General features: G+C 61.5%; 50 protein-coding genes and 1 pseudogene (2 of these 51 running past the window's edge). 25 read left to right on the forward strand and 26 right to left on the reverse strand.

Going from position 1 to position 56,742, the window contains the following annotated elements:
* The 5 genes in view from ntrB to OSJ75_RS18595 are tightly spaced (at most 9 nt apart) and all read left to right on the forward strand, a layout consistent with a single transcriptional unit that may run on beyond the window.
* A protein-coding gene (gene ntrB / locus OSJ75_RS18575; RefSeq protein WP_371929617.1) for a nitrate ABC transporter permease crosses the window boundary here: on the forward strand, positions 1–679 show its 3' portion. It extends 170 nt beyond the left edge of the window; the window shows 679 of its 849 coding nt (coding positions 171–849); its start codon lies beyond the left edge, outside the window; the stop codon is at positions 677–679.
* 9 nt (positions 680–688) lie between these two features.
* Positions 689–1,486, forward strand: coding sequence for an ABC transporter ATP-binding protein (locus tag OSJ75_RS18580; RefSeq protein ID WP_267229059.1), 798 nt, complete (start codon positions 689–691; stop codon positions 1,484–1,486).
* 1 nt (position 1,487) lies between these two features.
* On the forward strand, positions 1,488–3,950 hold the full coding sequence (gene nirB, locus OSJ75_RS18585) for a nitrite reductase large subunit NirB (RefSeq protein WP_267229060.1): 2,463 nt from the start codon (positions 1,488–1,490) through the stop codon (positions 3,948–3,950).
* 4 nt (positions 3,951–3,954) lie between these two features.
* Entirely contained in the window at positions 3,955–4,287 is a 333-nt protein-coding gene (gene nirD, locus OSJ75_RS18590; RefSeq protein ID WP_250019754.1) for a nitrite reductase small subunit NirD, read from the forward strand.
* A 3-nt stretch (positions 4,288–4,290) separates the two neighbouring features.
* Complete coding sequence (locus OSJ75_RS18595) at positions 4,291–6,954, forward strand: nitrate reductase (protein WP_267229061.1); 2,664 nt, start codon at positions 4,291–4,293, stop codon at positions 6,952–6,954.
* A 6-nt stretch (positions 6,955–6,960) separates the two neighbouring features.
* On the opposite strand, the gene OSJ75_RS18600 is transcribed toward OSJ75_RS18595, so the two are convergent.
* Both OSJ75_RS18600 and speB read right to left on the reverse strand, forming a co-directional pair.
* A complete protein-coding gene (locus OSJ75_RS18600) occupies positions 6,961–8,076 on the reverse strand; it encodes an NAD(P)/FAD-dependent oxidoreductase (RefSeq protein WP_267229062.1) in 1,116 nt (371 codons plus the stop codon).
* A 6-nt stretch (positions 8,077–8,082) separates the two neighbouring features.
* On the reverse strand, positions 8,083–9,147 hold the full coding sequence (speB, locus tag OSJ75_RS18605) for an agmatinase (protein ID WP_267229063.1): 1,065 nt from the start codon (positions 9,145–9,147) through the stop codon (positions 8,083–8,085).
* A 145-nt stretch (positions 9,148–9,292) separates the two neighbouring features.
* Between speB and OSJ75_RS18610 the strand changes: the two genes are divergently transcribed.
* Complete coding sequence (locus OSJ75_RS18610) at positions 9,293–10,474, forward strand: aminotransferase (protein WP_267229064.1); 1,182 nt, start codon at positions 9,293–9,295, stop codon at positions 10,472–10,474.
* Between the two features lie 14 nt (positions 10,475–10,488).
* Here the strand turns inward: OSJ75_RS18610 and ggt are convergent, their stop codons facing one another.
* The 6 genes from ggt to OSJ75_RS18640 all read right to left on the reverse strand — a co-directional run bounded on the left by ggt (position 10,489) and on the right by OSJ75_RS18640 (position 17,895).
* A complete protein-coding gene (ggt, locus tag OSJ75_RS18615) occupies positions 10,489–12,234 on the reverse strand; it encodes a gamma-glutamyltransferase (RefSeq protein WP_267229065.1) in 1,746 nt (581 codons plus the stop codon).
* Between the two features lie 80 nt (positions 12,235–12,314).
* The gene (locus tag OSJ75_RS18620) at positions 12,315–13,043 is read right to left on the reverse strand and encodes a glutathione S-transferase family protein (RefSeq protein ID WP_267229066.1); all 729 of its coding nucleotides are present in this window, start codon (positions 13,041–13,043) and stop codon (positions 12,315–12,317) included.
* 86 nt (positions 13,044–13,129) lie between these two features.
* Positions 13,130–14,098 (reverse strand): ABC transporter permease, encoded by a 969-nt coding sequence (locus OSJ75_RS18625; protein ID WP_250019745.1) that lies wholly within the window; start codon positions 14,096–14,098, stop codon positions 13,130–13,132.
* Positions 14,095–15,666: a sugar ABC transporter ATP-binding protein gene (locus OSJ75_RS18630; protein ID WP_267229067.1), complete on the reverse strand. Its 1,572-nt coding sequence runs from the start codon at positions 15,664–15,666 to the stop codon at positions 14,095–14,097. The genes OSJ75_RS18625 and OSJ75_RS18630 overlap by 4 nt, the downstream gene beginning before the upstream one ends.
* Before the next feature lie 102 nt (positions 15,667–15,768).
* Positions 15,769–16,761, reverse strand: a complete 993-nt coding sequence (locus tag OSJ75_RS18635; RefSeq protein ID WP_250019741.1) for an ABC transporter substrate-binding protein — start codon at positions 16,759–16,761, stop codon at positions 15,769–15,771.
* 147 nt (positions 16,762–16,908) lie between these two features.
* Entirely contained in the window at positions 16,909–17,895 is a 987-nt protein-coding gene (locus tag OSJ75_RS18640; RefSeq protein ID WP_267229068.1) for an aldo/keto reductase, read from the reverse strand.
* Between the two features lie 115 nt (positions 17,896–18,010).
* Here OSJ75_RS18640 and OSJ75_RS18645 point away from each other — a divergent pair, with 115 nt between their 5' ends.
* On the forward strand, positions 18,011–18,904 hold the full coding sequence (locus OSJ75_RS18645) for a GntR family transcriptional regulator (protein ID WP_267229069.1): 894 nt from the start codon (positions 18,011–18,013) through the stop codon (positions 18,902–18,904).
* Here the strand turns inward: OSJ75_RS18645 and OSJ75_RS18650 are convergent, their stop codons facing one another.
* The 7 genes from OSJ75_RS18650 to OSJ75_RS18680 form a co-directional block, all read right to left on the reverse strand.
* Positions 18,905–21,208 carry a Tex family protein gene (locus tag OSJ75_RS18650; protein ID WP_267229070.1) on the reverse strand — a complete coding sequence of 768 codons (2,304 nt, stop codon included), beginning with the start codon at positions 21,206–21,208 and terminating at the stop codon, positions 18,905–18,907.
* Between the two features lie 77 nt (positions 21,209–21,285).
* A complete protein-coding gene (locus tag OSJ75_RS18655) occupies positions 21,286–22,425 on the reverse strand; it encodes a Gfo/Idh/MocA family protein (protein ID WP_267229071.1) in 1,140 nt (379 codons plus the stop codon).
* Positions 22,426–22,436: 11 nt separating this feature from the next.
* Positions 22,437–23,183: a sugar phosphate isomerase/epimerase family protein gene (locus OSJ75_RS18660; RefSeq protein WP_267229072.1), complete on the reverse strand. Its 747-nt coding sequence runs from the start codon at positions 23,181–23,183 to the stop codon at positions 22,437–22,439.
* 26 nt (positions 23,184–23,209) lie between these two features.
* Entirely contained in the window at positions 23,210–24,307 is a 1,098-nt protein-coding gene (locus OSJ75_RS18665) for an ABC transporter ATP-binding protein (RefSeq protein ID WP_323748378.1), read from the reverse strand.
* Positions 24,304–25,203 (reverse strand): carbohydrate ABC transporter permease, encoded by a 900-nt coding sequence (locus tag OSJ75_RS18670; RefSeq protein WP_267229074.1) that lies wholly within the window; start codon positions 25,201–25,203, stop codon positions 24,304–24,306. The genes OSJ75_RS18665 and OSJ75_RS18670 overlap by 4 nt, the downstream gene beginning before the upstream one ends.
* Entirely contained in the window at positions 25,200–26,102 is a 903-nt protein-coding gene (locus OSJ75_RS18675) for a carbohydrate ABC transporter permease (RefSeq protein WP_267229075.1), read from the reverse strand. The genes OSJ75_RS18670 and OSJ75_RS18675 overlap by 4 nt, the downstream gene beginning before the upstream one ends.
* Before the next feature lie 70 nt (positions 26,103–26,172).
* Complete coding sequence (locus tag OSJ75_RS18680) at positions 26,173–27,417, reverse strand: ABC transporter substrate-binding protein (protein ID WP_267229076.1); 1,245 nt, start codon at positions 27,415–27,417, stop codon at positions 26,173–26,175.
* Positions 27,418–27,670: 253 nt separating this feature from the next.
* Between OSJ75_RS18680 and OSJ75_RS18685 the strand changes: the two genes are divergently transcribed.
* Entirely contained in the window at positions 27,671–28,714 is a 1,044-nt protein-coding gene (locus OSJ75_RS18685) for a LacI family transcriptional regulator (protein ID WP_267229077.1), read from the forward strand.
* A 36-nt stretch (positions 28,715–28,750) separates the two neighbouring features.
* On the opposite strand, the gene OSJ75_RS18690 is transcribed toward OSJ75_RS18685, so the two are convergent.
* From OSJ75_RS18690 to OSJ75_RS18705, 4 genes and pseudogenes are all read right to left on the reverse strand, one after another.
* The gene (locus OSJ75_RS18690) at positions 28,751–31,036 is read right to left on the reverse strand and encodes a DNA translocase FtsK (RefSeq protein WP_267229078.1); all 2,286 of its coding nucleotides are present in this window, start codon (positions 31,034–31,036) and stop codon (positions 28,751–28,753) included.
* Between the two features lie 423 nt (positions 31,037–31,459).
* Positions 31,460–32,443, reverse strand: a pseudogene (gene ftsZ, locus OSJ75_RS18695) (cell division protein FtsZ); the annotation flags it as partial.
* 223 nt (positions 32,444–32,666) lie between these two features.
* On the reverse strand, positions 32,667–33,665 hold the full coding sequence (locus OSJ75_RS18700) for an AraC family transcriptional regulator (protein WP_267229079.1): 999 nt from the start codon (positions 33,663–33,665) through the stop codon (positions 32,667–32,669).
* Positions 33,666–33,746: 81 nt separating this feature from the next.
* Positions 33,747–35,087 carry a lactonase family protein gene (locus OSJ75_RS18705; protein WP_267229080.1) on the reverse strand — a complete coding sequence of 447 codons (1,341 nt, stop codon included), beginning with the start codon at positions 35,085–35,087 and terminating at the stop codon, positions 33,747–33,749.
* 105 nt (positions 35,088–35,192) lie between these two features.
* Here OSJ75_RS18705 and OSJ75_RS18710 point away from each other — a divergent pair, with 105 nt between their 5' ends.
* Positions 35,193–36,086: a LysR family transcriptional regulator gene (locus OSJ75_RS18710; protein ID WP_267229081.1), complete on the forward strand. Its 894-nt coding sequence runs from the start codon at positions 35,193–35,195 to the stop codon at positions 36,084–36,086.
* Here OSJ75_RS18710 and OSJ75_RS18715 read toward each other — a convergent pair.
* Complete coding sequence (locus OSJ75_RS18715) at positions 36,076–37,041, reverse strand: pyridoxamine 5'-phosphate oxidase family protein (protein WP_267229082.1); 966 nt, start codon at positions 37,039–37,041, stop codon at positions 36,076–36,078. The two genes, OSJ75_RS18710 and OSJ75_RS18715, sit on opposite strands and share 11 nt — an antisense overlap.
* A gap of 17 nt (positions 37,042–37,058) precedes the next feature.
* Positions 37,059–37,670 carry a glutathione S-transferase family protein gene (locus OSJ75_RS18720; protein WP_267229083.1) on the reverse strand — a complete coding sequence of 204 codons (612 nt, stop codon included), beginning with the start codon at positions 37,668–37,670 and terminating at the stop codon, positions 37,059–37,061.
* 112 nt (positions 37,671–37,782) lie between these two features.
* Here OSJ75_RS18720 and OSJ75_RS18725 point away from each other — a divergent pair, with 112 nt between their 5' ends.
* Positions 37,783–38,682, forward strand: coding sequence for a LysR family transcriptional regulator (locus OSJ75_RS18725; RefSeq protein WP_250019725.1), 900 nt, complete (start codon positions 37,783–37,785; stop codon positions 38,680–38,682).
* A 7-nt stretch (positions 38,683–38,689) separates the two neighbouring features.
* Here OSJ75_RS18725 and OSJ75_RS18730 read toward each other — a convergent pair whose 3' ends face one another.
* Both OSJ75_RS18730 and OSJ75_RS18735 read right to left on the reverse strand, forming a co-directional pair.
* Positions 38,690–41,755 (reverse strand): LysM peptidoglycan-binding domain-containing protein, encoded by a 3,066-nt coding sequence (locus OSJ75_RS18730; RefSeq protein WP_267229084.1) that lies wholly within the window; start codon positions 41,753–41,755, stop codon positions 38,690–38,692.
* 188 nt (positions 41,756–41,943) lie between these two features.
* Positions 41,944–42,420 (reverse strand): MarR family winged helix-turn-helix transcriptional regulator, encoded by a 477-nt coding sequence (locus OSJ75_RS18735; protein ID WP_250019723.1) that lies wholly within the window; start codon positions 42,418–42,420, stop codon positions 41,944–41,946.
* Between the two features lie 72 nt (positions 42,421–42,492).
* On the opposite strand from OSJ75_RS18735, the gene hmgA reads away from it, so the two are divergent.
* The 3 genes from hmgA to maiA are packed head-to-tail and all read left to right on the forward strand — an operon-like array spanning position 42,493 to position 45,493.
* The gene (hmgA, locus tag OSJ75_RS18740) at positions 42,493–43,809 is read left to right on the forward strand and encodes a homogentisate 1,2-dioxygenase (RefSeq protein ID WP_250019722.1); all 1,317 of its coding nucleotides are present in this window, start codon (positions 42,493–42,495) and stop codon (positions 43,807–43,809) included.
* Complete coding sequence (locus OSJ75_RS18745) at positions 43,806–44,825, forward strand: fumarylacetoacetate hydrolase family protein (RefSeq protein WP_267229085.1); 1,020 nt, start codon at positions 43,806–43,808, stop codon at positions 44,823–44,825. The genes hmgA and OSJ75_RS18745 overlap by 4 nt, the downstream gene beginning before the upstream one ends.
* Complete coding sequence (gene maiA / locus OSJ75_RS18750) at positions 44,822–45,493, forward strand: maleylacetoacetate isomerase (protein ID WP_267229086.1); 672 nt, start codon at positions 44,822–44,824, stop codon at positions 45,491–45,493. The genes OSJ75_RS18745 and maiA overlap by 4 nt, the downstream gene beginning before the upstream one ends.
* Here the strand turns inward: maiA and hppD are convergent.
* Entirely contained in the window at positions 45,471–46,583 is a 1,113-nt protein-coding gene (gene hppD / locus OSJ75_RS18755) for a 4-hydroxyphenylpyruvate dioxygenase (protein ID WP_267229087.1), read from the reverse strand. The two genes, maiA and hppD, sit on opposite strands and share 23 nt — an antisense overlap.
* Positions 46,584–46,695: 112 nt before the next feature.
* Here hppD and OSJ75_RS18760 point away from each other — a divergent pair, with 112 nt between their 5' ends.
* The 5 genes from OSJ75_RS18760 to OSJ75_RS18780 all read left to right on the forward strand — a co-directional run bounded on the left by OSJ75_RS18760 (position 46,696) and on the right by OSJ75_RS18780 (position 49,430).
* Entirely contained in the window at positions 46,696–47,166 is a 471-nt protein-coding gene (locus OSJ75_RS18760; protein ID WP_371929613.1) for an Lrp/AsnC family transcriptional regulator, read from the forward strand.
* 60 nt (positions 47,167–47,226) lie between these two features.
* Positions 47,227–47,505 carry a metal/formaldehyde-sensitive transcriptional repressor gene (locus OSJ75_RS18765; RefSeq protein WP_250019717.1) on the forward strand — a complete coding sequence of 93 codons (279 nt, stop codon included), beginning with the start codon at positions 47,227–47,229 and terminating at the stop codon, positions 47,503–47,505.
* A complete protein-coding gene (gene dmeF, locus OSJ75_RS18770; protein ID WP_250019716.1) occupies positions 47,502–48,464 on the forward strand; it encodes a CDF family Co(II)/Ni(II) efflux transporter DmeF in 963 nt (320 codons plus the stop codon). Before OSJ75_RS18765 ends, dmeF begins: the two co-directional genes overlap by 4 nt.
* A gap of 109 nt (positions 48,465–48,573) precedes the next feature.
* Positions 48,574–48,957, forward strand: a complete 384-nt coding sequence (locus OSJ75_RS18775) for a DUF6152 family protein (protein WP_250019715.1) — start codon at positions 48,574–48,576, stop codon at positions 48,955–48,957.
* Positions 48,957–49,430 carry a DUF6644 family protein gene (locus OSJ75_RS18780; protein ID WP_267229105.1) on the forward strand — a complete coding sequence of 158 codons (474 nt, stop codon included), beginning with the start codon at positions 48,957–48,959 and terminating at the stop codon, positions 49,428–49,430. Before OSJ75_RS18775 ends, OSJ75_RS18780 begins: the two co-directional genes overlap by 1 nt.
* Positions 49,431–49,448: 18 nt before the next feature.
* Here OSJ75_RS18780 and OSJ75_RS18785 read toward each other — a convergent pair whose 3' ends face one another.
* A complete protein-coding gene (locus OSJ75_RS18785; RefSeq protein WP_267229088.1) occupies positions 49,449–50,618 on the reverse strand; it encodes an acyl-CoA dehydrogenase family protein in 1,170 nt (389 codons plus the stop codon).
* A gap of 174 nt (positions 50,619–50,792) precedes the next feature.
* Here OSJ75_RS18785 and OSJ75_RS18790 point away from each other — a divergent pair, with 174 nt between their 5' ends.
* From OSJ75_RS18790 to OSJ75_RS18805, 4 genes are all read left to right on the forward strand, one after another.
* Complete coding sequence (locus OSJ75_RS18790) at positions 50,793–51,485, forward strand: winged helix-turn-helix transcriptional regulator (protein ID WP_267229089.1); 693 nt, start codon at positions 50,793–50,795, stop codon at positions 51,483–51,485.
* A gap of 84 nt (positions 51,486–51,569) precedes the next feature.
* On the forward strand, positions 51,570–51,857 hold the full coding sequence (locus tag OSJ75_RS22940) for a plasmid mobilization protein (RefSeq protein ID WP_416362585.1): 288 nt from the start codon (positions 51,570–51,572) through the stop codon (positions 51,855–51,857).
* Entirely contained in the window at positions 51,854–52,069 is a 216-nt protein-coding gene (locus OSJ75_RS18800) for a hypothetical protein (RefSeq protein WP_250019711.1), read from the forward strand. Before OSJ75_RS22940 ends, OSJ75_RS18800 begins: the two co-directional genes overlap by 4 nt.
* 165 nt (positions 52,070–52,234) lie before the next feature.
* Positions 52,235–53,023 (forward strand): NADPH-dependent F420 reductase, encoded by a 789-nt coding sequence (locus OSJ75_RS18805; RefSeq protein ID WP_267229091.1) that lies wholly within the window; start codon positions 52,235–52,237, stop codon positions 53,021–53,023.
* 74 nt (positions 53,024–53,097) lie between these two features.
* Here the strand turns inward: OSJ75_RS18805 and OSJ75_RS18810 are convergent, their stop codons facing one another.
* Complete coding sequence (locus OSJ75_RS18810; RefSeq protein WP_250019709.1) at positions 53,098–54,129, reverse strand: Ldh family oxidoreductase; 1,032 nt, start codon at positions 54,127–54,129, stop codon at positions 53,098–53,100.
* Between the two features lie 142 nt (positions 54,130–54,271).
* On the opposite strand from OSJ75_RS18810, the gene OSJ75_RS18815 reads away from it, so the two are divergent.
* The 3 genes from OSJ75_RS18815 to OSJ75_RS18825 all read left to right on the forward strand — a co-directional run.
* Positions 54,272–54,472 carry a KTSC domain-containing protein gene (locus OSJ75_RS18815; protein WP_250019708.1) on the forward strand — a complete coding sequence of 67 codons (201 nt, stop codon included), beginning with the start codon at positions 54,272–54,274 and terminating at the stop codon, positions 54,470–54,472.
* A gap of 993 nt (positions 54,473–55,465) precedes the next feature.
* The gene (locus OSJ75_RS18820) at positions 55,466–55,924 is read left to right on the forward strand and encodes a type II 3-dehydroquinate dehydratase (protein ID WP_250020346.1); all 459 of its coding nucleotides are present in this window, start codon (positions 55,466–55,468) and stop codon (positions 55,922–55,924) included.
* Positions 55,921–56,742, forward strand: partial view of a 2-hydroxyacid dehydrogenase gene (locus tag OSJ75_RS18825; RefSeq protein ID WP_267229092.1) — the 5' portion only. It continues 108 nt past the right edge of the window; 822 of the gene's 930 nt are visible here — the first part of the coding sequence; it begins with the start codon at positions 55,921–55,923; its stop codon lies off the right edge, out of view. The genes OSJ75_RS18820 and OSJ75_RS18825 overlap by 4 nt, the downstream gene beginning before the upstream one ends.

Genomic DNA, 56,742 nt, shown 5'->3' on the forward strand with positions numbered 1-56,742 from the left:
GCCGCCGTCGCGGGTGGTCGCAGAGACCTGGGAGCTGATCGTCGATCCGTTCTATGTCGGCCAGGGCGTCGATCAGGGCTTGTTCTGGCACGTCCTCGCCAGCCTCAAGCGCGTCGCGCTCGGCTACAGCCTGGCCGCGGCAGCGGGGATCGCGCTTGGCGCACTGGTCGGCCGCAGCGAATGGGCCATGCGCGGGCTCGACCCGATCTTCCAGGTGCTGCGCACCGTGCCACCGCTCGCATGGCTGCCGCTGTCGCTCGCCGCGTTCAAGGATGGCAATCCGTCGGCCATCTTCGTGATCTTCATCACGGCGATCTGGCCGATCATCATCAATACCGCCGTCGGCATACGCAATATTCCGCAGGATTATCAGAATGTGGCGCGCGTGCTGCGGCTCAATCAGTTCGAATATTTCACCCGGATCATGCTGCCCGCCGCTGCGCCCTATATTTTCACCGGCCTGCGGATCGGCATCGGGCTGTCGTGGCTCGCCATCGTGGCTGCAGAAATGCTGATCGGTGGTGTCGGGATCGGCTTCTTCATCTGGGATGCCTGGAACTCCTCGCGCATGAGCGACATCATCCTGGCCCTCGTTTATGTGGGCGTCGTCGGCTTCCTGCTCGACCGCGCCATCGCCGCCATCGCCAGAATAGTCACCCGCAATACGGCAAGCAACTGAGGGATCGCCATGTCAAAATCATATCTCGCACTCGAACAGATCGACATGGTGTTCAGCAGGGACGGCACGAGCACGCAGGTGCTGAAGCAGGTATCGCTGAACATCGACAAGGGCGAGTTCATCTCCATCATCGGCCATTCCGGCTGTGGGAAATCGACCCTGCTGAACATTGTTGCCGGCCTGACCCAGGCGACGCGCGGCGTCGTGTTCCTTGAGGGCTCGGTCGTCGACCTGCCGGGGCCGGATCGGGCTGTCGTCTTCCAGAACCATTCGCTGCTGCCATGGCTGACAGTCTACGAGAATGTGAAACTCGCCGTCGACAAGGTGTTCGGGCGCACCAAATCGCGCCAGGAACGCCATGACTGGACCATCCGCAACCTTGAACTCGTGCAGATGGTCCATGCACGCGACAAGCGCCCATCGGAAATATCCGGAGGGATGAAGCAGCGCGTCGGCATTGCCCGGGCGCTGGCGATGGAACCCAAGGTGCTGCTGCTCGACGAACCCTTTGGCGCACTGGATGCCCTGACCCGCGCGCATCTCCAGGACCAGGTGATGCAGATTCATGCGGAACTCGCCAATACGGTGATCATGATCACCCATGATGTCGACGAGGCCGTCCTGCTCTCCGACCGCATCGTCATGATGACCAACGGGCCCTCCGCCAGGATAGGCGAAGTTCTCGACGTTCCGCTGGAGCGGCCGCGCCGGCGGGTCGAGCTGGTCTCGGATCCGACCTATCTCCGCTGCCGGTCGGGCGTGCTGAAATTCCTCTACGAACGCCACCGCCTGATGGAGGCTGCTTGATATGTCCAATAGCAAGAAACAGAAACTGGTGGTCATCGGCAATGGCATGGCGCCCGGCCGTGCGCTCGAGCATCTGCTGGAACAGGCACCCGACGCCTATGAGATCACCATCTTCAACGCCGAACCGCGGGTCAATTACGATCGCATCATGCTGTCGCCGGTGCTTTCCGGTGAGAAGGAATTCGAGGAGATCGTCATTCACGGCGATGGCTGGTACATCAAGCACGGCATAATGCTGTACAAGGGCCACAAGGTGGTCCAGATCGATCGCGTCGCCAAGACTGTCACGTCCGATGCCGGCACGACGGAATCCTATGACAAGCTGCTGATCGCCACCGGCTCGGTTCCCTTCATTCTGCCTGTTCCCGGCAACAATCTTCCCGGCGTGCTCACCTACCGTGACCTCGACGACGTCAACGCGATGCTTCTGGCGGCGCAATCGCGCAATCGCGCAATCGTCATCGGCGGTGGGTTGCTCGGGCTGGAAGCCGCCGCCGGCCTCAAGTCGCGCGGCATGGACGTCACCGTCCTGCACATCATGCCGTCACTGATGGAGCGGCAGCTGGACCCCGCCGCCGGATACCTGCTCGAACAGGCGGTGGAGCAGCGCGGCATCAAGGTCCGCACCAAGGCCAGTACCAAGGAGATCGTCGGCGCCGGTAAGGTGGAAGGCGTTCTTCTGGCCGATGGCACGCTATTGCCTGCCGACCTCGTGGTCATGGCAGCCGGCATCCGTCCCAATGCCTCATTGGCCAAGGAGGCGGGGCTCGACGTCAATCGCGGTATCCTGACGGATACGGGCATGCGCACGTCCGATCCCGACATCTTCTCTGTCGGCGAGTGCGCGGAAGTCGGCGGACAATGCTACGGCCTGGTCGCGCCGCTCTACGAGATGGCCCGCGTGGCCGCGGCGCAATTGTCCGGCGACGCGAGCGCCGCCTTCGTCCACAGCGAAACGCCGACAAAGCTCAAGGTCACGGGTATCAATCTCTTCTCCGTCGGCGATCTGGCGGAGGGGGAGGACCGCCAGGAAATCGTGCTGAGGGATGCTTCCGCCGGCGTCTACAAGCGCCTTGTATTGAAGGAAAACCGCATCATCGGCACCGTTCTTTATGGCGAGACGTCGGACGGAGCATGGTTCCACGACCTGACCAAGAAGAAGACGGATATTTCGGAGATGCGCGAAACGCTCATCTTCGGGCAATCCTACCAGGGAGGATCGCCGCTGGACCCTATGGCGGCCGTTGCAGCATTACCAGATGACGCAGAGATCTGCGGTTGCAACGGCGTCTGCAAGAGCAGGATTACCGATGCGATCACAGGCAAGGCCCTGACCTCGCTGGACGATGTGCGCGCCCACACCAAGGCCTCCGCCTCATGCGGCAGCTGCACCGGCCTGGTCGAGCAACTTCTGGCACTGACGCTTGGCGATAGCTACAATCCTGCTGCGGTCACGCCGATGTGCAGTTGCACCGATCTCGGCCATGATGATGTCCGCCGCCTGATCAAGGCCAAGAAGCTCAAGACCATTCCAGCCGTCATGCAGGAACTGGAGTGGAAGACCTCATGCGGCTGCGCCAAGTGCCGGCCCGCGCTCAACTACTATCTGGTGGCCGATTGGCCGGATGAATATGCGGACGACTACCAGTCGCGTTTCATCAATGAACGTGTCCACGCCAATATCCAGAAGGACGGGACCTATTCCGTCGTACCCAGAATGTGGGGCGGCATGACCAGCTCCAAGGAATTGCGCGCGATCGCCGACGTCGTCGACAAGTTCGAGATTCCGGCCGTGAAGGTGACGGGCGGCCAGCGTATCGACATGCTCGGCATCAGGAAGGAGGACCTGCCGGCCGTCTGGGCGGATCTCGGCAAGGCGGGGTTCGTCTCGGGGCAGGCCTATGCCAAGGGCCTCCGCACCGTCAAGACCTGTGTCGGCACCGATTGGTGCCGGTTCGGCACGCAGGATTCCACCGGCCTCGGCATAAGGATCGAGAAGTTCATGTGGGGGTCGTGGACGCCGGCCAAGGTGAAGATGGCGGTCTCCGGCTGCCCGCGCAACTGCGCCGAGGCGACGTGCAAGGATGTCGGCATCGTCTGCGTCGATTCCGGCTACGAGATTCATTTCGCCGGTGCCGCCGGGCTCGACATCAAGGGCACGGAAGTGCTCGGCCTCGTCAAGACCGAGGACGAAGCCCTCGAACATGTCGTGGCGTTGACGCAGATGTACCGCGAGCAGGCGCGCTACCTCGAACGCATCTACAAATGGGCGAAGCGGGTCGGCATCGAGGAAATCCGCCGGCAGATCATGAACGATGCGGACAAGCGCAAGGCCTTCTTCGAGCGCTTCGTCTTCAGCCAGAAATTCGCGCAGGTCGATCCCTGGTCCGAGCGGGTTTCGGGCGTCGACAAGCACGAATTCCAGCCCATGGCGACAGTCGGCTACCAGCATGCAGCGGAGTGACATTATGACGAACTGGACTCCCATCGGCTCGATCAACGACATTCCCCGCCGCGGCGCGCGCTGCGTCATGACCCCGCAAGGAAAGATCGCCGTCTTCCGGACGATGGAAGATCGCGTCTTCGCCATCGACGATCATTGCCCGCACAAGGGCGGACCGCTCAGCCAGGGCATAGTGCATGGCGCGGCAGTCACATGCCCGCTGCACAATTGGGTGATCTCGCTCGAAACCGGCAAGGCACTCGGCGCCGACGAGGGCAGCGTCAGGACGATCGATATCAAGCTTGAAGGAGATCGCATCCTGGCGCGGCTGGAACCGCTGGCCGTGGCGGCAGAATAGCCGATGGAAACCAGCGGTACCAACGTTCGCACTGCCTGCCCCTATTGCGGTGTCGGCTGCGGCATCCTCGCTGAACGGAAGGATGACGGCAGTGTCGCCATCGCCGGCGATCCGGATCATCCGGCAAATTTCGGCCGGCTGTGCTCCAAGGGCTCGGCGCTTGGCGAAACCGTCGGGCTCGAGGGGCGTTTGCTCGAGCCGAAAATCGCGGGCAGGCCCGCCGAATGGGACGAAGCTCTCGACCTCGTGGCCGAGCGGTTTTCCCGGACGATAGAGGAACATGGACCCGACAGCGTTGCGTTCTACGTCTCCGGGCAGTTGTTGACGGAAGACTACTATCTGGCGAACAAGCTGATGAAGGGTTTCATCGGCTCCGCCAATATCGACACCAATTCGCGCCTCTGCATGTCGTCCTCGGTTGCCGGCCACAGAAGAGCCTTCGGCTCGGACACCGTGCCGGGGTGCTATGAAGACCTCGAACAGGCAGACCTCGTTATCCTTACCGGGTCCAATCTCGCCTGGTGCCATCCCGTGCTCTATCAAAGGCTGGTTGCGGCCAAAGCCGCGCGCCCGCATATGCAGATCGTCCTGATCGATCCACGCAGGACGATGACTGCAGATATGGCCGATCTTCATCTGGCGATCCGGCCGGATGGCGATGCAGCCCTCTTCGTCGGTCTTCTGGGCTATCTCGCCGCCGAAAACATCATCGACAGGGACTATATCCAGCGCCATTGCAGCGGCTTCGAGGAGGCGCTTGCCGTGGCGAGGCAGTATGATCTGTCCGAGATAGCGGCTCTGACGGGGCTCGCCATCGAGGCAATCCACCGCTTCTACCGGCTCTTTGCCGCCACCGATCGGTGCGTAACCGTCTATAGTCAGGGCGTCAACCAGTCGGCCGGCGGGACGGACAAGGTCAATGCAATCATCAATTGCCATCTCTGCACGGGGCGCATAGGGAAGCCCGGCGCCGGCCCCTTTTCGGTGACGGGACAGCCAAATGCCATGGGCGGGCGCGAAGTCGGCGGCCTTGCCAATATGCTGGCCAGCCACATGGATATCGAGAACGAGGATCATCGCCGGCTGGTCCGGGAGTTCTGGCAGTCGCCTTCATTGCCGTCGCAGCCGGGTTTGAAGGCGGTCGATCTGTTCAAGGCGATCGCCGATGGCCGGGTCAAGGCCGTCTGGATCATGGCGACCAATCCCGTGGTCTCCATGCCGGAGGCGGATCTGGCGGCAAGGGCGCTCGAGCTTTGTCCCTTCGTCGTCGTCTCGGATATCCAGGAACAAACCGATACGGCGCGCTACGCCGATGTTCTCCTGCCTGCCGCCGGCTGGGGCGAGAAGGACGGCACGGTTACCAATTCGGAACGGCGCATTTCACGGCAAAGGGCATTTCTGCCGCTGCCGGGGAAGGCGCGGCCCGATTGGCGGATCATCGCAGACGTGGCCAAGCGCATGGGTTTCGGCGCTGCCTTCGCCTATCGCGGTCCGTCAGAGATTTTCGCCGAGCACGCGGCGCTGTCGGGTTATCGCAATTCCGGACAGCGCGATTTCGATATCGGTGCCCACGCCGACATATCGCGGGACGCCTATGATCGGCTGGCGCCGTTCCAATGGCCCTTGCCGTCGAATGCAGCGCGTGACGGCCAGCGCTTCTTTGGCGACGGCAGGTTCTACACACCCGACGGGCGGGCGCGGTTTGTTGCGGTAAGGCCCTGGCAGGCCGAGAACCGGGACCCTCGCTTCCCCTTCACGCTCAATTCCGGCCGCATCCGCGATCAGTGGCACACGATGACGCGAACCGGCAAGAGCGCCCGGCTTTCCAGCCACTATGCCGAGCCGTTCGTCGAACTGCATCCGCATGATGCCGTCGAACTCGGGATCGGCGAGGCGGAGCTGGTTTCGATCGAAAACGACCACGGTTCGGCAATCATGCGAGCGCTGATCACCGATCGCCAGCAGCGCGGCAATGTCTTCGTTCCGATGCACTGGACCAATGAATTCGCCTCGATGGCCCGCGTCGATGCCATGGTCACCGCCGCCACCGATCCCATTTCGGGGCAGCCGGCGCTGAAAATGGCGCGGGTCGGGCTGCGCGGCTACACCGCCGCGTGGTACGGATTTGCGGTCACCCGCTCGCCAGTGCCTCCTCAAACCCGGTATTGGGCCATGGCGCGCACCGGCGGCGGATACAGGCTCGAACTCGCAGATTGCAACGAGCCGGCGGATTGGGCGGCATTCGCCCGCGAGCTCTTTGCGGTGGCGAGCGACGCCGAGCTTCTGGCCTATCACGATCCCGGCAGCGGTCAATATCGCTTGGCGCTGTTCGACGGCGCGGAACTGGTCGGAGCACTCTATGTCGACCGCACGCCCGTGATGGCGTCGCGAAGCTGGCTGAGTTCGCAGCTTGCGAAGCAAGACCATGATCCGCGCTCGCGCATGCAATTGCTCGCCGGGCGGCCCGGGCAGGATACACCGGACAAGGGCGCGATCATCTGTTCCTGCTTCTCGGTCGGCCGAAACGAGATCGAACACGCCGCGAAGAATGGATGCTTGTCGGTCGCATCGATCGGCGAATCCTTGAAGGCAGGCACAAATTGCGGCTCCTGCCGCGCCGAAATCCGCGAAATCCTGGCAAAGTTCCAGATGGAAGCCGCCGAATAGCGGCTTTCATGCGTCGAAGCGGGAGGGCGACAGCCTGTCGAGAATGGCTTCGAGTGCGGGTTCCGGCTGTTCGCCGCGGATCAGCGTGGCCGCAAGCTTCGAAAGCGCCGGCGAGGTTTGAATACCGTAGCCGCCCTGCGCCGCCAGCCAGAAGAACCCCTTTGCCTGACGGTCGAATCCTGCCACGGGCGTTCTGTCTGGCGCGAAAGTACGAAGACCGGCCCAGCTCCGTTCGACGCGGTCGACCGATATGGTGACGGCTTGTTCGAACCTGTAAAGCCCTTCGGCCAGTACCATGTCATCGACATAGGCATCATGCGGCTCGACTGGAACCTCGTCGCAGGGCGAGACGTACAGACGCCCGCCATCGGGCTTCAGATACCAATCCTCGTTGACGTCATCGACCAGCGGCCAGTTGCGCGGGTCGTGACCCTCCGGGGCGGGAAGAACCGCAATCGAACGGCGCAGTGGTGTCAGGCCAAGCGGCCGCGCACCAAAGAGCCGGGCGATGACGTCGGCCCAGGCGCCGGACGCGTTGACGACGATCGGCGCCCGGAACCTCGCCTTTCCGGTCTCCACGTCCCAAGCGCCGCTGCGATATTCTGCGGTCACCGCCTCGCTGTCGAGGAACATCTTCACGCCGAGACGTCCCGCCTTTCGCAGCCAGCCCTGATGCAGTGCATTGACATCGATGTCCTGAGCGTCCTTCTGAAAGGCCGCCGCCTTGATCTGTGCCGGGTCGAGGATCGGAACCATGCCGACAGCCTGATCGACGCTGATTGCCTCGACGCCGACGGCATTGCGTATGAATTCGGCGCAAGCATCGACGCCGGCTTCGGAAGCGACGGTCAGGCTGCCACGGGGCGTCAGGAGCGGCGTCGGAAACAGATCCTGCTCGCGATTCTCGAAGAGTGGCGCACTGACCTTGTTGAGCGCGCGAATGGCGTCATTGCCATAGTTTGGCAGGAATATCGCGGCGGAACGTCCGGTGGAGTGATAGCCGGCCTGGCTTTCACGTTCGATGATGACGACCTTGTGGGTATCGGCAAGGGCTGCCGCCAGGCCGACGCCGGCAATGCCCGCCCCGATGATGAGAACGTCCGCTTCTACCGCATCTGTCATGATCGGCTAGTTTCCGTTCTTCTGGACGAAGGGGCTGAACACCATCAGGCTCAGTATCTCGAACAGGGTCTGCGCGCCGGCATGTGCCGTATTCGTCGTCGCATCATATTGCGGCGCGACCTCCACGACATCGCCGCCGACGAGATTGATGCCCTTCAGCCCACGGACGAGTTCAAGGACCTCCCTCGTGGTGAGCCCGCCGATTTCCGGCGTCCCCGTTCCCGGGGCGAAGCTCGGATCGAGGCTGTCGATGTCGAATGAAAGGTAGGTCGGCCCATCGCCGACAATGGCCCGGGCCTTCTCGATGATGGCGGGGATGCCGAGGCCGGTCACCTCTTCCGCATGGATGACTGTCATCCCGGATTCATACGAGAACTCCCACAAATATTCGGACGAGCCGCGGATACCGATCTGTATCGTGCGGGTGGGGTCGAGGACGCCATCGAGCACCGCATTGCGGAACGGTCCGCCGTGATGGAACTTCGTCTGGTCGAATGCGCCGCCCGTGTCGCAATGCGCATCGATGTGGATCATTCCGACAGGGCGGTCCTTGCCCACCGCCTTGAGGATGGGGTGGGTGATAGAGTGGTCTCCGCCAACGGCAAGGGGAACGACGCCCGCCGCAACGATCTGGTTGAAGCGGCGTTCTATATCGTCATGGCATTGCTCGAGCCGGTAGCGGGTGACGAAGGGAACATCGCCGATGTCGGCGACCCGCAGATCGAAGACGGGCGCGCATTCCAGGAAGTGGTTGTAGGGGCCGATGCGTTCGATCGTCCTGAGCGCTCTCGGCCCGAAGCGGGAGCCGGAACGGTTGGTCACGCCGAGGTCCATCGGCACGCCGACGATTGCGACCTGCAAATTGCCGAAGTCGGGAGCGATTGCATCAACCGGCATGTAGGGAGCGGTGAGGAAGGTCGGAACGCCGGCATAGGGCGCAAGCCGCGTGCCGTTCTTCGAGAATATCTTGTCGGCCACCTTGCGAAACCGCGCATCGAAGAGCTCGCCGCCATGGCTCTCGCCATATTTCGCGCGCAGTTCACCGAGTTTTTTCTCGTCCCAAGATGACATGTCGATATTTCCCTGATTTGCCCTGCCGTCATTATCAAGGAAAAGACGCGGCAAAATCAATCGTCAAACGCCGGCAAACTTCTGGCATGACATTGTCGTGTCCGGCGGTTATGCAATTGCCCAACATCATGCCCAGGAAATTCCAATGACCAGCGCTTCGCTCAATTCTCTCGTCTCCCGGTTGTCTCCTCCGCCTATTCCCGCCGTCCAGGCCTGGGGCCGCGCCTATGATGGCGCGCTCGGCCCGCTGATCGACCTTTCGCAAGCGGTTCCCGGCTATCCGCCGCATCCGGACATGCTGGAATGGCTGGGCGACGCAGCCTCGTCAGCGACCTTTTCGAATTATGGCCCGATAGAGGGGGAAGAGGCCCTGCGGCGCGCCTATGCCGCGCATGTCGGCGAGATCTATGGCGCCGATCTGTCACCGGCCAATATCCATATAACTTCGGGCTGCAACCAGGCCTTCGTTTGCGCTGCGCTGGCAACCGCCGCCGCGGGCGAAAAGATATTGCTGACCGACCCGTTCTATTTCAACCACGAGACGACGCTGGCGATGTTTGGCATCGATGTCGGCCACGTAACCTGTCGTGCCGAAGATGGTTTCGTACCGACGGTCGATGCCGTGGCGTCCGCCATGGACGACAAGGTGCGGGCGCTCGCTCTGGTGACGCCCAACAATCCGACCGGCGCGATCTACCCGCCGGAGCGGCTGCTTGAGATTTTCGACTATTGCCGGTCACGGGGGATATGGCTGATCCTCGACGAGACATATCGCGATTTTCTTCCTGTCGGAGCCGGCCAGCCGCATGATTTGTTTGCGCGGCCGGACTGGCAGCACAGTCTGATCCAGCTCTACAGTTTCTCGAAGTCCTATTGCATCCCCGGCCATCGGCTTGGCGCGATCACTGCCGGAAGCGAAGTCGTGTCGGCGATCGCGAAGATCATGGACAATCTGCAGATTTGCCCGCCGCGCGCCGCGCAGGATGCCGTCGCGAAGGCTATTCCGGCCCTGACCGATTGGCGCGAGGAAAACCGCGTGGAGATCGAAAGACGTGCGCAGGCGCTGCGCGAAACCATGTCCGGCCTGAAAGGATGGCATCTGGAGGCGGTCGGCGCCTATTTCGCCTTCATCCGCCACCCGTTCGACGGAAAAAACTCCGTGGAAGTGGCGGAAAGACTGGCCAAGGAAGCCGGCATATTGGCGATACCCGGCGAATATTTCGGCGAAGGCCAATCGCAATTTCTGCGTTTCGCCTTCGCCAATGCCGACAGCCGGACCATTCGGCTCCTGCGGGACCGAATGGAGAGATTTGGCTCTTCCTCCTGACGAACGGCAGCGGGTCAGTAGCCCTTTGCCGCGCCGGAGCCAGAACGACTGTCCATGGCGCCGTAATAGCGGGCGCCTCCACCTTCCTCGATAGCGGCGAGGCTCTTGCCGCCAACGAGAATACCCGCCGCCTGGCCCCAGACCGGCCAATCCTTGTCGATTCCGACATCGTGGCCCATCTCGGTCAGGACCTTCATCGTATCGGCGGAAAGCGCGTAGGGCTCCATATAGACACGATCGGGCAGCCACTGGTGATGAATGCGCGGTGCATCGATCGCTTCCTGAATATTCATGCCGTGGTCGATGACATTGATGATCGCCTCGAGCGTGATGGTGATGATGCGCGCGCCGCCCGGGCTTCCGATCACCATGAACGGGCGGCCATCCCTGGAAATGATGGTCGGGCTCATCGATGAGAGCGGCGTCTTCTTCGGGGCGATGGCATTGGCTTCACCCTGCACCAACCCATAAAGGTTGGGCGAACCCGGCTTCGAGGTGAAATCGTCCATTTCATTGTTGAGAAGGATGCCGGTTCCGGGTGCGACGACCCCCGCACCGAAGGACCCATTGAGCGTATAGGTGACGGCGACTGCATTGCCCTCCTGGTCGACGATGGAATAATGCGTCGTCTCCTTGCTCTCGCCGAAGCCTTCCGGCATCAGATCCTGCGACACGCCGGCCTTGAAGGGGCTGATCTTGTCGCGGATTTCCTTCGCATATTTCTTGTCGACCAGTTGCTCGACGGGATTGTCGACGAAATCGGGATCACCGAGGGACTTGTTGCGATCGACATAGGCGAAGCGCATGGCCTCCACCATCGCATGGACCGTTTGCGCCGAGCCGCTGCCGAGATAGCCCAGCGGATAGCCTTCGAGCACATTCAATATCTCGCAGACGATTACGCCGCCGGAACTTGGAGGCGGCGAGGAAACGATGTCATATCCGCGATAATTGCACTTGATCGGCTCAAGTTCGCGCACGCTGTACTGCTCGAAATCCGCCTTGGCGAGGATGCCGCCACTATCCTGGCTGGCCTTGACGATAGCTTCGGCGGCAGCGCCCTTATAGAAGGCGTCGGATCCTTTCTCCGATATCTCCGCCAGAACGGTGCCGAGATCCGGCTGTTTCAGGGTCTCGCCGGCCGTATAGGCCTTCCCGTCCGGTTTCAGGAAGATCGCCGCTGCGGCCTTGTCCTTGGCCAGCATGCCGACGCCTTCCTCGAAAGTCGCGGCATCTCCCTGATCGAGCACAAAACCGTCACGGGCGAGCCGAATGGCTGGCTCGAGCAGTTCCTGCCGGGACTTCGTTCCATATTTCTCGCGAGCCGTTTCGAACCCGAGAACCGATCCCGGCACGCCGACGGCGAGATAGCCCTCGGTGCTGCGGCCCTTGGCTATATTGCCCTTGTCGTCGAGATACATCGTCTTGGTTGCAGCAAGGGGGGCACGCTCGCGAAAGTCGAGGAAGGTCGTGGTGCCATCCTTGAGACGGATGGTCATGAAGCCGCCACCGCCGATATTGCCTGCAACCGGATAGACAACGGCCAGTGCGTAACCGACGGCAACCGCTGCATCGACCGCATTGCCACCGCTTTTCAGCACATTCACCCCTGCTTCCGAAGCGAGGTGCTGGGCGCTGACCACCATGCCGTGCTCGGCGGCCACCGGTTCGGGCGAAGCGGCGAGGGCGGCATTGACTGGAGAAAGCGCGAGACTGAGCGCTACGGCGAAAACGCCGGCCTTGACGAGATGACGTTCCATGATTTCCTCCGAAATGGCGAACATCGCCAATGGAGCGCCTTCAAAACGGCATGTCCAGAGGAAATCGGCTCGAACCTTGCTCAGAGATCCAAGTCGAGCTCAGGATAGTGCCGGAAGATGCCGGAGGTATTGAAGGCCAGCCGGCGCTCCGAGGCGAGGTAGTTTCGCACATTCGGAATCTGCTCCACGACATCGCGCAGTGTGACCAGACCGGGATATGCCTTGGCCAGGCCGGCGGTGGCGCGGGGGAATGCGTAGCGAAGCCCCTCGATGACCTGAAAAATCGAAAGATCGACATAGGTGAACCCGCCACCGGCGAGGTGCCCGGACTTCTCCGGGTTCTCCTTGAGGGTCCGTTCGAAATAATCCAGGAATTTGGGCATGCGGTGCTTCAGGAAATCGGTCGCCCGCAACTTCGCCGCCTCCTTCTGGTCTTCGTAATATTGGGACGTGGCGATCGGATGATGCGTGTCGTGCACCTCGGCGAGAAAATCCGTGATGGTGAGCTGCAGGCCATTGGCAAAGTAGCGCAAGAACTCGGTTTTTGGGGCCAGTCCGAGCTTCGGAGCGAGGTAGAACAGGATGTTGGCGACATGCGAGACGAGGACATCGCCATCCTTGAGGAAGGGCGGAGCGAAGGGCGTGAACGGCGAAGCCCGGCCCTTCAGAATGTTCATCATGGCGCCCATGCCCTTGCCGTCCTCGGCCCGGCACACTTCGACATAATCGGCCCCGGCACATTCGAGCGCCAGCCTGACAAATTCGCCGCGCCCCTGCAATCCGTCCCAATAGTACAGTTCATAGGCCATGGCAGTTCCTCGCACCTGTTTCAGCAAGACCTACAATAGGCGTGCTGCCGCGAGGTTCAACCTTGCCTACTTCAGATTCGGGTTCACTAGCCCTTGCGCCGCCGGAGCTGGTCGAAATAGACGATGACGATGATCAGGACGCCCGTTATCACCCGCTGCCAGAACGAATTCACGTTCAGGAGGTTCGCACCATTGTTGATGGTGGCGAGGATGAATGCGCCGAGAAGCGGTCCCTGCACCGATCCCACCGCGCCGAAGAGGCTCGTACCGCCAATCACCGAGGAAGCGATTGCCTGCAACTCCCAGCCCTCGGCCTGCGTCGGATTGCCGACGCCGATGCGCATGGCGAGGAGGATGCCGACGAAAGACGCACAGACGGCCGAGAGCGTATAGGCGAGATAGATCGTCCCTTTGACGTTAACGCCGGAAAGGCGGGAGGCCTCGGCATTGGAGCCCACGGAAAACAGGTAACGGCCCCAGCGGCTGTGCTGCAGGAAGATATAGGCCGGAACACCGACGAGGATGACCATCCAGAAAAGGTTCGGCACACCGAGAAAATCGTTGCGCGAGAAGTCGGTGAAGGCGTCATTGTCGATCGAGATCGTCGCGCCATTCGTCAGCAGCAGCCCGACGCCGCGCAGCGAGGTCAGCGTGGCGAGCGTTATGATGAACGGCGGCAGCCCCATGCGGACGATGCCGAAGCCATGAAAGAGGCCGATGCCCACGCCGATCAGCAGGGTGATCGAAATAGCCGCCCATATCGGGAATCCCTGGGCCAGAAGCAGTGCCACCACGGTACTGGCAAAGCCCGCTATGGCGCCGACGGAAAGGTCGATACCGCCTGTGATGATCACGAAAGTCTGCCCGACGGCGAGGATGGCGATCATCGCACCCTGCCGCAGCAGGTTGGCCATATTGTTGCTGGTCCAGAATGTCGTTGTCGACAGTCCCAGGATCAGCCAGAGCACCAGCAGCAACGCAAACAGCGTCAACCCGAACAGAATGTTGAATCGCTTCCTCGGCGAAATGGCGGCTTCGGTGTTTTCGATACTCATCGGTTCAAATCTCCAGGGGCGGCATTGGTGGAGGTAACTGGCGCCGAGCCGAGGGCCCGGCTCAGAATATCTTCGTGGCTCGCGCTGTTATGGGCATGGCTGGCAACGATTTCGCCCCGGCGGAATACATGGAGCGTATCGGCGAGCTCGTAGACCTCCGGCAGGTAGGAAGAGATGAGGATAATACCGGCGCCCTGCGCAAGAAGCGCGGAAAAGAGGCGGTAGATCTCCGCTTTCGTCCCGACGTCGACACCCACGGTCGGCTCGTCGAAGATGAAGAGCTTGGCGCCATGATTGAGCCATTTCCCGATGACGATCTTCTGCTGGTTGCCACCGGAGAGGCTGGCGGCGCTCGCCGATCGCCCGGCCGTCTTGATCCGAAGATCGGCGATCTGGCGGTCGGCGCGCGCCTTCTCCTCGCGCGAGGAAACAAGCCCGTTGCGGCTCAACTGCTTGTAGATCGGCAGGTTGAGATTGAGGCTGACCGGCAGGGACAGGCACAGGCCCTGGTCGCGCCGGCTTTCCGGGGCCAGGGCGATCCCGAGCTTGATCGCATCGCGCTCGCGGCGGATCGCCACTTCCTCGCCCTGCCAGAGGATGGAGCCTGACGTCTTCGGCTGGCGGCCGAACACTGCCGAGACGAATTCGCTCCGCCCGGCGCCGATCAGCCCGTAGAGGCCGACAATCTCGCCTTCGCGGACGCTGAGCGATATGTCCTGGAAACCCGGTCCCGACAAATTGCGCGTTTCGAGCACGGTTGCGCCGAAGCTGAAGCTATCCTTGTGATAAATCTGCTCGATGGAGCGGTTTATCATCAGGGATATCAGTTCGTTCTCGCTTGTTTCGCCGATGTTCCTCGTGCCGACAAGCGTCCCGTCCCTCAAAACCGAAACACGATCGGCAAGCTCGAAGACTTCCTCGAGGCGGTGGCTGATATAGATGATCGTGACGCCCTCGCGCTGCATGCGGCGGATCAGCGTGAAGAGCTGTGCAGCCTCCTTGCGGGTAAGATACGCCGTCGGCTCGTCGAATATCAGGAACCGCGCTCCGCGCGTTGCCGCGCGCGCCGTCGCAATCAATTGCTGCTGGCCGATCGTCAGGTCGCCGAGCAGGGCGTCGGCGGGCAGGTCAAAGCCGAGATCGTCGAGGATCTTCCGTGCTTCACGCACCATGCTGCGGTGACGCAGCAGCCCGAAGCGCTGGCGTTCCTCGCCGAGGAAAATATTGGCGGCGACGCTCAAATGCGGACACAGCACCACTTCCTGATGCACGGCATTGATGCCGTGGCGGATCGCCTCCAGCGGCGTCTTCAGACCCACAGGCTCGCCGCGCCAGTAGATATCGCCGGCCGTGCGCGGGACGACACCGGTAAGAAGCTTGATCAGCGTCGATTTTCCCGCGCCGTTCTCACCGACGATCGCGTGGATTTCCCCTGCTTCGAAGGCAAGGTCTGCCGGTTTCAGCGCATGGGTGCCGAAATATTGCTTTTCAAGCCCGCGCAGCTCGAGGATTGGCGCCGATTGGACGCGGCCGGTGACAGAATGCGGTGCAGAATCTTGGCTTGTCATGACGCCTCGCCGGTTCTGAATGGTGGCCGAAGCGGTTCGAACCGAACCGTCCCGCGCCTTGCCAAAAGAATTGGGCGGCGGTGTGCGCCGCCGCCCGTTCCGTTAATCCAGCTTGGGATTGAGGAGTTCCTGCGCCCTTGGCTCGTTCATATTGGCCTTGGTGATGAGGTTGGCGCCGGTATCGACATTCGCTTCCACCTTCTCGCCCTTGGAGGCGGCGAGCGCGGTCTTGATGCCGTCATAGCCCATCCGGAACGGGTCCTGCACGACGAGGGCATGGATGACGCCGTCACTGAGCAGCTTCACCAGCTTCTCGTCGCTGTCGAACGCGATCAGCTTGATCTTGTCCTGGGCCTTGTTTTCAGCAATCGCCTGGCCCGCGCCTTGCCCCATGATCAGGTTGGAAGCGAAGATGCCTTTCAGGTTCGGATTGGCGGTTATCAGATCGGTGGTGATGTTGAGCCCGGTGGTCGCCTGGCCGTCGGCTACCTTGTCGGCCACGAGCTTGAGCCCCGGATATTTGGCTGCCAGCTGCTCCTTGAAGCCCTGCGCGCGCTGATCGAGCGATCCGACTCCCGGAAGCGCGGTGATGAGCGCAACTTCGCCTTCCGCCTTGCCGAAGGCCTCCGTTATGGCCGCCGCCAGACCATCGGCGGCGACGCGGCCACCCTGGATATTGTCGGTGGTCAGGAAGGAGGTAAACGCCTTTGAATCGGCCGCTGAATCGATGCCGATGATCTTGACGGATTCGGCGGCGTCGTCGATCGGCTTACCGAGGGCCTTGAACTCCGTCGGCGAAATCACGATTGCCGCCGGCGATCCCGAGACGGCGTTTTCCAGTATGGAGATCTGGCCGTTGATGTCGGATTCCGCCTGTGCTCCAAGCTCCGGCACCTTGATGCCCAGTTCCTTGCCCGCCTTGCGCGCGCCGGCCAGCACTATCTGCCAGTAGAAGGAGGTTGTATCCTTCACGATGATCGGGATCGTCACGTCCTGCGCCCTGGCGGGGACGCCGGCAAGGGTTGCGGCGACGAGAGCCGCGCCTGCCGTGGCGAGAATGGTTCTGCGGCGGATGGTTCTTCCGAATGAATTCATGGGTTGCGTTCCTCTCAAAGCGCCGGTTGATTTATTTACTGACCGGATCGAGAGGGCGCTGTTTCAATCCGATCTTTATCGATAAAAAACTATGCACGTCGAAGCTAATTTAAAACCCGCACCTTGGCAAGCGCGGTCGAATCCGGACTATCGGATCACATGCGCCTCGCTCTGTTCATAGACCGATTGCGGCACTTCGACCGACAAAAGCTCCATGTTGCGCTTGAGGCTGGCAGGCTTTGCCGTGCCGATCAGCACATTGGCGACGGCAGGCTGTTGCAATGGGAACTGCATGGCGGCGGCCGCGAGCGGCACGCTATAGTTGCGCGCGATCTCTTCGAGGGAACGCACCTTTTGCAGAACCTCCTCCGAGGCGGGACCATAATCGAAATGCGCGCCGGGAACCGGGCCTGTCGCCAATATGCCGGAATTGAACACGCCGCCGATGACAAGGGAAATCTGCCGCCTGTTGCACTCTTCCAGAAGCCCTCTGTCGGCAGACCGGTCGAGCAGGGAGTAGCGTCCGGCCAGAAGGATGCAGTCGATCTCGCTATGGGCGATGACGTCCATGCAGACTTCGACCTCGTTCACGCCGAGACCATAGGCGGCGATCGCACCGGAAGATTTCAGTTCCGAGAGCGCCTTGATGCCGCTATCGAGAAGCTGCCGCTGATAGACGGCGTTCTTTTCCGCGCCGTGCGTATAGGCGCCGATATCGTGCACATATAATATGTCGATCCGGTTGAGACCCAGCCGCGCAAAGCTCATCTCGAACGAACGCATTATGCCGTCATAGCTGTAATCGTAATCCACGGTGAATGGCAGCGGATTGACGTAGGAATAGTCGGGAACCTGATCCTCCGGCACCGGACGCAGAAGACGGCCAACCTTGGTCGAGAGGACATAGCTGTCCCGAGGCATGCTGCGAAGAAAGTCACCCGTGCGCCGTTCCGAGAGGCCAAACCCGTAGAACGGCGCCGTATCGAAGTAGCGCAGGCCCGAATCCCAGGCGGTCTGCAGCGTTTCCATCGCCGCTTCGCGGCTGCATTCGCGGTAAAGCCCGCCGATCGCCGCGCCGCCAAAGCCGAATTCAGTTACGGCGAGTGACGTTTTCCCTATCCTGCGGATGTTCAACGGAGCCCCTCCCAAGCGTTCTGTTGGCATGCACTGTCTTTTATCGACAAAAAACCTTTGCAGTCAATCATTGTTGCGCCTAAATGTGCTGAGGCGATCATGCCGGGTGAGCGCAATGTCGAAGCAGAACACGGTTTTCAAGCAAGGCTACAACAGGTGTCTGCGGCTCCTCGACATCGGCGATACCTTGCCTTCGGAAGCCGATCTCGGGGCAAGGCTCAGCGTCAGCCGTACTACCGTGCGCGCTATTCTCAAGGCCTTGGAGGAAGCCGGGCTCATCCAGATCGGCAAGAGCAAGACGGTCTTGCGTCGCCCGTCCAGCCAGGACTTCTATCCGGAGATCGAGACAAGTTCGCTCTCGTCGATCATCGAACGCAGTTTCATGAAGCGCATCTTGGCCGGCGGAGCCCAGCCGGGAATGCAGATCAACGAGCTGGAACTCGCGCGCGAGATCGGCGTCGGCACGTCGAGCGTTCGCGAGTTCCTTATCCGGTTCAGCCGTTTTGGACTGATCGAAAAGCGCCGCAACAGTCATTGGGTGCTGAAGGGCTTCACCGAGAGCTTCGCGCTCGAACTGTTCGACATTCGTGAAATCTTCGAGCTGCGCTCGGCCGTTGCATTCAGCAAGCTGGAAGCAGATCATCCGGCGCGCCTGGAGCTCGATGAGCTCGACGCGGAACATCGCGCCCTGCTGAACGATGTCGACCGACGCTTTGGCGAGTTTTCGGAACTCGATGAACGGTTTCATCGCCTGATCCACTCCGCGTCGCGCAACCGCTTCGTCGATGATTTCTACGATATTATCGCGATCGTCTTCCACTACCATTACCAGTGGAACAAGATTGACGCCAAGCAGCGAAACGCCCGGGCCCTGGAAGAGCATCTCGACTACATAGAAGCGCTGCGCTCGCGCGATGCCGCGAAAGTGGACAGGGCCTGCCGTGCCCATCTCAGATCGGCGCGCGAAACCCTGCTTGCCTCGATTTCGCAAGCCGCGGAAGCGTCCTAGTCACTTCTTGCGCAAGGCATCGGCCAATGCAGCACCGAGAGCCCCTTGCGGCGCGCTTTGCGGCTTCTGCGGCTGCGGCTTCCTTTGCGGCTGCTCGTCCCTCGACGACCTGCGGACCGTATCGCCACCACCATCCTTGCGCATGGTAAGTCCGATGCGATTGCGCTTCACATCGACATCGACCACCCGGACCTTAACCACATCGCCGGCCTTGACGACCTCATGGGCGTCCTTGACGAAGCGGTCGGCAAGCTGGGACAGATGCACCAGCCCATCCTGATGCACGCCGATATCGACAAATGCGCCGAAGGCCGCGACGTTCGTCACCGTACCTTCGAGCTGCATTCCGGGCTTCAGATCCTTGATGTCGTCGACGCCCTCGGCAAAGGTTGCCGTGCGGAATTCGGGTCGCGGGTCGCGGCCGGGCTTTTCCAGCTCGGAAAGAATGTCCCTTATCGTCGGCAAGCCGAACTTTTCATCGACGAACAGCCTGGGATCGAGCGCTTTTAGCGCGGCCGGATCGCTCATCAGGGAGCGGACATCGCGACCGCAAGCATTGATGATCTTCTTGGCGACGCCATAGGCTTCCGGGTGGACGGCCGAGGCATCGAGCGGTTCGGCACCGCCGCGGATACGCAGGAAGCCCGCGCATTGTTCGAAGGCTCGCGGCCCGAGACGCGCCACCTTGAGCAGATCGCGCCGCGACTTGAATGGCCCGATTTCATCGCGGTAGGCGATGATGGCTTCGGCCAGCGCAGTGCCGAGGCCCGAAATGCGCGCGAGGAGCGACGCCGACGCCGTGTTGAGATCGACACCCACGCCGTTCACCGCATCCTCGACCACCGCATCGAGTGCGCGGGCGAGCCGATATTGGTCCACATCATGCTGGTATTGCCCGACGCCGATGGATTTCGGGTCGATCTTTACCAGTTCCGCAAGCGGATCCTGCAGGCGCCGCGCTATGGAGACGGCGCCGCGCAGCGAAACATCGAGCTTGGGGAACTCCGCGGCCGCGGCAGCCGAGGCGGAATAGACCGAAGCGCCAGCCTCGCTGACGATCACCTTGAGCGGACGGGGGACGGGCATGTCGCCGAGCATGTCGGCAACGAGGCGCTCCGTCTCCCTGCTGCCGGTGCCGTTGCCGATGGCAATCAGCTCGACATTGTGTTTGCGGACGAGGCTTGCAATCTCTGACTGCGCGCCGCGAACGTCGTTGCGCGGTTGAAACGGGTAGACAGTCGCAGTGTCGAGCAGCTTGCCGGTTCCGTCCACCACCGCCACCTTCACGCCGGTGCGAATGCCGGGATCAAGCCCCATCGTGGCGCGCGAGCCGGCGGGCGCCGCCAGCAACAGGTCCTTCAGGTTGCGGGCGAAAACATTGATGGCATCCTCCTCCGCCCGTTCCCGCATCAGCGTCATGAGATCGACCGAGAGATTGAGCGAAAGCCGGATGCGCCAGGCCCAGCGAACCACGTCCATCAACCAGCTATTGGCCGCGCCGTCACCGCCGATGCCATAGGCCGCCGCAACCATGCGCTCGACCGGCCTGACCGGGCTGGTGTCGTCGGCATCGACAGTGATTTCGAGGCTGAGCACCTCTTCGTTCCGGCCGCGCAGCATGGCCAGCGCGCGGTGGCCTGGGACCGCTGCCCATCGCTCGGTGTGGTTGAAATAATCGGAGAATTTCGCACCGGCTTCCTGCTTGCCATCGATGACCCGCGCCTGCAGGACGGCGCGATCCTTCAGATAATTGCGCAAGCGGCCGACGAGATCGGCATTTTCCGCGAAGGTTTCGACCAATATATCCCTTGCGCCGTCGAGTGCCGATTTGACGTCGGGCACCTCCGCATTGATGAAGCTCGCCGCAAGTTCGGCGGGATTGACGCTTCGGTCGGAAAGCACCGTCTCGGCCAAGGGGCCAAGTCCGCGTTCTCTCGCAATCTCGGCGCGGGTGCGGCGTTTCGGCCGATAGGGGAGGTAGATATCCTCCAGCTCGGCCTTCGTCGTGGCGGCGATGATCGCGGATTCCAGCTCGGGCGTGAGCTTTTCCTGGCCACGGATCGATTCCAGGATCGTGTCGCGCCGCGTATCGAGTTCCCGCAGATAGGACAGGCGGTCGTCGAGCGTCCGCAATTGCGTATCGTCCAGGCCGCCCGTCACTTCCTTGCGGTAACGGGCGACGAATGGAACCGTCGCGCCGCCATCCAGCAGTTCTATGGCGGCGGCGGCCTGTTCGGGACGCGCCTGGATCTCGGAAGCAATGAGCCGGGCGATACGGATCGTCTTGGAATTGTCAGCGGTCACGGGTTATTCCAGTATGGTGATCGGGGGGCGAACATAGTGCCCCCCGACCGCCACCGCAATCGCTTGGGAGCGATGGATTATGCGGTTTTCAACAACGACCTTGCCTCTTTCACGCCCAGCGCCTCAGGCCGGGTGCAACTGGTCTCGATATCGATGAACTTCTTCTCTTCGCCGGAGCGCAGGATCGACACCATGACATCGACGCCGTGCAGCGCACGGTCCAGCGAACAACGTATGTCCCGATCGCCAAGGATCGCCGAAGTCATGTCCGCCAGCCCGGCCGTACGATAATTGGCCATCATGCCGCTCGCGTGCTTCTGGTTGGGGATACCCAGCGGGTGTTGCCACGAGCGGGCGGGCTTGGGCTTCTTGCCCGGCTTGGCGAGCTTCACCTCTCCACCGAAGAAGTTCGGGTCCGGCAGGAAGAGCGAACCATCCGTGCCGTAAAGCTCCATGTTCGGATGATTATGCGCCCAGACGTCCCAGCTGGCGGAGAGCGTTACGGAGGCGCCGCTGTCGAATTCGAGCAGGGCCTGGATCGTCGTCGGCGTCGTGACCTTGATGATTTCGCCGGCACGCGGCGCGCTGGATATGGTGCGGGTAGGCGTCGCCATGGACGTCAGTGCCGCCACCCGGCGAACGGGGCCGATGAGATTGACGAGATTGGCGATGTAATAGGGTCCAAGATCGAGGATCGGACCGCCGCCCGGCCTGAAGAAGAAGTCGGGATTGGGGTGCCAATGCTCCATGCCGTGGCTCAGGACATGGGCCGTGCCCGAGGTTACGGTGCCGATGTTGCCATCGTCGATCAGCTTGCGCGCCAATTGATGCGCGCCGCCAAGAAACGTGTCGGGCGCGCATCCTGCCTTGAGATTCTTCGAATCCGCGAGCTTTTTCAGCGCCAGACCATCCGCCAGTGAAAGGGTCAGCGGCTTTTCCGAATAAAGATGCTTCCCCGCCGACAATATCTGCTTCGAAACGTCGAAATGAGCGTCCGGGATGGTGAGATTGACGACCAGATCAATATCATCGCTGGCGAGCAGCTTGTCGATGCTGCGCGCCTCGATCCTGTATTCCGCGGCCCGCGCCGTGGCGGCGGCATCGTTGATGTCCGCGATCGCCCGCACCTCGATGCCCTTGAAGAGCGGCGCCAGCCTGAGATAGGAGGCCGATATGCTGCCGGCGCCGATTATTCCGATACCCAATGTTCTAGCCATCATATTGCTTCCTAGATTGCCTTCAGCGTCGCGATTGAGCGGCTCGCGAACTGCTCGTCATCCGCGGGATTGTCGTGCTCGAGCACGAAATAGCGCACCGGCGTCTTCTCCAGCGCCGCCAGCAGGGCCTTCCAGTCGACAGTGCCATGCCCGACATCGGCCCAACCGTCCTGGTCCTGATTTTCGCCGCTGGCGGCGATATCCTTGACGTGGACCGAACTGAGACGATTGCCGTCTGTCTCGATCCACTTGAAGGGATCGCCGCCGCCGCGGATGATCCAGGCGATATCGGCTTCCCAGGAAATGCTCGGCGCCGCATCGAGGATCAATCGTTGCGGGATGGAGCCATCGGGCAGAGCCACGAATTCGAAGTCGTGATTGTGCCAGCCGAAAATGTAACCCGCCTTGGCATAGACGGCATGGGCTGCTTCCAGCCTGCGGCCGAATTCCGACCAGCCGGCAGCATCCGTCGGGCGTAGTTCCAGTGCCAGATGGGGGCAGTAGATTGCTTTCATGCCGAGTTCACCGGCGATATCCAGCACCTTGGCGGGTTCGTTCTCCAGCATGTCGATGCCGAAATGCCCTGTCGGGGCGGTCAAGCCATTCGCATCGAGTCCCTGTTTCAGCGCTTTCACGTCGCCATAGAGGCCACCATAGGGCTCGACCTGGCTGTATCCATGCTGTTTGAGCATGGAGAGGGTCTGCTCGAGCGGCGGAAACTTGCGTGAACTATAGAGCTGGTAGGAATAGTCGGTCATTTCATTCTCCAATGATAGCTGGGAGGCTAGATGCGATTTTCGGTATTGGCGTCGAAAACGGACGCCATTGCCGGATTGAAGGTGAGCCAGACATTGTCGCCGGGCTTGAAACGTCTTCCGGCCTCGGTGCGGACCGAGGCTGGCTTGCCGGCTATTTTCAGCCAGATCAGGCTGTCGGAACCCATCGGCTCCTCGATATCGACGCTGGCGGCGCAGGATCGGTCGGCCGGGCCGGGAGTATCATTGATGCTCACATGCTCCGGGCGGAAGCCGAAGATCACCTCTGCGCCGTCCTTGAGCGGTTCTTGCGATTCGTAACCATCGAGCGAGACGACGAAATCGCTGGAGCGGAACGCGGGCGCGGCGCCCTGCGTGACGATCTCGCCCTTGAGGAAATTCATGGCGGGCGATCCGATGAAGCTGGCGACGAAGAGATTGCGCGGCTTGTTATAAATGGTCAGCGGCTCGTCCAGCTGCTGGATCAGCCCGCCCTTCATCACCGCGATCCGATCGGCGAGCGTCAGCGCTTCGATCTGGTCATGCGTCACATAGATCATCGTGTTCGCCAGCTTGTGGTGGAGCCGCTTGATCTCCACGCGCAATTCCGAGCGAAGCTTGGCGTCGAGGTTCGACAGCGGTTCGTCGAACAGGAACACGTCCACGTCGCGCACCAGCGCCCGGCCGATGGCGACGCGCTGGCGCTGCCCCCCCGAAAGTTCGCCGGGCTTGCGCTGCAGCAAGGGGCCGATCTGCAATATTTCGGCCGCTGCGGCGACGCGCTTGGCGATCTCCTCCTTCGGCAGCCCCGCCACGCGCAGGCCGAACGACAGGTTCTTCTCGACCGTCATCTGCGGGTAGAGCGCATAGGACTGAAAGACCATGCCGATGCCGCGATCCTTCGGCTCGTCCCAGGTAACGTTCTTCCCCTTGATGACGATCTGCCCGTCGGACACATCGAGCAGGCCGGCGATGCAATTCAGCAAGGTGGACTTTCCGCAACCCGACGGGCCGAGCAGGACGAGGAACTCGCCATCGGCAATATCCAGATTGAGGTCTTTGAGCACGTCCACCGAGCCGAAGCTGACTGCGAGATCCTTTATTGAAACACTGTGCACGGGCATCATCCTTTTACCGCGCCAGCGGCAATGCCCCTGACGAAATACTTGCCGGAGAAGAAGTAGACGAGAAGGGGCACGGCGCCCGTGAGAATGGTGGCAGCCATGTTGACGTTGTATTCCTTTACGCCTTGGGTGGAGTTGACGATGTTGTTGAGCTGCACGGTCATCGGGAAGTTCTTGGTGCCGGCGAAGATCACGCCGAATAGAAAGTCGTTCCAGATGCCCGTGACCTGCAGGATCACCGCCACGACGAAGATCGGCACCGACATGGGCAGCATGATCTGCAGGAAAATGCGCCAGAAACCAGCGCCATCGACGCGCGCCGCCTTGAACAATTCGGGCGGAAGCGAGACGAAGTAATTGCGGAACAGAAGCGTCAGGATCGGCATGCCGAATATGGTATGGATGACGATCACACCGGTAAGGGTGCCGAATATGCCGAGTTCGCGCGTAATGATCACCAGCGGATACAGCATCACCTGATAGGGGATGAATGCCCCGAATATCAGTGCGGTGAAGAAGAACTCCGAACCCTTGAAGCGCCAGTTCGAGAGGGCGTAGCCGTTCACCGAGGCGACGATGATCGATATAATCACGCTCGGGATCAATATCTTCATCGAGTTGAAGAACCCGACCTTGATGCCCTCGCAGCTCAGGCCGGTGCAGGCGCTGTTCCAGGCAGTCACCCACGGCTGAAACGTGACCTCCACGGGCGGCGAGAAGATATTGCCGAGCCGGATTTCCGGCATGCCCTTGATGGACGTCATGATCATCACATAGAGCGGAACGAGGTAATAGATCGCAGCCACGATGAGTATGCCGTAGATCATGATCGAGGCCGGCGACAGAAAGCGCTTCGGCCTGCGCCCGCGCGGCTCGCCGATTGATGGACGCGTGCTCATTTCGCACCTCCCTTCCTGTTGGTAGGTCGAAATTCCATCAGTGCCCAGGGGACCAGAATGATGAGGACGGTCGTCAGCATGATGGTCGAAGCCGCAAGGCCTTGCCCGAGATTGCCGCGCGAGAACATGAGGTCGTAGACATATTTGGCCGGCACTTCCGATGCGATGCCGGGACCGCCATTGGTCATGGCGACGACGAGATCGTAGATCTTGACGATCGCCGCGGCGATAATGACGAGGGTCGTCACGAATACCGGCCGCATCATGGGAATGATGATGAAAACATAGGTTTTCCAGGCCGGTATGCCGTCGACCCTGGCGGCTTTCCAGATTTCGTCATCGACGGTCCTGAGCCCGGCCAGCATCAGCGCCATGACCAGCCCCGTTCCCTGCCACAGGCCGGCGATGACGATGGCGTAGATCGTATATCGGCTGTTGGTCAGCAACGAGAACTCGAAGGTCTCGAAACCGAGGTCGCGCACGACCTTCTGGATGCCGAAAGTCGGCGCCAGGATCCACTGCCAGGCGAGCCCGGTAACGATGAAGGACAGGGCGTGGGGGTAGAGAAAGATGGTCCTGAACGTATTCTCGAAACGGATCTTCTGATCCATCAGCGCCGCCAGGATGAAGCCGATGACCAGCGAGAAAACCAGCGACAAGACGCCGTAGATGGCGAGATTCTTCAATGCCACCTTCCAGCGGGTCGTGCGGAACAGCCGCTCATACTGGTCGAAACCGACGAAATCCAGCACGGGCAGGGACCTCGACGACGTGAATGAATAGACCACCGTCCACAGGGTGCAGCCGACGAACACGACGAGCACCGTGGCGATCATGGGAACGGCGGCGACTTTGGCATTGAAGTTTCGCAGCGGGGCGAAGGGCCGTTTATTGGGCATGGAAGCTCCATCGGACTGAGCCGTTGCCGCCCGCTCGGACGGCAACAAGGGTCAAGTGGGAAAGGGCTGCCTATTGCGCCTCGGTGATGATCTCGACGAAGCGAGCCTGAGCATCTTCGACGCTCATATTCTTGTCCGCAAAGAACTCCGTCGAGAGATCCTCGATCTGGCCCTGAGTGTCGGACGAAAACGCCTGCTCATAGGCGGGAAGGACATTGTTGCTGTCGGCCAGGATCTTGATACCCTTCTGCATGCAGGCATTGGCGGTATTCAAGTCGATATCGCCACGGATCGGCAACGAACCTTTTGCGAGGTTGAACGAGACTTGCGTCTCCTTGGAAACGAGCATGCTCGCGAGCTTCAGCTGCGCTTTCGTCACTTCCGGATTGTCGCTCTTCGGGAAATAGAAGGCATCGCCGCCCGTATCCAACATCGGATAGACGCCGAGGCCGGGCAGGCAGTCATAATCGGTGCCGGCGACCTTGCCGGCCGTGCCGAACTCGCTCTGCGCCCAGTCGCCCATGACCTGGGCACCGGCCTTGCCTGTCAATACCAGCGACGTCGCCTCGTTCCACTGCCGTCCGACATAGCCCGGATCGGCAAGCTCACGCGCCTCGGCAAAAGCCTGCAAAACAGCCTTCATCTCCGGGCCGGCCGCCGCTTCGGCATCCTTTTTCTCGGCGATCTTCAGGTAAAGCTCCTTGCCACCGATCGCGGCAAGCAGCACCCGGAAAATGCCATCGACCTGCCAGGCGTCACCCGTTGCCAATGGAATGACGCCTTTCTCCTTCAGCTTGGGTGCCGCGGCCACCAAATCCTTCCAGTTTGCCGGCGGGTTGACCCCCGCATCCTTGAATACCGACGGATTGGTCCACATCCATTGCCACGAGTGGATATTGACGGGAACGCAATAGATCTTGCCTTCGAATTTGCAGGCATCGAGAAGCTTGGACGGTCGGATGAAATCCGCCCAGCCTTCCTTGGCCGCGAGCTCCGACAAATCCGTCATCAGGCCGGCCTTGACCAGGTCCTCGGCATCGCGCCCGGTATTGAGCTGCGTCGCACCCATCGGATTGCCGCCAAGGATACGGCTGACGATGATGGGGCGCGCCGTGGTGCCCGATCCGGCAATGGCGCCGTCCACCCATTTGTCGCCACCGAGCTTGTCGTAGGATTCAGCCAGAACCTTGGCGGCGGCCGCCTCGCCGCCAGAAGTCCACCAATGGGTCACTTCAAGATCGACCGCACCGGCGCTGCCAGCTGAAAACAGCACCGACGACGCGAACAAGGCGGCAAAACCAGTATGAAAACGCATCCTATCCTCCCAAACCTGAAACGTTACAGGTAGCGTAGAGCAAACTTTCCTGCGAGGCAATCACCAGAGCGATATTTTTTGGGAAACGAAGGATACGTCTAAAATACCTCTATAAAAACAATGCGTAAGGTTGCTGAATCGAGCATGTCTGGCTAAACTGGCTTTATCGTGGCTCACGACCTTACAGCTTGCGAAGCTTCAAATACATCGCTAGGTTGAAGGCCACAACTGTAACGATATAAGCTGAACTTCCATGAATGATGAAGCGAAGGTCACGGGACGAGGCTCTGCGAAGGCCGACGAGCCAATTGAGGCGGAGCGGCCGACATTGAAGACGATCGCCTTCATGGCGGGGCTCGGCGTGACGACCGTATCCCGGGCGCTGAAGGATGCGCCCGAAATCGGCCAGGCGACCAAGAACCGGGTCCGGCTGATCGCCAAGCAGATCGGCTATCGGCCCAACCGCGCCGGCGTTCGGCTTCGAACCGGCAAGACCAACGTGATCAGCCTCGTCCTGAACGCCCAATCGGAAATCATGGGCCTCACTTCAAACATGGTCTACGGCATTTCGGAGGTGCTTTCCAATACGCCCTACCACCTGACGGTCACGCCTTACTCCGCCGAGAACGACCCCATGCAGCCGATCCGCTACATAGTGGAAACCGGATCGGCGGACGGCATCATCATGTCGCGCACGGAGCCGGACGATCCGCGCGTTCGCTATCTGACCGAGCATGGCATACCATTTGCGACCCATGGTCGTACGGAGATGGGAATCGAACATCCCTATCATGATTTCGACAATGAGACCTTTGCCGACATGGCGACCAAAAGCCTGTTGGCAAAGGGGCGCAGGCGGATCGCCATGATGGGCGGACCATCGCCTGCGGTGACTTATTTCAGGCATTTGCAGCGCGGATTTCTACGGGCGATAGAGGAGGGCAATGCCACTCCGATCGCCGTTGCCGGCATCGATGTCGATACGGCGCTCGGCACGATCAGGCGCAAGACGGAAGAGGTGATGTCTCGGCCCAACCGGCCGGACGGGATCGTCTGCTGCAGCGGCAGCACGGCGATCGCGCTGGTTGCCGGCATCGAGGCGGCGGGTTTGAAGATCGGTCACGACGTCGATCTGGTCTCAAAGCAGACATCGGATGTCCTGCACTGGTTCCGCCCGGAAATAATCGTCGTCAACGAAGACATTCGCCATGCCGGGCGCCAGCTCGCCCAGGCGGTGTTGCGGCGCATCGAAGGCGCTGACCCGCGCGAATTGCAGAGCCTCAGCTACCCGTTCTAAGGCGCCCGCAACGATCTGCCGCGGGCGCCGTGGTTCTCAATTCTCGCTCAGTATCTCGCGCTTGCCGACATGGTTGGCGGGACCAACCAGCCCTTCCTTTTCCATCCGCTCGACCAGCGAGGCGGCACGATTATAGCCGATCTGCAAGCGGCGCTGGATGTAGGATGTCGAGCATTTCTTGTCGCGCAGGATGATCTTTACGGCCTGGTCGTAAAGCTCGTTGCCGTCCTCGGCAGCGACATTGCCCTTGTCGAATACGGCGCTGTCCTCGCTCTCGCCTTCATCTTCTTCCGTCTCGTCCGCCGTAACGGTATCGAGATAGTCCGGCTGGCCCTGCAACTTGAGATGCGAGACCACCTGTTCCACCTCTTCGTCCGAGACGAAAGGCCCATGGACGCGGGCGATGCGGCCGCCGCCGACCATATGCAGCATGTCGCCCTGACCGAGCAGCTGCTCCGCGCCCTGCTCTCCGAGGATGGTGCGGCTGTCGATCTTCGACGTGACCTGGAAGGATATCCGGGTGGGGAAATTCGCCTTGATCGTGCCTGTAATGACATCGACGGAGGGGCGCTGCGTCGCCATGATCAGGTGGATGCCGGCGGCACGGGCCATCTGGGCGAGCCGCTGGATGGCGCCTTCTATGTCCTTGCCGGCGACCATCATCAGATCCGCCATTTCGTCGACGATGATGACGATATAGGGCATGGACGTCAGGTCCATTTCCTCCTGCTGATATTCCGCCGCGCCGGTGCCCTTGTCGAAACCCGTCTGCACCGTGCACATGATGGTCTCGCCCTTTTCACGGGCGCTGGCCACGCGCGCATTGAAGCCGTCAATGTTGCGGACGCCGAGCTTGGACATCTTGCGGTAGCGGTCTTCCATCTCGCGCACAGCCCATTTCAGCGCCATGACCGCCTTCTTCGGGTCCGTCACCACCGGCGTCAGCAGATGCGGAATGCCGTCATAGATCGACAGTTCGAGCATTTTCGGGTCGACCATGATCAGGCGGCACTCGTCCGGCGTCAGACGGTAGAGCAAGGAGAGGATCATCGTGTTGATCGCGACCGATTTGCCCGAGCCGGTCGTACCGGCGACGAGCAGATGCGGCATCTTTGCCAGCTCCGCTACCACAGGTTCGCCGCCGATCGTCTTGCCGAGGCAGAGAGCGAGCTTGAACTTGGTCTTGTCGAAATTGTCGGATTCGATCATCTCGCGCAGGAAGACGGTCTCGCGGGCGCTGTTCGGCAGCTCGATACCGATGACATTGCGCCCCGGCACCACCGCGACGCGGGCCGAAAGGGCCGACATCGAACGCGCTATGTCGTCGGCAAGGCCGATCACGCGTGATGATTTCACGCCTGGGGCGGGTTCGAACTCATAAAGCGTAACCACTGGACCCGGCCGGACATGGATGATCTCGCCGCGTATGCCGAAATCCTCCAGCACGCTTTCGAGAAGACCGGCATTCTGCTCCAGCGTCTCCTGCGATATGGTCACCGTATCCTGGGCCGCTTCCTGGAGAAGCTCGACCGGCGGCTTTTCATAGGTGCCGCTCGCGGCCGCGCCGCGCACGTCGAGGCCCCCGACGAGAGCGAGGCGCTTCGGCTGTATCGGTGCTGCCGGCGTGACATGCACGACAGGTTTCGCCTGCTGGACCGGCTCGGCCACAGCAGGTGCCGCCGTCACCACTTCCGGTTGCTGTTCGTGGGCGGCCGCCTCGGCGCGCGGTTCCTCGCGCACTGGCTCCGCTGTTGCTGTCGTTTCGGCCGGCTGGCTCGCCGCAACCGGTTCGGAAGCCTGTTCGGGCTGGGTAGCGGAGGGCTGAGGAATGGCAGGCCGAACCATCTCCTGAGGGTGCCCGACCCGGCATTCCACCACGCGGAATCGAGCCGTTATCGCCTCCGGCGTGAAGGTGATGCTCGGCGCGGGACGCGATTGCAGCACCGGCGGCACATCTGCTGCGACGCCCATGGTTTCGAAGAATGCGAAATCGGAAACGAAGGCAAATGGCGACGGATCGCGCCGGTCGGTTTCGCCGCGGTGCCGGGCATTGTTGCTGGCGACGAGCGCGCTGTCGACCGACGGAGCCTTGGCGAGGGAGCGGGGCGGCGTGGGAAGGGGCTGCGGCGCCCGCACCCCAACGTTTTCCGCCGGTATTCCGGTTACCCGCTCCGTTTGCGGCTCCGGCGTTTCCTTGTGCTTCTGCAGGGCGCTGTCGGGCGTCCGGGTAAAGCGCACATTCTCCGAAAGCGAGAACATGCGCTTGGAAATCGGCTCGGAAGGATCAGCGCTGACATAACCTGCATTCTGCAGGCGTTCCATCGGCCGAAACGCAGGCGACGGGGCCATTTGGGGCTGAGCATCGCGCGGCTTGCGAACGTTAACGGGCGCATAGGAGGCGGAAGGTGCGGCCGGACTCGGCTGTGGCCCGGTTCCAGAACCGGCCATTTCGCCAGCCGAAACCTCGTCATCCTCACACTCAATTGATTTTACTGGGAAATTTGTTCTTGAGATTTGCATGATGCCTGCGAACGAACGGAAGGAAGTGGCGTAGTGAACTCCTTTCAAGGAATAAAAAGCGAAGGTTAACAAGTCTCTACCGAGACCGATGAAGTCGATGAAATTTAGATGGTCGATGCCTGCGCACAAGCAAACGGGCGCAGCCGCAGCTACGCCCGTTTGGCCGGAAATGCTTGCGATAGGATCGAGAGCCTAGGCCTGGTGCCGGGCGAGGATGGTGGCGGGTTGCTGCGCCACCTGACTATGGGCATCGATCCCGGTGGCGACGACGGAAACGCGGAAGACGCCTTCGAGCGCATCATCGAATGTGGCGCCAAGGATGATGTTGGCCTGGTCGTCGACTTCCTCGCGGATACGGCTTGCCGCTTCGTCCACTTCGAAGAGCGTCATGTCGCGGCCGCCCGATATCGAAACCAGCACGCCCTTGGCGCCCTTCATGGATTCGACGTCGAGCAGGGGATTTGCGATGGCGGCTTCGGCCGCCGCCTGGGCGCGGCCCTGGCCCGTGCCTTCGCCCGTGCCCATCATGGCGCGGCCCATGTCGCGCATGACCGCGCGCACGTCGGCAAAATCGAGGTTGATGAGGCCCTCGCGCACCATCAGGTCGGTGATGCAGGCGACGCCCGAAAAAAGCACGCGGTCGGCAATGGCGAAGGCATCGGCGAACGTGGTCGTTGCGCTGGCGACGCGGAAGAGGTTCTGGTTGGGAATGACGATCAATGTGTCGGCGCTGTCGCGCAATGCCTCGAGGCCTTCCTCGGCCATCCGCATGCGCCGCGTCCCTTCGAAGGAAAACGGCTTGGTCACCACACCCACCGTCAGGATGCCGGCCGAACGTGCGGCGCGGGCGATGACCGGCGCGGCACCTGTGCCCGTACCGCCACCCATGCCGGCGGTGACGAAGCACATATGGGTGCCGGTCAGGTGATCCATGATCTCGTCGATGCTTTCCTCGGCGGCAGCTCGGCCGATTTCGGGATGAGAACCGGCACCGAGCCCCTGCGTGACATTCGCGCCCAGCTGAATCAGCCGCGTGGCCTTGGACGTCGACAGCGCCTGCGCATCCGTATTGGCCACGATGAACTGGGTCCCCTGCAAATTCTCGCGGATCATGTTGTTCACCGCATTGCCGCCGCCCCCGCCGACGCCGAACACGGCGATGTTCGGTTTCATCTCGGAAATTTCCGGCTTCTGCAGGTTGATCGACATGGTCCAATCCTTATTTCGCGCTGGTGATCCCGTTCAAGATGGAGCGCCTCGTTCCAAGATATGCTCTCGATGAGAATCAAAAATAGCCGATATCCCCGAGCGGCCGCAAAGAATCAGATGGTTGACGGCGACGCAAGCCCTCAATTGTGTCTAAACTCGGCGAAAGCGTGTCTGAAGGGTGCGTTTTAGCCGCTTATCCAGCGATAATACCACCAGCCCGAAGTCAACGGACGGCGTGAATGGCCTCGCGCGCGGCGCCCGGCGGATGTCCCATTATGCGCTTGAAGGCACGGCTGAACGCAGCCTGGGAACCATAGCCAAGGCGGAAGGCCACGGTCTCGATCGCCATCCGGTCGCGGGCAATCCATTGTGCCGCCAGCCGCATGCGGAGTTCGGTCAGATAGCGGACCGGCGTCATGCCCGTCACGTTGAGGAAACGTTCGGCGAAAACCGAGCGCGAACTGCCCATCTCGGCGGCGAGTTCGGCAAGCGTCCAGTTCCTTCCCGGGTCCCTATGCAGCGCGGCGATGACGCGACCAAGGCGCGGATCCCGCAATGCCTCCACCCAACCAGTTGCATCGCCGCAGCCGCACTCAACCCATGCGCGCACGATGAAGGCCGAGACGACATCGGCGAGGCGGGCCAGTATGCCGGCGAAACCGGCCCTTTCGCTGCGTGCTTCCCGCTCCATCGCCTCCAGTATCGGCAGGACTTCTGGATAGCGGTCCAGTAATGTGTGAACGAACATGGCCTCCGGCATCAGCCCCACCAGCGGATGCATGGTGCCGAGATCGAACTCCATGCAGCCGCTGAATATCAGGGCATCGGAGGGCTGGCACGTATCGGTCGAGCAGGCCCTGATCGCGGTCACGCTGGGGCATAGCGGGGCGCCCTCATAGCCGGCGACATCGCGGCACGGCATATCCGGATGGGACACGAGGTCATGCGCGCCGCCGCGCGGCAGCAATACGGCGTCGCCCGTGTTCATCTCCTCGATACTGCCATTGCCGTAGCGGAGAAAGACCGGGCCTCGCGCGACGAAATGGAATTGCGAGCGTCCCGCCACAGTGCCGTAGCGCAGGCCGAAGGGCGGCGTGATCTGGATGCGGCGGTAGTCAAGACCGTAGAGCCGCATCCCCATCAGAAGCTCGCTGACGAGATCGGGCAGGACAGACGCATCCTTTGGCGCAGACGAATATGGCTCGGACTTACGATCAAGCATGTCCGATTTTATGGCATGGAACGTCCGGCCCGTCCATCCCAATCTTGTTGTCGGCTTGTTGTCGTCTTGTTGCCTGCTCGATCATTGGGCAATTGCGACGTGGTGGAGCCCGTGCGGCATCGGGATTCTCCCGCGGCGCAGCAATGAGGGCGTCTCGCCCTTCACCACCTCGAATACCTCTATTCCGGCACCTATGCCCTCCTTTTGTCCCTCATGGTCCTGGAACACGGTCACGAGCAGCTTGTCGCCGGTCAGGTCGAAAGTGGCTCCCTCCGGCAATACGCCTTCGAACGGATAGTCGCCGATCTTCGCAAGGCCGCCAGTGTCCGGGTCGAGGCTCAGCAGAGAGACCGTCGCCTCGCGCGTAAACCGCGATGAACTCGGTGGAAATGCCGTCGTTCTCATATTGACCGTGGCGACTAGGCGTCCGTCAGGGCTGATCGCAATCCCCTCCGCAGCAATGTCGGATTCCGCATTCTCGACCTTCTCATGTCTGGCTTCGCCCGCCGCCGCCGTCTCGGCGAAACGGATTACTGTCATGCCCGATCGGCGGTCCGGAATACGCCCGTCGAGATCGGTGGCCGAGAAATCCCTTCCCCAGTCCGAAGTGATGTAGAAACGCCCGTCCGGAGTGAAGCGGCCGACAAAGGGATCAGCCCCGACATCGACGATATTGCCCCACGGCTTCAGGACATGCCTGCCATCCGCCTCGTCGACGGCGAGGAAGGCGATCCTGTTCTGCGTATTGATATTGATGGCGAGAAAGCGCCCGGAAGGATGCCACTGCACATTCGTCGCCGTCACGCCGCCGCGTGGCGTTCCGGCCGTGCCCTTGATGCCAAGCTCTGCCAGATCGAATGTTTCCACAGCACCGAAACGGCCGCCGGAATAGCTGATGAGCTGCACCAGGCTCGCTTCCCGGGTGTTGGATACGACTGCGATCCGCCGGCCAGAGGGATCGATCGCAAGGGCCTCGGGAAAATCTGCGATCTTCTGCGTATCGGCTTGCCGCGGTGCGGTCTTGTCGGAAAGATCGATGGCGAAGACCCTGTTGCCGGGCCGCAGATCCTTGACGAGCCGCGTATCCTCCGTCCGCTCGGCCAGCCGCTCGGTCACGAAGGCGGTCCGCCCGTCCGGTGTCAGCGCCAGGACTTCCGGCGCAGCGGTAACCGAATTGGAGACCGGCAGTTCCGCCCGCTGCAGCTTGCCATCCGCGACACTCAGTATGGACAACACGTCCCGATATTCTGCTTCGCGCGGCGCGAGCACGCCGTTCGCATAGGACTGCGCAACAAAGTCGCCATCCGATATGGCGGCGATGGTTCCTGCCGGGACAGGCGGCAATGCGACACTGGTTTCCTGCGCATGCGCGCTGCCAGCAAGACAAGCCGCAACTGATAACAAGGTCGATAGTCGCTTCATCTCGTACTCCTCGGGCTAGGGTCGAGTGAAAGCTAACGCGAATCGTGATAGGCATCCAATCGCGATTCATGCGATAGTGATAAGCAAACACAATCAGGGATGGCCATGGACATACGCTCGCTGGAATGCTTCATCGTCGTGGCCGAGGAGCTGCACTTTCATCGGGCAGCGGCTCGGCTCAACATCACCCAGCCGGCCCTCAGCCAGCGCATCCGCGCATTGGAGCATGAAGTCGGCGTTGCATTGCTGGAGCGCGACCGACGAAGCGTCTCGGTGACGGCTGCCGGAAGCGCCTTTCTCGGGCCGGCCCGCACGGCCCTCGCCAGCGCCCGGAATGCCCGGGCGGAGGCGTTGCGTGCCGCGCGCGGCGAGGTCGGCCGCCTGAGGCTTGGCTTCACCGTGATCGCCTTTTATGGCTTCCTGCCGGAGGCGGTGCGCGTCTTCCGGGAGCGCCATCCCGATGTGCTTGTCGAACTTGCCGAGATGAATTCGCCATCGCTGGAGGCCGCCCTGGTGGCTGGCAGCATCGACATTGCCATGCTCCACCCGCCGATCGAAATGCCGGGGCTGTCATTGACCGCGATGCCCAGCCAGCGGCTCGTCCTTGCCATGCCGGCCAATCACCCGCTCGCCGGCAGTCCGGTGGTCTCGGTCAAGGATATTGGAGGCGCACCGTTTCTGGCCGCTCCAAGGCATATCGGGCCGCATTTCTACGATCGGGTCATTGCAATGTTCCGGGAACAAGACGTCGCCCTCAACATCGTCCAGGAAGTGTCCCCCATGACGACGCTTGCCGGCCTCGTCGCAGCGGGAGCAGGGATGGGCTTCGTGACGGAAGGGATTGCAGCCCTGCGCCGCCCCGGCATTGTCTACAAATCCGTCACGCCCCAGCCGCCGGAGCTGCCGCTTGCCGCGGCGTGGATGGGCAGGGAGCCGACTGCGGTGAGCCGGCGGTTCATGGCCGTGGTCGATGAACTCGCCTGGCCCGCTACGCCCTGACCTCGTTCCAGATTCCCGTTGCGAGGGCATTGGGCGACCAGCCGCCGCTTTCAACGTCAAGGCGCAGCGGCAGAGCATCATATCGACGCTGGATTTTCCGTGGGCGGAACCGCCAGAAAAGTTCGGCGCCTTCGAGATAGGGCATCGTCCGCCCATCGATGATCTCCGCCTCGCCGGTCATTTGCAGCAATTGCCCGTTTTCGACAAAGACCAGTCCGGCACGGCCATTGGCCAGGATATTGCCGAGCGTATTGTAGAAGCGGTTGCCGGTGAATTCGGGGATGGCAAGGCTGCCGTCCTCCTCCAGCCTTATGAAGCCGGGCCGGCCGCCGCGGTGCGAGACATCGACCTGCCGCGCGCCATCCTTGCGATCGACATAGGAAGCGACGAAGAAGGTATCGGCCCGCCCGACGAGCTCGCGCGCGGGCCTGTCGAGTTCGCTCATAAGCTCCGTCGTCCCCGCATAGGGCGCATCCGGATCGGCGACAAATTCCATGCTGCGGAGCTGAATATATTTCGGGCAATTGCCGAAACTCTGTTCCACGCCGATATCAAAGCCGTTGCCGGCGCTGCGTGACAATCTGCCATTCAGCCTGTTGCGCCGCCTTGTGCGCAGGTCGATGCCGAGAAGAGCCACCGGTGCACCATCCTCCATGCCGGCATCGGCCGGATCGGTCGGATCACGCTGCAATTCGACATGCAGGGTTTGCGGGTCAGGCGATGCGAGAAAGCCGGGATAGCCGGCCCTCACGCTCGCCCAGACATCTCCGGCCGGATCGACAGCGCCAAGGACTGCCATCGGCAGCAGCGGGTAGAACTCCCGGTGCTGGTCGATAAGCTCGCGGCGAATGACTTTCCTGCCGATCTCGGCCATGCGCTCGGCGACACCCTGGAGCCGCTGCAGCGCGATCTCGCCATCGTGCCAGGAGTCCTGGTCGTTCGCGCCAATTGCCATCGCACCCGTCCTTCTGCTCAGGCCGCGCTTGCGACCGGCGTTTCCACGAAAGGCACGAAGCCCGGCAGGTCCTCCACACGCTTCAGCCATGCGCCAACCGACTGGTAGGGCGAAAGATCGACGCCGCCCTCCGGAGCGCGTGCGACATAGCTATAGAGCGCAATGTCGGCAATGGTCGGATTGCGGCCGACGATCCACGGGCGGGAGGCCAGTTCCGAATTCATCAGGACCAGGATGTCATGGGCCCTGCCAATGACTTCTTCCGGGCGGAACGGGGCGTTGAAAAGAGTGATCAGTCGCGCCGCCGCCGGACCGAATGCCACTTGTCCGGCAGCCACCGACAGCCAGCGCTGCACCAGCGCGGCGCTGGCGGCATCCTCCGGCAGCCAGTCCGTCCGACCGAACTTCTTGGCGAGATAGACCAGGATCGCGTTGGAATCCGCGATTACGGTCTCGCCATCGACGAGCACCGGAATCTGGCCGAACGGATTGAGCTTGAGAAAGGCGTCCGACTTGTGCTCCCGGCCCTTCAGATCCACTTCGATCAACTCGTAATCCGCCTGGAGAAGAGCCAGGAACAGGTGCGCCCGATGGCAGTGGCCCGAGATGGGATGATAATAAAGCTGCATGGCTGGCCTCCTTCGATAGTTGCTGCGTGAAATCTGATTGCTTTCTCTCGTCAACTCAATCCATATGTAATGCAGTTCACTATTGCATATTCTGAAATAATGGAGGCATGGGATGGACCGCCTTGAGGCCATGCGCATATTCGGATCCGTGGCGGAACATCAGGGTTTCGCCAGCGCCGCCAAATCGCTCGGCATGAGCGCCGCCAGCGTCACCCGCGCCGTGGCATCGCTCGAGCAGGCCATCGGCGCGCGGCTGCTGATCCGGACGACGCGATCCGTAAAGCTGACGGAGGTCGGCTACCGCTATCTGCAGGACAGCCGGCGAATTCTCGCCGAGGTCAAGGAGGCCGAGGCCCAGGCTGCCGGTAGTTTTTCGGCGCCGGCAGGCACGCTGACGTTGACCGCGCCGGCGCTGTTCGGCCGGCACTACGTGCTGCCGATCCTGCTCGAATTTCTCGACCTGCATCCGGCGATCAATGTGCGGACGGTATTTGTCGACAGGGTCACCAATCTCATCGACGAAGGCATCGACATTGCGGTGCGGATCGCGCACCTGCCGGATTCCGGCCTGAGCGCCTCAAGGGTGGGCCATGTCACCCGGGTCATGTGCGGGGCGCCATCCTATTTCGAGGCCCATGGCGTGCCGCAAGTGCCGGATGATCTACGTGCTCACCGGTTGATCGCACGCATCGGCATATTCGGCGCGCAGGAATGGACCTTTGGCCGAAACTCGGAAATCCGCGTTCCCGCAAACAGCCGTTTTGTCTGCAACACCAATGACGCGGCGATCGATGCTTGCGTCATGGGGTGGGGCATATCGCGCTTCCTTTCCTATCAGGTGGCGCCGGATATCCTTTCGGGCAGGCTGCAGCGCGTGCTGGCTGAGTACGAGGAGGAGCCGGTGCCCATCCACATCATCCATGCGGAGGGGCGCACGGCTTCCGCCCGCGTGCGGGCCTTCGTCGATTTCGCGACGAAGCGCCTGCGTGCCAATCGCCACATCAATGGCTGACGCCAGCCTAATTGGGCGGGAAGATCGACGTTTCCTTTGGGCGATGATACTTCCCCGGGAAGTTATAGCCATGATAGAATGCCCATAGACCGACGCCCCTGAGGCTCATCGTCTCGGTATAGTGGCTATTCATCGCCCCCGGTCCGGGAAACGGCGCATCCTTTGGCTGCCAATCCGGGGGAGGCGGGGGTGCCTTCCCCAGATCTTCAAGCGGCACGCCGATTTCGCGTCTCGGATAGGAATAGGGCTTGTTGAAGCGATAATCGTTCGGGAAGGTCATCGCAAACCCTCCGGTCTTGCCGTTCTTGTCATATTCGTCGGCCACGGTTTCCAGCGCCTGGATGAACTCGGCCGCCGAATCCTTGCTGAGCGTGTTCAGGTAGTTGACGACAGACGGCCCATCCGTCTCGCACCACCTGCGGGCAAATTCGTCGATTCTCGACGGCATATCCTCCTGATCGGCGATCAGTTCGGCGATTTCCGGCCGGATATCTGCGCCTTTCAGGTAGTTTTCGGTGTCGGTTTCGCGCTGATTTTCTGCTTTCCAGCTGCCATAGGCCATGTTGGCGATCGATGCGACCACTGTAATCGCCAGCGAGGCGGGCGTTACCCATTTCGGCGTCGCGAAGAAAGCAACCATTCCGTCCGCCACCGTCTGCACGCCAAAAATGGCGGCTTCCGCATATTTGCCGTCCGACAGGTTCGAGACCGTATAGGCCGCGTCGATGCCGACCCAGCCCTTCAGGTACATGCCGGTCGATTTCGTCCAGAGATCGCGCTCCACCTTGACGAAGTCCGTCAGCTTGTCGATTCGCCCGCCCTGCATCTTCGGGTTGAGCGCTACGGCTGCCTGACCGAGACCGCCAAGAAATTCAGCACTGTGCCGCGCCGTCGCCGTGGAGAAGGCGAGGCCATAGGCGGTGCCCCAGAAATCCTTGTTCTGGAACATGGCATCGACATGGAAGCCGCCGAGGATCGAGCTGGCGAAGCGGTAGTTGAAGCCGAACCTGGTGGTGGAGTTGAAACCGCCGACGGGCTTCGGCCCACCGCTGGCGCTCGGACCGGCGGACGGACCTTTCGGCGCCGGCTGCCCGGACTGCGCGGCATAGCGGCTCGAATCGTGGATCTGGCTCATATTGCGTCCGGCAATATCATGGGTCAGGTCCAGCCCGGCGCGAAGGGTCCACCACGGCGTCACGCCCGGCAGATCCGGCCGCTCCACACGCGCGTCGTTGGTCGAGATCCTCACCACCTCGTCCGATCCCATGTCGAGCGCAAAGCCGAGGCTTTCGCGCTTCTCCTTGTCGTCGTCGGCCTTCGACAGCGTATCCTTCAGGCCCTTGAAGTTCTTCAGATCCTTCAACTGTTCGTCATAGGCCGAAACCGCTGCCTGCGCCCGCCAGAGCGCGCGGCCATCCTCCTGGACCGTCGCCAGGCTGTCATCGAACTTTTTCGCACCTTCCGGATTGCCCTCGCGCGCCGCCTTCATGGCCGCGGGCTTGTCGGCATCGGTGACCAGTTTGCCGGGGTTCTTCTCCAGCGCGATGAACGGTTCCCTTGCCTTGCCGAAGGCGTCCACGTCATGCTGTGTCCTGTCGCGCAGTTGCGTGATGCCTTGCTTCGCCGATTTCGCCAGCCCATCCGCATAGTCGGTCCGCTTGAGGTTCTTCATCTGTGTCGCGGTCGCCAGCGTGAGGACGGTTCCGTTGCGCTCCGATACGACCCATTCGAACGCCTTGGTCACATCGTGGATCGGCCGCTCGCCGGTCTCGTATTTCATGTCGTCATAGTCCGGCAGCGCCTGGGCCAGCGTAAACGAAACCTTCTTGATGGCGTCTTCGCCCTTGTCGGACCCCGCCGCCGTTTCATAGGCCGCCGAAAGATCGCCCAGCACCGCGACGAATGTATTGTCGCTGCGCATGTCCTTGTCCTTGCGCGAATGGTCAAGGAAGGCCTTGTCGCCCTTCAGCAGGTCGGCGACATTGCTGGTGGAGTTCGGCGGCAGTTTCTCCCGCGCCTCGGTGCCAAGATCGGTCGCTACCTTGGTCATCGTCAGGTCGGATGCCAGCAAAATACGCCCGGCGAGCTCCGAGGGAACGCCCTCGGTCTGCTTCCTTGCCTCGAAGGCGGCGGCAGGTGCACCGCCGCGCTCGTAGGCCTCGTCTATGAGCTTGGCCGGCTTGTCGACCAGTTCCCGCTTCGTCGCCGCATCCAGCGCCTTGTAGTAGTTCTCATCCTTGGGCCCGAAATTGGCGAGCGTCAGCACGCGCCCCGTGACATCCGTCTGCCGTTGGTCCGGGCTCTTGCCCTTGCCGATCTCCGGAAGCTGCCTGGCTGCCTCGTCGGTGACGGCCGCCCACGCCTTGTCCGCTTCCTTGCCGGCATCGTCCGCCTTGTCGGCGGATGACTTGTCGCCCTTGGCGACCGCTTCCTTCAACGTGTCGGCGGTCTTCTGCTTCGCCTGCGCCGTTTCCGTCAGGGCCAGCAGATTGTCGAAGTTCTCCGGCGTCCTGCCCACCGCCTTCAATTCGCTGCGCACCGCATTGGCGGCACTGTCGACGATGGTATGGAACCGCGTCTGATCCGGCGCGCGATCCTTTATCTCCTTGACCGCCGCATCCAGGGCCTTCTGCGGCGCGCCGCCCTCGCGCGTTACATAGCGCAACTCGGTCTCGACCAGCGGCTTGAGGCTCTGCCAGGCCTCGTCGCGCATCGCTTGCGCGCCATAACCCTTCGGCAGCTTCTTGATTCCGTCGAGCGCTTTCATCTGCTGTTCAAACGCGTCGGTGCGCACGGGATCGAGAATGTTGATCTTCGTGCCGGCATCGATGATGTTTTCATTCTTGATGATCGGATTGGCGCGCAGCAGGTTCGTCACGCTCGTATTGGACTCCTGCGAAATTTGCGCCAGCCTGTCGCCGTTCTCGATCGTATATTGCGTCTGTCCGGTCGGACTCCTGCTCGGATCGACCGGCCTGGTCGCGCTTTCCTTCAGTATGGCATCGAAACGAGCTTCGATATCCGACGATGTTCTCCATACACGGCTGAATATGCTGTTCGTGCCAAACGACATGGCTCCCTCCCCAATGCGTGACTGAATGCGCAATAGGTCGGATTCGACTTCAGATCAACAAGTATACAATCATATATTATTTCCATGCTGACAGATTTGATGATAAATTGTATCATTACATCAGATGTTAATGCTGTTTTATTATTGGCATCCAGTATTGTATCATTACAATACTGAACTGATCCGCATTACTCCGGACGCGCAGCACGCCAGCCATATTGCTTGATGCAATCTTCCAGCGCTGCCAGCGCCTCGGAGAGATGCCTCGCCTCCACGCCGCCGATACTGCTCAGCAGGCGCCGTTGAAATATCTGGGCCGACGCTGCGAGCTTGTCGTAGGCGCTCGTTCCGGCCGGCGTCAGTTCGAGATGCTCGATACGCCTGTCGGTCTCGTCCCGCGCGCGCTTCAGCCAATGCCGTTTTTCGAGCCCCTGCACCGCACGGCTCACCTTTGTCTTGTGCATCGACGAATGCTGGCCGATCTCCCTGGCGGTGCGCGAACCGAACTGGCCGAGCGTCGCCAGCACGCGCCATTCGGGGCGGGTGAGGCCATATTCATCGCGATAGTGGCGTGCAAATCCCTGGCTTATGCCCTCGGCGACCTTGTTCAGCCGATAGGGGATGAAGTCCTCGAGAACCAGCGGTTCCTGCCCTCTGCCGGCCATGCCCGATCCTTCCTGTTGATGGTTACAAAATAATAGTCGCAAATGTAACCAGTTTCAGCGGGAGGAGCTACAATGAACCTTTCCTACATGCCGGGTTTCGGCAACGACTTCGAAACGGAGTCCCTTCCGGGTGCCCTGCCGCAGGGGCAGAACTCGCCGCAGCGCTGCGCCTATGGGCTTTACGCGGAGCAATTGTCCGGATCGCCCTTCACCGCCCCGCGCGGCATCAACGAGCGGTCCTGGCTTTACCGGATCAGGCCATCCGTCAAGCATAGCGGCCGCTTCCGGCGCCGGGAGCGGAACACATGGAAAACCGCTCCCAACCTGAACGATCACGAGCTTCCCATCGGGCAGCTGCGCTGGGACCCGACGCCGATGCCCGGGCAGCCGACCGACTTCCTCGCCGCCATCCGCACGATCACGACGGCGGGCGATGTCCACGGCCAGACCGGCATGGCCGCCCACGTCTATACCGCCAATCAGGACATGGAGGACGACTATTTCTTCGATGCGGATGGCGAATTGCTGCTGGTGCCGGAGAAGGGCAGGCTCCATGTCTTCACGGAGATGGGCCGCATCGAGATCGAACCGTCGGAAATCTGCGTGATACCGCGCGGCATGATGTTCAAGGTCGCGCTGCCCGATGGCGAGGCGCGCGGCTATATATGCGAAAACTATGGCGCGAAGTTCACCTTGCCCGATCGTGGACCGATCGGCGCCAATTGCCTCGCCAATCCGCGCGATTTCAAGACGCCGGTCGCCGCCTTCGAGGAGAAGGAGACACCCTGCCGGCTGCATGTGAAATGGTGCGGGAATTTCTACGAGACGGTGCTGGACCATTCGCCGCTCGACGTCGTGGCCTGGCACGGAAATTATGCGCCCTACAAATACGACCTGCGCCATTTCTCTCCGGTCGGCGCGATCCTGTTCGATCATCCCGATCCGTCGATCTTCACTGTACTGACTGCGCCATCCGGCGAGGAGGGGACGGCGAATGTCGATTTCGTCATCTTTCCGCCCCGCTGGCTGGTGGCGGAACACAGTTTCCGCCCGCCCTGGTATCATCGCAACGTCATGTCGGAATTCATGGGACTTATCTACGGCCAGTATGATGCCAAGGAGCGCGGCTTTGTTCCGGGCGGCATGAGCCTGCACAACATGATGCTCGCGCATGGGCCGGATGCCATGGGCTTTGAAAAGGCCACCCGCGCCGATCTCCAGCCGCAGCGACTGAAGGATACGATGGCATTCATGTTCGAAACCCGGTTTCCGCAGCATCTGACGCGTTTCGCGGCCGAACTCGGCTCGCGGCAGGACGATTATGCCGATTGCTGGAAGGACCTGAAGAAGCGTTTCAACGGCACGCCCGAGGGAGACTGGTCCGAATGAAGCTCGCATCGCTCAAGGATGGCACGCGCGACGGACGTCTGGTCGTTGTTGCGGCGGACCTCGCTTATTGCACCGACGCGTCGCACATCGCACCGAACCTGCAGGCCGCGCTCGACGAATGGAGCAGCCTCGCCCCGAAATTGCAGCAATTGGCGGAGAGCCTGCGCAACAATGCGGTGCCGATGGAGCGTTTTCACGAACATTCCGCGCTGTCGCCGCTGCCGCGCGCCTATCAATGGGCGGATGGCTCCGCCTATGTCAATCATGTGGAGCTGGTGCGGCGGGCGAGGGGAGCCGAGCTGCCGGCATCGTTCTGGTCCGATCCCTTGATCTATCAGGGAGGCTCCGACAGTTTCCTCGCACCCCGCGAACCGATCCCGCTCGCGGACGAGGCCCACGGGCTCGACATGGAGGGGGAGGTGGCGGTCATCGTCGGCGATGTCCCCGCCGGTATCTCCATCGACGACGCCCGCGCATCGATCCGGCTGGTCATGCTGGTGAATGACGTCAGCCTGCGGGGGCTCATTCCGGCCGAGCTCGCCAAGGGTTTCGGCTTCTTCCAGTCAAAGCCCTCATCGGCGTTTTCCCCGGTTGCGGTGACACCGGACGAGTTGGGCGATGCCTGGGATGGCGGCAAGGTCCACCTTCCCCTGCATGTCGATGTCAATGAGGTCCCGTTCGGCCGCGCCAATGCCGGGATAGACATGACTTTCGATTTTCCGGCCCTCATCGCCCATGCCGCCAGAACGAGGCCATTGGCCGCCGGCACCATCATCGGGTCGGGCACGGTGTCGAACAAGAAGGATGGAGGGCCGGGCGCCCCCGTCGAGGAAGGCGGAGCGGGCTATTCCTGCATCGCCGAACTGCGCATGATCGAAACCATACGCGGCGGAATGGCAACGACGAACTTCCTGCGCTTCGGCGACATCGTGCGCATCGAGATGAGGGACCGCGCCGGGCATTCCATATTCGGCGCAATAGAGCAGCAGGTGGTGCGCCGAGCGGTGCGGCAATGAGCGACGATATCGTTCTCTACGATTACTGGCGCTCCTCGGCGAGCTACCGCGTGCGCATCGCGCTGAACATGCTCGAGCTGGAACATGAGACGGTTGCCGTGGACCTGACGCGCCACGAGCACCGGGAAGCGCCGAACCTCCAACGCAACAAGCAGGGCTTAGTGCCGACGCTGGCTATGGATGGGCGCTTTCTGACGCAGTCGCTCGCGATCATCGAATATCTGGACGAGGTCTATCCCGCTGCGGGGTTTCTGCCGCATGTGCCCTGGGAACGACAAAGGGTGCGGGCGCTCTCGCATGCCATCGCCATGGACATCCACCCGGTCTGCAACATGAGCGTCGTTGTTCATGTGATGGGGCTGGCCGCGGATGGCGAGGCGGCAAGGCTTGAATGGATGCGGACGTTCATCGGCGGCGGGCTGACCGCATTCGAAGCGATGCTCGCCGGGTATGGCACGGGTCTCTTCTGCCATGGCGACAGGCCGGGCATGGCCGATTTCTGCCTCGTCCCGCAGGTTTACAATGCGCGGCGGTGGGGCGTGGAGATCGACCATCTGGGCCGGATCGGCGCCATCGTCGACCGCTGCATGGCGATTGACGCCTTCATCGCGGCCCATCCCGACAATGTGAAACCCCCGGCCGCTACTACTCCGCCGCGTCGGCCTTGATGACGCCACGGCGAATCTGGTCCTCCTCGATCGATTCGAAGAGCGCCCTGAAATTGCCTTCGCCGAAGCCCTCATCGCCCTTGCGCTGAATGAATTCGAAGAAGATCGGCCCGATGACGGTCCTGGAGAATATCTGGAGCAGGATCCTGGTCATGCCGCCATCGACGACACCTTCGCCATCGATGAGGATGCCGTGCTTCCTCATCCGATCGATGGGTTCGTCATGCCCGTTCACGCGTTCATGCGACTTCTCGTAATAGGTCTCCGGCGGGCCGGGCATGAATTTCAGCCCATTGGCGGCCAGCCTGTCGGTGGCATCGTAGATCGCTTCCGTGCCGACGGCGATATGCTGGATGCCTTCGCCCTTGTACTTGCGCAGATATTCCTCGATCTGGCTCTTGTCGTCGGTCGATTCGTTGAGCGGTATGCGGATCTTGCCGCAAGGCGAGGTGATGGCCCGGGAGACCAGGCCGGTGAAGCGGCCGGCAATGTCGAAGAAGTGGATCTGCTTGAAGCCGAACAATTCGCGGTAGAAAGCCCACCATTTGTCCATATTGCCGCGATAGACATTGTGCGTCAGGTGATCGAGGTAATAGAAGCCGACGCCTTCCGGCCTCGGGTTCCGTTCGCCGATCCATTCGAATTCGTCATCATAGGCGGAAGCCTCCGCGCCGTATTTGTCGATGAAATAGAGCAGCGAGCCGCCGATGCCGATAATGGCGGGAACGTTCAGCGCCTTGTCGTCACCCGCATAGGGTTTTGCTCCCCTGGCGACGGCATGATCGAAGGCATGCCGTGCATCGACGACCCGCCAGGCCATGGATGGAGCACAGGGCCCGTGTTCGCCGACGAACTTCATCGCGTGGGACCGGGGCTCGGCATTGATCAGATAGTTGATGTCGCCCTGGCGCCAAAGCTCGATCTTCTTCCGCTTGTGGCGCGCTATCCTGGCATAGCCCATTCTGGTGAAGAGCGCTTCCAGCTCTGCCGGTTCCGGATGAGCGAATTCGACGAACTCGAACCCATCGGTTCCGGCCGGGTTGTTTGCATCAATGGTCGCCTTCGGTGCGTCATGCGGAAACGGGCCCATCTTCTTCCTCCATATTCAAGAGGAGTATGGCGCAGACTGGTCGCAATGTGTTTGCATTCTGGCCCGCCGGAAGTAACAATTATGCATGAATCGCGCATGGATTGGCGAGTATATGCAAATGATCGAACATCTGGATACGCAAGACCGCAAAATCCTGTCCCTGCTGCAGGAGGATGGCCGGTTGACGAACAATGAATTGTCGGAACGCATCAATCTCTCGGCGTCGCAATGTTCGCGGCGCAGGACGCGGCTGGAAGAGGAGGGCTATATTCGCGGCTATCGGGCGGAACTCGATCGCGAGAAGCTCGGTCTTGGCATCGTCAACATCATCTCGGTGACCCTTGCCACGCATAATCGCGACAATGCCCGCCGTTTCGCCGATCTCGTTGCGAAACTGCCGGAGATCATGGAAGCGCATGCGCTGACCGGCGAGATGGACTACTTCATCAAGGTCGTGACGCCGGACTTGCGGACGCTTTCGGCCTTCGTCAACGAGGTGCTGCTGCCGCACGAATCCGTCCAGAACGTCAAGACGGCCATTGTCCTCGATACGCTGAAGGAGGACGGGCGCCTGCCTCTCTGACGGAGACAAGCGCCAAGGCACGGTTGCCTTTCATGCAAATATAGGGTAGGGGGGTATAGTATGAGCCATACGACAAAGAACAAGGCCGCGCTGCTGGGGCGGGTTCGACGCCTCAAGGGGCAGATGGAGGCCGTCGAGCGCGCGCTGGAGGCGGAAGCTCCCTGCGGCGAGATTCTCAATCTGGTCGCTTCGGTACGCGGCGCCATCAACGGCCTGATGGGTGAACTGGTCGAGGACCACATTCGGATGCATGTGGTCGATCCCGATACCGAAACGGACAAGGTGCGCTCGCAAGGTGCGGCGGACCTCATAGAAGCCCTGAGGAAATATCTGAAATGACACAGCTTGATGCGACGTCCGATGCTCACGGCCATGGCCACGTCTTTCTTGGCGACGATCACGAGCGCAATGAACGCAGGACCTGGTTCGTCATCGCATTGACGGCGACGATGATGGTCGCCGAGATCGCGGCGGGAACGATGTTCGGCTCCATGGCGCTCGTGGCCGACGGCTGGCATATGTCCACCCACGCGGCGGCCCTGCTGATCGCGGCGCTGGCCTATCTTTATGCGCGGAGGAATGCGCGAAATCCCCGCTTCACCTTCGGCACCGGCAAGCTCGGCGACCTTGCGGCCTTCGCCAGTGCGGTCGTGCTGGCGCTTATCGCGCTTCTCATCGGCTGGGAGAGCCTGCTGCGTCTCTCCAATCCCATCGAGATCAGTTTTCCGCAGGCGATTTCCGTCGCGGTCATCGGCCTGCTGGTCAACCTGGCCTGCGCCTGGCTGCTGCGCGACGATCACCACCACCACGGCCATGATCATGGGCACGACCATCATGCGCACGATCATCATGAGCACCACGCCCATGGCGGCGACAACAATCTGCGCGCCGCCTACATGCACGTCCTCGCCGACGCCCTGACCTCGGTCCTCGCCATCGTCGCGCTGCTGGCCGGCAGCGTCTATGGCTGGCTCTGGCTCGACCCGGCCATGGGCCTCGTGGGCGCCGCCGTCATTGCGCGATGGTCATGGAACCTCATTCGCGATGCCGGACGGGTGTTGCTCGACTATATTCCACCGAGCGAGGATCTGCCTGACGAGATCCGGGCCGCCATCGAGAGCGACGGCGACCGGATCACCGACCTGCACGTCTGGCAGCTCGGCCCCGGCCATCACGGTGCCATCGTCGCGCTCCTGAGCGACGATCCGATGCCGCCATCGGCCTATCGCGCCAAGCTTGCCCATATTCACGATCTCTCCCACGTCACCGTGGAAGTCGAACCACGCCTCGCGGCCTGAAGGACCGGTTCCCCACTCAAGCCGGCTCCTCACTCAAGAGTGATCGCGCATGGGCGGCCGGCTGTGGTTTGATCGCCATTGCGACCATATCCGCAAGGAGGAGATCACGATGTTCAATGCGAAACATATTGCGGGCGCCGGACTTCTGGCCTTGTGTTCCGCAACGGCGGCCATGGCCCATCATGGCTGGTCCTGGGCGGAAGGCGAGCAGACCGAGCTGACCGGCATCATCCGCACGGTCTCGTTTGCGCCGCCTCATCCTTCGCTTTCCGTGGATGCCAATGGCGAGAGCTGGCAGATCGATCTCGGCAATCCGCGCCAGACCGAACGGTCCGGCTTCCGCGAAGGCGCCGCCAAGCCCGGGGATGAAGTCAACGTTCTCGGCAACCGCTCCCTGGACAAGAACGAGAAACGGATGAAGGCGGTCCGCATCACCATCTCGGGCAAGAATTACGACATGTACCCGGATCGCATTAAAACGACCGGGGAATGATCTGGCCCGTCCTCGAATGGCTTGGACAGACGCCGCCTGCGCTGGCGCTTGCCCGCAATTCCACGCTCTACATGCTGGTGAACGCAGCACATATTCTGTCGATATCGGTGCTTTTCGGGGCAATCCTGCCGCTGGACCTGCGACTTGCCGGCCTGTTCCGGCAGCTGCCGCTGACCCATGTCGGGCCGTTCCTTGCCGGCTTCGCCGCAGTCGGCGCCGCCTGCGCCATATTGACGGGTTTCATGCTTTTCAGCGTGCGGCCCGTCGTCTACGCGCAAAATCCGGCCTTCCTCGCCAAGCTCTGCATCCTCGCCATTGGAATAATCAACGCCGTGGCGCTCCATGCGGGCAAGGGCTGGCGGGCCGCGATGCGGGATGGCGAAATCCCGATCATGGTCCGCACCGGCGCTCTCATCTCCCTGGTCGCCTGGCCATCGGCGGTCGTCGCCGGGCGCTGGATCGGCTTCCTGTGAGCCGACCCAGCTGCTGGCTTAATATATCTCCGCCACCGACTGGCCGAGCGCCATCGCGCCGGCATAGCGCGCCTGTTGACTGGGCTGAAGCGGGTGATAGCGCGCGCCCTGCACATCGCGGAAACAGCGCTCCAATCCATGCGACCGGTAGAAACCGGCACCGCCCGCCAGCTCCATCGCGAGTTCGGTGGTCTCGATCGCATGCCGCGCTACCAACGTCCGGCCGATCATGACGTCATTGACGGTTTCGGCCGAAGGCGCATTGCGCGCCACCGCTTCCAGCATCGAGCCATGGGCGATCCGCGCGGCCTTCAGCGCCGTATCCATTCGCCCGGCAAGGCAAAGCAGATGGTCCGCCGGCGGCCGTTTCCGAACGAGATCGACAGCGATATCCCGGGCGCGCTCGGCAACGCCGAGATAGACGGCATAGACCAGCGGAAAAGCGATCGTCGCGATGACCTGGAAGAGCGGGTGCCATTCCCCGGCCCGCCGGCTGAAGGCGACACTCGCATCCGGGACGAAAAGCCCGTCGATGATCACATCGTTCGATGCGGTGCCGCGCATCCCGAGCGTATGCCAGGTCTCTTCGATGCGGACTTCCGCGGCCGCCATGGGCACGCCGAAATGCACCACCGTGCGCGCGCCGTCGGCGCCTTCATGGATTGCGCCGGTCATCAGGATCGTGCCGGCCTCCGCACCGGACGTGAAGGCCTTGCGTGCATTGATGCGATAGCCGCCTTCGACCTTTTCGGCCGTGCCGGAACCGCCGATCCAGTCGGAGCCGCCGCTGGACAGGAGGATGATGCGCTCGGACGCAACCCGCTTCAGCAGCGGCGCAACCGCCTCCACCTTCTGGTGCCGCCACCGCCAGGCGGGTATCGCCACCTGGTGCGTATGCATCGAAAAGGCGAGGGCGGTGGAGCCGCATGCCTGCGCCAGGGTGCGCAGCATTTCGGCAAGTTCCGGAACTTCCGCGCCGCGGCCGCCGAGTTCCCTGGGCACGGCGGCTTCCACCAGCCCCGCCTGTTTCAGGAGCGCGTAGTTTTCATCGGCAAAACGCTCCTCGGCATCGAGCATACCCGCGCGGGCCGCGATGGCCGGTGCAAGCGTCTTCGCAATATCCACCACGCTCAGTTCTTCGACAGAAGCCTTGTTGGCGGTGGCTGTAACATTCGACAGGTTGGACATGTTCTTTTCCTTTGTTGTTCCCCCAGGGCCGATGATGCGCCTGCTCCGGTCCGCTTTCCAGTTCAGGAACTGTACCAGGCGTCCCGAAAGGGCGACCGCACCCGATCGAGCTAATTGGCTCCGGGCCCGAACTGGACTATGGTTGTCGCTGCGCGATGCAGGAGGAGGCCTCGAATGCAAGATCGCGGCGGGTACGGCCAGTTTTGCCCCGTATCCATGGCATCTGAAATCCTTTGCTGCCGGTGGACAACTTTGGTTGTCCGCGAACTTCTCTGCGGCTCGACGCGTTTCAGCGAGTTGCGGCGCGGAGTGCCGCGCATGTCGCCTGCCTTGCTGTCCAAACGGCTGAAGGAGCTGGAACGCGCAGCCATCATCACCAGCCTCCGCAAGCCGAACGGCGTCGTCGAATATCATCTCTCCGAAGCCGGCGAGGAACTCCGCCCCGTCATCGTCGGGCTTGGCGCCTGGGCGCAGAAATGGATGGAATCGCGGCTTTCGCTGAAGAATCTCGATGCGTCGCTGCTGATGTGGGACATGAGGCGCAACCTCGACATAAGACATCTGCCGCAGCGCCGCTGCACGATACAGTTTCTGTACCGCGAGCTCACGCCGAACGACAGAAGCTGGTGGCTGGTGGTCGAGCAGGGCAAGGTGGACCTGTGCAATTTCGACCCCGGCTATGAACTCGACCTTCAGGTGCGCAGCTCCCTCCGTTCCATGACGGCGATCTGGATGGGCTTGTCCACCGTCGGCCACGAGACCGATCTCGGCGAAATCGACGTGGAGGGCGATCCGGCGCTTGCCCGCTCCATCCAGGCCTGGCTCGGGCTGAGCACATTCGCCAAGCTGCCAAGGCAGGTTCAGTAGCGATCGTCGTGTTGATATTGCCCGGGCTTGAATTGCCATTATCAACGTATTATCATGTGCATGACATTATCATGAGGACCAGCCATGGAACACGTGCAGCAGACGGCAACGGAGAGGGTGACCACCCTTATGACTGTTTCGGAAAAGTCGACTTTGGAATCGAAGGCCAAGCGGGCGGGAATTTCTGTGGGAGAATTCGTGCGACGGTCGGTCGATTATTACGATCCGGAGGAGATCGCCGCGCTGGCACAACTCGCGGATTTTGCCGAGGCGTTGCAGCGGAGCAATCTGGAAGCGTCCGAGGCGCTTGATCGCGCATTGGCAAGCATAGAGACGACACGCAGGCAGCTGGACAAGGATCGTGCGGCATGAGTGCGATCAAGGATATCCTGGCGGGCCTCAAGACGGCAATCGAGCTGAATGGAAAGGTCGTGTCCGTAGCGAACGCCGTGGACCGGCTGGCCACCGACATGCGCGACTTCGACCGCCGCCTCGTACGGGTCGAAACCGTGATCGAGATTTCCCGGCCTGATGGTTCGGTCCTGAGAATTGCGCGCAACCCGGATGCGGGCGAGGGCGGTTAGCAGGCAGCTCGCGCTCGCTCATTAAAATCCATCCCAAAATCTGCTTCCCGAATCTCGTTGCGATGACCGAGAAGGTGACACAGCGACATTTCTACTTTGCAGAAACAGGACATTTTAACTTTGCGCTTACACCCAGTCGGGCATCCAAGTCAGATAATCTGTCTTATGGAACAGAAGAGCGGTAGGCAGCACAACAGGAGCACCAGCATGAAAATCGGCATTATCGGAATTGGCCACATCGGTAGCACTCTCGCCCGTAAGCTCGCATCAGCGGGACATGAGGTCCGGGTGGCGAACTCGAAGGGAGCCGACGCCGTCAGGCCATTCGCCGACGAGATCGGAGCCACTGCGACGGACACGAAGGGCGCGATCTCCGGCGCGGACGCGGTCATCCTTTCAATTCCGCTTCTCGCCATCGAAAACCTGCCCAGGGACCTCTTCAAGGACCTACCTGTCAACGTCCCGGTCATCGATACCAGCAACTACTATCCGGGCCTGCGTGACCCGCAGATCGCCGACCTCGACGCAGGCGAGGTGGAAAGCGTCTGGGTCTCCAGACAGATCGGTCGCCCCATCATCAAGGCCTTCAACAACATCCTTGCGTATTCCCTGGCGGAACTGGGCCAGCCCGAGGGTACACCCGGTCGTCTGGCCGTGGCGGTCGCGGGAGACGACGACGACGCGAAGAAGATCGCCATGGCAATAACGAACGAGGTTGGGTTCGATCCGGTCGACGGCGGATCACTCGCCGAATCCTGGAGGCAGCAGCCGCTGACACCCGGATATTGCTGCGACTTCGACGCCCCCACCATGCGCAAGGCGCTCGACGCTGCAGTTGAGGGTGAGGCACCCACGAGATGGCCGGTGTTCAAAAGCAAGATGGCAACGCTAGGGCCGGACGCGACTCACGAGGACCGCGTGGCGATGAACCGTTCGTTTGCACCGCTTCGATGACGCAACAGCGTGCTCTATTCGATCTGCAACATTATGAGATTGTGTTGCAGATCGACGTGTGCAACCGGCGCTTGCTAGTTTGAGAAGCCGAGGAATTCCGCCGTATCCGGATCGAGCGGTATGCCGTCGCGCAGCCGTTCTTCTTCCACGCGCCATTCCCGGTCGCCGGGCGCCATGACCTTTCCGCCTTCGACGCTTGGAACCGCGCGCAGCTGATCGAGATAGGCACGCATGCCCGCCGCGAAGATCTCCGCGCCGGCAAAACGCGACGGATCGATCGCGAGGAAGAAATGTCCCATGTTGCGCGGCGTCGAGATGTCCGTGCCGCCGACCATCGGGATGAAATCCGGGTCCAGCGTCGTGCCCATCAGAATTGAGGAAAGCAGTGTTGCAACACCTGCCAGGCCGGCTCCCTTGAAGCCATAGCCGACGCCGCCGAGTGGCAGGAGCATGGCAGCCGCGCCGGCGTCGAGCGTCGGCTCGCCCTTGTCGTCCGCCGCCACGCCAGCCGGCAGTTCCTTGCCGAGCGAGCGGTAGAGCAACACCCGATTGAGCGGGATCGACGATGTCGCCATATCCAGCAGCCAGGGCTTTTCGCCGGGAACAGGCGCCGCAAAGGCAAGCGGGTTGGTGCCGTGGAACGGCTTCGCGCCATCGAACAGGGTGACGACGGAATCGGTGTTGGTAGTGGCAAATCCGATCATTCCGGCCTCGGCTATTGCGCGGGCATAGGCGCCGGCGGCACCAAGGTGCGACGAACGCACCGCGCCCACCGCGCCGATGCCGCTTTCACGGGCAATCTCGACCGCGAGCGCCGCAGCCCTGTAGGATGTGAGATGGCCGAGCGCATCGTCGCCGTCGACCACGGCAGTTGCCGCCCCCGTACGCCGCGTCGTGACTTCCGGCGTGGGATTGACCCTGCCGCCCTTCAACACGCGGCTATAATGCACGACCAGGCGCGCGCCGTGACTGTCGACGCCCAGCAGCGAAGCGTGCATCAGCGCCTTCGTCGTGGCCTCCACGCTTTCTTCCGACGCACCGGCGCTTCTCAGCCTGTCGGCGATCCGCAATGACAGTTCGGCTGCATCAACCCGTATCTCAGTCATGAATATCGATTCCCATTCTACTATGCTTGCAAGGCCCCTGAATACGGTTGTTCAAGCCATGGATGCAAGCTTGTCTGGCACTGGGCGGAACTCAAATGCGGTCGTCGCGTTTCACCGGCATTCAGCATCAGGAGGGAGCGCGATGCCTTCCAGCGTCATAAGAAACACCGCCTATGACGACCAGAACAGGATATTGTCGGTGTGGTTCGTGCCGAGCGGCAAACGCTATGATTACAAGGGCGTGCCGTCGGACGTCTATGCCGCCTTCCGGCGGGCAACGTCAAAGGGCTCGTTCTTCAACAATCACATCCGCGACCATTACCCCTTCAAGGAGGTTCATTAGGGAGCTTTAAAAGCGATTGCAGCAACGTTGTTGCGTGCTTCGTGGTTCGACAGGCTCAGCATGAGGGTTCAGGATGAGGGAATTGGGTGTTTGGCAGGGGGATAGATCTGCGAGGTTTCAGATCATGGCTCCCTGCTTTTCTGCAATCAAATCAACCTCCCTCATCCTGAGCCTGTCGAAGGACGCACTTTATTTATGCAACACACGCCCCTCCTGGTGGGATAAATCGATACTTATCCCACCACTTTGAAACCGGGTTATTCTGTGCAGGTCCTTTCCAGTGGGGGAGCAGCTTCCGGTGCTGTTTCGATTGCTGGGAAAGGGTGGCGTTGCCGGACGGTCGGAAGTGACAAACCCGATTATTCAGCAAACTGCAGAAGGAAACGGAGGTGGCGCTTCGTTTTCCGGGTTGTTGCGTCTGACAAACGCAATGATAGCAGGGCAAAGACGCCATGGGCGGTCTTCGGACCTCGACCCTGATACCTACTGACGCGCTGAAGACCGCCCGTCTCCCCCAATTTCAATGACCAGACGCGATTTTGCGGGCGTGGTGAGGGTTTTCCGCATCCAGCATCTGCACAAGGGATTGCACCCCACCTCACTCATGCTGAGCCCCCACCTCCCTCATGCTGAGCCTGGTGAGCCTGCCGAACCACGAAGCACGCACTATTTCGATGCAGCGCTGTAAGGGGACTGCATCACCGTTGTTGCGCCCTTCGACAAGCTCAGGATGAGGGGAAATAGAGTTTTGCAGGGTTCTAGTTCTGCGAGGCTTCAAACCCAAGCTCCCAACCTTTTTGCAATCAAACAAAACCCCTCATGCTGAGGGAAATTGGATTGATTGCAGGGTGGTGGTTCCGTGAGGTTTCAAGCTCGGCATGATCGAGGCAAGCGGGCGGCCGTTCATATGCTAGTCCGCTCCAATGAATAGATTTATACTATTAGATCGCTTCGCAGGTTTGGCTATGTTTGCTTCATATCAAGGAGCAGCGCATGACTTCCCCACACACAGTTTTCTTCCTCAACGGTCCGAATGCCAACCTTTATGGCCTCGATAAATCGGGGACCTACGGAAACGAGAGTTTTCAGTCGATCGGCGAACGGTGCCACGCCCATGCGGCCACCCTCGGCCTGCAGCTCGAATTTCGCCAGTCCAACCATGAGGGGCAGATCGTCGACTGGATTCAGGAGGCCAGGCAGGCGGCGCAGGGCGTGGTCATCAACGCCGCCGGGCTGACCTACTCTTCCATCCCGATCCTCGATGCCCTGCTGGCCTATGACGGCCCGATCATCGAAGTCCATATGAGCAATATATGGAAGCGGGAACCCTTCCGGCATCATTCCTATGTGTCAAAGGCGGCCACCGGCGTCATCGCCGGCCTGGGGCCGCTTGGCTACGAACTTGCGCTTACGGCCGTTGCGACGCTCATCCGCGAAGGCAGCGCGAAATGACGCGGTCCTGCATGGTGTTCTATAGTGCCCTCGACGATTTCGACGCCTGGCGGACAGCGCTCGAACCGGAAGGGATCGAGCTTTGCCGCAGCGAGGATATCACCGACGCGGACAGCGTGCGTTCCGCGCTCGTCTGGAAGCCGCCGCAGGGCTTTTTCCAGGATTTTCCCAAGCTCGAACTCGTCGTCAACCTGGGCGCGGGCGTCGATGCCCTTGTCGGCCGCGACGACCTGCCGGACGTTCCCATCACCCGTCTTTCCGATCCGCGCATGGCACGGATGATGGCGGGCTTCGTGCTGTTTGCCGTCACCCGCTACGCCCGCAACATTCCGCAATTCGAGAAGGCGCAGCGCGACCGGCGCTGGCATTACATTCATCCGAAAGATCCGGACAGCATCACCGTCGGCGTGCTGGGGCTTGGGGAACTCGGGCTCGAGGCCGCCCGGGAATGCAGCCGTCACGGCTATCGCGTGCTCGGCTGGTCGCGAACCCGCAAGGACGTCGAAGGCGTTTCCTGCTCCAGCGGCGCCGATGCGCTCGTCTCCGTGCTGTCCCGATCCGACATCGTCGTCTGCATGCTACCGAAGACCCCGGATACCGACAATCTCCTCGATGCAGCCATGTTCCGTTCGATGAAGCAAGGAGCGTTCTTCATCAACGTGTCGCGCGGCAGCGTCGTGGACGAACCGGCGCTGATCGAGGCGCTGGCATCCGGCTGGCTCGGCGGTGCGACGCTGGACGTCTTCGCCAAGGAACCGCTTGCGGAAGACAGTCCGCTCTGGGCGATGGAGAACGTCCTGATCACGCCGCATCTGGCA

Source organism: Phyllobacterium sp. 0TCS1.6A, from assembly GCF_026420825.1.
Classification (GTDB): domain Bacteria; phylum Pseudomonadota; class Alphaproteobacteria; order Rhizobiales; family Rhizobiaceae; genus Phyllobacterium.

Excerpts from the sequence above, each read along its gene's own strand:
- OSJ75_RS18580 (WP_267229059.1), top strand. The coding sequence starts at position 689 with ATGTCAAAATCATATCTCGCACTCGAACAGATCGACATGGTGTTCAGC.
- nirB (WP_267229060.1), top strand. The coding sequence starts at position 1,488 with ATGTCCAATAGCAAGAAACAGAAACTGGTGGTCATCGGCAATGGCATG.
- nirD (WP_250019754.1), top strand. The coding sequence starts at position 3,955 with ATGACGAACTGGACTCCCATCGGCTCGATCAACGACATTCCCCGCCGC.
- OSJ75_RS18595 (WP_267229061.1), top strand. The coding sequence starts at position 4,291 with ATGGAAACCAGCGGTACCAACGTTCGCACTGCCTGCCCCTATTGCGGT.
- OSJ75_RS18600 (WP_267229062.1), bottom strand. The coding sequence starts at position 8,076 with ATGACAGATGCGGTAGAAGCGGACGTTCTCATCATCGGGGCGGGCATT.
- speB (WP_267229063.1), bottom strand. The coding sequence starts at position 9,147 with ATGTCATCTTGGGACGAGAAAAAACTCGGTGAACTGCGCGCGAAATAT.
- OSJ75_RS18610 (WP_267229064.1), top strand. The coding sequence starts at position 9,293 with ATGACCAGCGCTTCGCTCAATTCTCTCGTCTCCCGGTTGTCTCCTCCG.
- ggt (WP_267229065.1), bottom strand. The coding sequence starts at position 12,234 with ATGGAACGTCATCTCGTCAAGGCCGGCGTTTTCGCCGTAGCGCTCAGT.
- OSJ75_RS18620 (WP_267229066.1), bottom strand. The coding sequence starts at position 13,043 with ATGGCCTATGAACTGTACTATTGGGACGGATTGCAGGGGCGCGGCGAA.
- OSJ75_RS18625 (WP_250019745.1), bottom strand. The coding sequence starts at position 14,098 with ATGAGTATCGAAAACACCGAAGCCGCCATTTCGCCGAGGAAGCGATTC.
- OSJ75_RS18630 (WP_267229067.1), bottom strand. The coding sequence starts at position 15,666 with ATGACAAGCCAAGATTCTGCACCGCATTCTGTCACCGGCCGCGTCCAA.
- OSJ75_RS18635 (WP_250019741.1), bottom strand. The coding sequence starts at position 16,761 with ATGAATTCATTCGGAAGAACCATCCGCCGCAGAACCATTCTCGCCACG.
- OSJ75_RS18645 (WP_267229069.1), top strand. The coding sequence starts at position 18,011 with ATGTCGAAGCAGAACACGGTTTTCAAGCAAGGCTACAACAGGTGTCTG.
- OSJ75_RS18655 (WP_267229071.1), bottom strand. The coding sequence starts at position 22,425 with ATGGCTAGAACATTGGGTATCGGAATAATCGGCGCCGGCAGCATATCG.
- OSJ75_RS18660 (WP_267229072.1), bottom strand. The coding sequence starts at position 23,183 with ATGACCGACTATTCCTACCAGCTCTATAGTTCACGCAAGTTTCCGCCG.
- OSJ75_RS18665 (WP_323748378.1), bottom strand. The coding sequence starts at position 24,307 with ATGATGCCCGTGCACAGTGTTTCAATAAAGGATCTCGCAGTCAGCTTC.
- OSJ75_RS18670 (WP_267229074.1), bottom strand. The coding sequence starts at position 25,203 with ATGAGCACGCGTCCATCAATCGGCGAGCCGCGCGGGCGCAGGCCGAAG.
- OSJ75_RS18675 (WP_267229075.1), bottom strand. The coding sequence starts at position 26,102 with ATGCCCAATAAACGGCCCTTCGCCCCGCTGCGAAACTTCAATGCCAAA.
- OSJ75_RS18680 (WP_267229076.1), bottom strand. The coding sequence starts at position 27,417 with ATGCGTTTTCATACTGGTTTTGCCGCCTTGTTCGCGTCGTCGGTGCTG.
- OSJ75_RS18685 (WP_267229077.1), top strand. The coding sequence starts at position 27,671 with ATGAATGATGAAGCGAAGGTCACGGGACGAGGCTCTGCGAAGGCCGAC.
- OSJ75_RS18690 (WP_267229078.1), bottom strand. The coding sequence starts at position 31,036 with ATGGAACGCCTGCAGAATGCAGGTTATGTCAGCGCTGATCCTTCCGAG.
- OSJ75_RS18700 (WP_267229079.1), bottom strand. The coding sequence starts at position 33,665 with ATGCTTGATCGTAAGTCCGAGCCATATTCGTCTGCGCCAAAGGATGCG.
- OSJ75_RS18705 (WP_267229080.1), bottom strand. The coding sequence starts at position 35,087 with ATGAAGCGACTATCGACCTTGTTATCAGTTGCGGCTTGTCTTGCTGGC.
- OSJ75_RS18710 (WP_267229081.1), top strand. The coding sequence starts at position 35,193 with ATGGACATACGCTCGCTGGAATGCTTCATCGTCGTGGCCGAGGAGCTG.
- OSJ75_RS18715 (WP_267229082.1), bottom strand. The coding sequence starts at position 37,041 with ATGGCAATTGGCGCGAACGACCAGGACTCCTGGCACGATGGCGAGATC.
- OSJ75_RS18720 (WP_267229083.1), bottom strand. The coding sequence starts at position 37,670 with ATGCAGCTTTATTATCATCCCATCTCGGGCCACTGCCATCGGGCGCAC.
- OSJ75_RS18725 (WP_250019725.1), top strand. The coding sequence starts at position 37,783 with ATGGACCGCCTTGAGGCCATGCGCATATTCGGATCCGTGGCGGAACAT.
- OSJ75_RS18730 (WP_267229084.1), bottom strand. The coding sequence starts at position 41,755 with ATGTCGTTTGGCACGAACAGCATATTCAGCCGTGTATGGAGAACATCG.
- OSJ75_RS18735 (WP_250019723.1), bottom strand. The coding sequence starts at position 42,420 with ATGGCCGGCAGAGGGCAGGAACCGCTGGTTCTCGAGGACTTCATCCCC.
- hmgA (WP_250019722.1), top strand. The coding sequence starts at position 42,493 with ATGAACCTTTCCTACATGCCGGGTTTCGGCAACGACTTCGAAACGGAG.
- OSJ75_RS18745 (WP_267229085.1), top strand. The coding sequence starts at position 43,806 with ATGAAGCTCGCATCGCTCAAGGATGGCACGCGCGACGGACGTCTGGTC.
- maiA (WP_267229086.1), top strand. The coding sequence starts at position 44,822 with ATGAGCGACGATATCGTTCTCTACGATTACTGGCGCTCCTCGGCGAGC.
- hppD (WP_267229087.1), bottom strand. The coding sequence starts at position 46,583 with ATGGGCCCGTTTCCGCATGACGCACCGAAGGCGACCATTGATGCAAAC.
- OSJ75_RS18760 (WP_371929613.1), top strand. The coding sequence starts at position 46,696 with ATGCAAATGATCGAACATCTGGATACGCAAGACCGCAAAATCCTGTCC.
- OSJ75_RS18765 (WP_250019717.1), top strand. The coding sequence starts at position 47,227 with ATGAGCCATACGACAAAGAACAAGGCCGCGCTGCTGGGGCGGGTTCGA.
- dmeF (WP_250019716.1), top strand. The coding sequence starts at position 47,502 with ATGACACAGCTTGATGCGACGTCCGATGCTCACGGCCATGGCCACGTC.
- OSJ75_RS18775 (WP_250019715.1), top strand. The coding sequence starts at position 48,574 with ATGTTCAATGCGAAACATATTGCGGGCGCCGGACTTCTGGCCTTGTGT.
- OSJ75_RS18785 (WP_267229088.1), bottom strand. The coding sequence starts at position 50,618 with ATGTCCAACCTGTCGAATGTTACAGCCACCGCCAACAAGGCTTCTGTC.
- OSJ75_RS18790 (WP_267229089.1), top strand. The coding sequence starts at position 50,793 with ATGCAAGATCGCGGCGGGTACGGCCAGTTTTGCCCCGTATCCATGGCA.
- OSJ75_RS22940 (WP_416362585.1), top strand. The coding sequence starts at position 51,570 with ATGGAACACGTGCAGCAGACGGCAACGGAGAGGGTGACCACCCTTATG.
- OSJ75_RS18800 (WP_250019711.1), top strand. The coding sequence starts at position 51,854 with ATGAGTGCGATCAAGGATATCCTGGCGGGCCTCAAGACGGCAATCGAG.
- OSJ75_RS18805 (WP_267229091.1), top strand. The coding sequence starts at position 52,235 with ATGGAACAGAAGAGCGGTAGGCAGCACAACAGGAGCACCAGCATGAAA.
- OSJ75_RS18810 (WP_250019709.1), bottom strand. The coding sequence starts at position 54,129 with ATGACTGAGATACGGGTTGATGCAGCCGAACTGTCATTGCGGATCGCC.
- OSJ75_RS18815 (WP_250019708.1), top strand. The coding sequence starts at position 54,272 with ATGCCTTCCAGCGTCATAAGAAACACCGCCTATGACGACCAGAACAGG.
- OSJ75_RS18820 (WP_250020346.1), top strand. The coding sequence starts at position 55,466 with ATGACTTCCCCACACACAGTTTTCTTCCTCAACGGTCCGAATGCCAAC.